The organism is Luteibacter sp. dw_328, assembly GCF_018449605.1.
GTDB lineage: Bacteria > Pseudomonadota > Gammaproteobacteria > Xanthomonadales > Rhodanobacteraceae > Luteibacter.
Genome location: NZ_JAAVUW010000010.1, coordinates 1 through 57,671 on the forward strand (window position 1 = coordinate 1; position 57,671 = coordinate 57,671).

At 65.1% G+C, this 57,671-nt stretch carries 48 protein-coding genes and 1 pseudogene (1 of these 49 running past the window's edge); 14 read left to right on the plus strand and 35 right to left on the minus strand.

All coding sequences use genetic code 11. The features are described 5' to 3' along the window. Window positions 1–230 precede the first annotated feature (230 nt). Both HB634_RS20840 and HB634_RS20845 read right to left on the minus strand, forming a co-directional pair. The gene (locus HB634_RS20840) at window positions 231–1,256 is read right to left on the minus strand and encodes a glycosyltransferase family 9 protein (RefSeq protein ID WP_213949994.1); all 1,026 of its coding nucleotides are present in this window, start codon (window positions 1,254–1,256) and stop codon (window positions 231–233) included. A 165-nt stretch (window positions 1,257–1,421) separates the two neighbouring features. Next, entirely contained in the window at window positions 1,422–2,087 is a 666-nt protein-coding gene (locus HB634_RS20845) for a response regulator (RefSeq protein ID WP_063574001.1), read from the minus strand. Window positions 2,088–2,272: 185 nt separating this feature from the next. Here HB634_RS20845 and HB634_RS20850 point away from each other — a divergent pair, with 185 nt between their 5' ends. The 5 genes from HB634_RS20850 (at window position 2,273) to rapA (ending at window position 9,770) form a co-directional block, all read left to right on the plus strand. After that, window positions 2,273–2,872: an ATP-binding cassette domain-containing protein gene (locus tag HB634_RS20850; protein ID WP_213949995.1), complete on the plus strand. Its 600-nt coding sequence runs from the start codon at window positions 2,273–2,275 to the stop codon at window positions 2,870–2,872. Continuing rightward, window positions 2,869–3,657, plus strand: coding sequence for an iron export ABC transporter permease subunit FetB (gene fetB, locus HB634_RS20855; protein WP_213949996.1), 789 nt, complete (start codon window positions 2,869–2,871; stop codon window positions 3,655–3,657). The genes HB634_RS20850 and fetB overlap by 4 nt, the downstream gene beginning before the upstream one ends. 193 nt (window positions 3,658–3,850) lie before the next feature. Further along, window positions 3,851–6,160 carry a catecholate siderophore receptor Fiu gene (locus HB634_RS20860; protein WP_213949997.1) on the plus strand — a complete coding sequence of 770 codons (2,310 nt, stop codon included), beginning with the start codon at window positions 3,851–3,853 and terminating at the stop codon, window positions 6,158–6,160. Window positions 6,161–6,181: 21 nt separating this feature from the next. After that, entirely contained in the window at window positions 6,182–6,862 is a 681-nt protein-coding gene (locus HB634_RS20865; protein ID WP_213949998.1) for a Fe2+-dependent dioxygenase, read from the plus strand. 76 nt (window positions 6,863–6,938) lie between these two features. After that, entirely contained in the window at window positions 6,939–9,770 is a 2,832-nt protein-coding gene (gene rapA, locus HB634_RS20870; RefSeq protein WP_213950080.1) for an RNA polymerase-associated protein RapA, read from the plus strand. 3 nt (window positions 9,771–9,773) lie between these two features. Here rapA and HB634_RS20875 read toward each other — a convergent pair whose 3' ends face one another. The 4 genes from HB634_RS20875 to HB634_RS20890 form a co-directional block, all read right to left on the minus strand. Beyond that, the gene (locus HB634_RS20875; RefSeq protein WP_063571997.1) at window positions 9,774–10,430 is read right to left on the minus strand and encodes a rhomboid family intramembrane serine protease; all 657 of its coding nucleotides are present in this window, start codon (window positions 10,428–10,430) and stop codon (window positions 9,774–9,776) included. Window positions 10,431–10,444: 14 nt separating this feature from the next. Beyond that, entirely contained in the window at window positions 10,445–10,975 is a 531-nt protein-coding gene (gene gloA, locus HB634_RS20880) for a lactoylglutathione lyase (RefSeq protein ID WP_063571998.1), read from the minus strand. 446 nt (window positions 10,976–11,421) lie between these two features. Next, window positions 11,422–13,002 carry a hypothetical protein gene (locus HB634_RS20885; protein WP_213949999.1) on the minus strand — a complete coding sequence of 527 codons (1,581 nt, stop codon included), beginning with the start codon at window positions 13,000–13,002 and terminating at the stop codon, window positions 11,422–11,424. Next, complete coding sequence (locus HB634_RS20890; RefSeq protein WP_213950000.1) at window positions 13,002–13,466, minus strand: DUF3574 domain-containing protein; 465 nt, start codon at window positions 13,464–13,466, stop codon at window positions 13,002–13,004. Before HB634_RS20890 ends, HB634_RS20885 begins: the two co-directional genes overlap by 1 nt. Before the next feature lie 305 nt (window positions 13,467–13,771). Between HB634_RS20890 and HB634_RS20895 the strand changes: the two genes are divergently transcribed. Next, window positions 13,772–16,201, plus strand: coding sequence for a TonB-dependent receptor (locus tag HB634_RS20895; RefSeq protein ID WP_213950001.1), 2,430 nt, complete (start codon window positions 13,772–13,774; stop codon window positions 16,199–16,201). Between the two features lie 859 nt (window positions 16,202–17,060). On the opposite strand, the gene HB634_RS20900 is transcribed toward HB634_RS20895, so the two are convergent. Further along, complete coding sequence (locus HB634_RS20900) at window positions 17,061–18,155, minus strand: OmpA family protein (RefSeq protein ID WP_063571758.1); 1,095 nt, start codon at window positions 18,153–18,155, stop codon at window positions 17,061–17,063. A gap of 196 nt (window positions 18,156–18,351) precedes the next feature. After that, a complete protein-coding gene (locus HB634_RS20905) occupies window positions 18,352–19,803 on the minus strand; it encodes a bifunctional 2-methylcitrate dehydratase/aconitate hydratase (RefSeq protein ID WP_213950002.1) in 1,452 nt (483 codons plus the stop codon). Window positions 19,804–20,091: 288 nt separating this feature from the next. Here HB634_RS20905 and HB634_RS20910 point away from each other — a divergent pair, with 288 nt between their 5' ends. Continuing rightward, entirely contained in the window at window positions 20,092–20,790 is a 699-nt protein-coding gene (locus HB634_RS20910) for a TerC family protein (protein ID WP_063571756.1), read from the plus strand. Window positions 20,791–21,417: 627 nt separating this feature from the next. Here the strand turns inward: HB634_RS20910 and HB634_RS20915 are convergent. From HB634_RS20915 to HB634_RS23035, 6 genes are all read right to left on the minus strand, one after another. Continuing rightward, on the minus strand, window positions 21,418–22,272 hold the full coding sequence (locus tag HB634_RS20915; protein WP_218625578.1) for a porin family protein: 855 nt from the start codon (window positions 22,270–22,272) through the stop codon (window positions 21,418–21,420). A gap of 142 nt (window positions 22,273–22,414) precedes the next feature. Then, window positions 22,415–23,839: an acetate kinase gene (locus HB634_RS20920; RefSeq protein WP_213950003.1), complete on the minus strand. Its 1,425-nt coding sequence runs from the start codon at window positions 23,837–23,839 to the stop codon at window positions 22,415–22,417. Between the two features lie 2 nt (window positions 23,840–23,841). Further along, on the minus strand, window positions 23,842–24,429 hold the full coding sequence (locus tag HB634_RS20925) for a hypothetical protein (protein WP_213950004.1): 588 nt from the start codon (window positions 24,427–24,429) through the stop codon (window positions 23,842–23,844). Continuing rightward, a complete protein-coding gene (locus HB634_RS20930; RefSeq protein ID WP_063571753.1) occupies window positions 24,426–25,109 on the minus strand; it encodes a C39 family peptidase in 684 nt (227 codons plus the stop codon). The genes HB634_RS20925 and HB634_RS20930 overlap by 4 nt, the downstream gene beginning before the upstream one ends. Continuing rightward, window positions 25,106–25,471: a hypothetical protein gene (locus HB634_RS20935; protein WP_063571752.1), complete on the minus strand. Its 366-nt coding sequence runs from the start codon at window positions 25,469–25,471 to the stop codon at window positions 25,106–25,108. Before HB634_RS20935 ends, HB634_RS20930 begins: the two co-directional genes overlap by 4 nt. Window positions 25,472–25,564: 93 nt before the next feature. Continuing rightward, window positions 25,565–26,497, minus strand: a complete 933-nt coding sequence (locus tag HB634_RS23035; protein WP_213950005.1) for a hypothetical protein — start codon at window positions 26,495–26,497, stop codon at window positions 25,565–25,567. A 296-nt stretch (window positions 26,498–26,793) separates the two neighbouring features. On the opposite strand from HB634_RS23035, the gene HB634_RS20945 reads away from it, so the two are divergent. Next, window positions 26,794–28,812 carry an FAD-dependent oxidoreductase gene (locus HB634_RS20945; protein WP_213950006.1) on the plus strand — a complete coding sequence of 673 codons (2,019 nt, stop codon included), beginning with the start codon at window positions 26,794–26,796 and terminating at the stop codon, window positions 28,810–28,812. A gap of 655 nt (window positions 28,813–29,467) precedes the next feature. On the opposite strand, the gene prpC is transcribed toward HB634_RS20945, so the two are convergent. The 4 genes from prpC to HB634_RS20965 all read right to left on the minus strand — a co-directional run bounded on the left by prpC (window position 29,468) and on the right by HB634_RS20965 (window position 35,218). Beyond that, window positions 29,468–30,622 (minus strand): 2-methylcitrate synthase, encoded by a 1,155-nt coding sequence (gene prpC / locus HB634_RS20950; RefSeq protein ID WP_213950007.1) that lies wholly within the window; start codon window positions 30,620–30,622, stop codon window positions 29,468–29,470. A gap of 12 nt (window positions 30,623–30,634) precedes the next feature. Continuing rightward, window positions 30,635–31,522 (minus strand): methylisocitrate lyase, encoded by an 888-nt coding sequence (prpB, locus tag HB634_RS20955; RefSeq protein ID WP_063573388.1) that lies wholly within the window; start codon window positions 31,520–31,522, stop codon window positions 30,635–30,637. 167 nt (window positions 31,523–31,689) lie between these two features. Next, on the minus strand, window positions 31,690–33,597 hold the full coding sequence (prpE, locus tag HB634_RS20960) for a propionate--CoA ligase (protein WP_063571881.1): 1,908 nt from the start codon (window positions 33,595–33,597) through the stop codon (window positions 31,690–31,692). Window positions 33,598–33,607: 10 nt separating this feature from the next. Continuing rightward, window positions 33,608–35,218 carry an alpha/beta hydrolase-fold protein gene (locus HB634_RS20965; RefSeq protein WP_213950008.1) on the minus strand — a complete coding sequence of 537 codons (1,611 nt, stop codon included), beginning with the start codon at window positions 35,216–35,218 and terminating at the stop codon, window positions 33,608–33,610. Window positions 35,219–35,298: 80 nt separating this feature from the next. Between HB634_RS20965 and HB634_RS20970 the strand changes: the two genes are divergently transcribed. The 3 genes from HB634_RS20970 to HB634_RS20980 are packed head-to-tail and all read left to right on the plus strand — an operon-like array spanning window position 35,299 to window position 37,879. Further along, entirely contained in the window at window positions 35,299–36,078 is a 780-nt protein-coding gene (locus HB634_RS20970) for a phosphatase PAP2 family protein (RefSeq protein ID WP_063571882.1), read from the plus strand. 41 nt (window positions 36,079–36,119) lie between these two features. Further along, the gene (locus HB634_RS20975) at window positions 36,120–37,067 is read left to right on the plus strand and encodes a diacylglycerol kinase family protein (RefSeq protein WP_213950009.1); all 948 of its coding nucleotides are present in this window, start codon (window positions 36,120–36,122) and stop codon (window positions 37,065–37,067) included. Continuing rightward, a complete protein-coding gene (locus tag HB634_RS20980) occupies window positions 37,064–37,879 on the plus strand; it encodes a metallophosphoesterase (protein WP_063571884.1) in 816 nt (271 codons plus the stop codon). Before HB634_RS20975 ends, HB634_RS20980 begins: the two co-directional genes overlap by 4 nt. Here the strand turns inward: HB634_RS20980 and HB634_RS20985 are convergent. Further along, window positions 37,876–38,682: an SDR family oxidoreductase gene (locus HB634_RS20985; protein WP_213950010.1), complete on the minus strand. Its 807-nt coding sequence runs from the start codon at window positions 38,680–38,682 to the stop codon at window positions 37,876–37,878. The genes HB634_RS20980 and HB634_RS20985 overlap by 4 nt on opposite strands. A 92-nt stretch (window positions 38,683–38,774) precedes the next feature. Here HB634_RS20985 and HB634_RS20990 point away from each other — a divergent pair, with 92 nt between their 5' ends. Then, on the plus strand, window positions 38,775–39,806 hold the full coding sequence (locus tag HB634_RS20990; RefSeq protein WP_213950011.1) for an oxidoreductase: 1,032 nt from the start codon (window positions 38,775–38,777) through the stop codon (window positions 39,804–39,806). 8 nt (window positions 39,807–39,814) lie between these two features. On the opposite strand, the gene HB634_RS20995 is transcribed toward HB634_RS20990, so the two are convergent. From HB634_RS20995 to HB634_RS21005, 3 genes and pseudogenes are all read right to left on the minus strand, one after another. Beyond that, window positions 39,815–40,678: a sulfurtransferase gene (locus HB634_RS20995; RefSeq protein ID WP_213950012.1), complete on the minus strand. Its 864-nt coding sequence runs from the start codon at window positions 40,676–40,678 to the stop codon at window positions 39,815–39,817. Further along, window positions 40,672–41,462 (minus strand): annotated as a pseudogene (locus HB634_RS21000) (CoA pyrophosphatase). Before HB634_RS21000 ends, HB634_RS20995 begins: the two are co-directional and overlap by 7 nt. Before the next feature lie 30 nt (window positions 41,463–41,492). Continuing rightward, a complete protein-coding gene (locus HB634_RS21005; RefSeq protein WP_213950013.1) occupies window positions 41,493–42,206 on the minus strand; it encodes an FKBP-type peptidyl-prolyl cis-trans isomerase in 714 nt (237 codons plus the stop codon). Between the two features lie 145 nt (window positions 42,207–42,351). Here HB634_RS21005 and HB634_RS21010 point away from each other — a divergent pair, with 145 nt between their 5' ends. Then, window positions 42,352–43,134, plus strand: a complete 783-nt coding sequence (locus tag HB634_RS21010; RefSeq protein WP_213950014.1) for an enoyl-CoA hydratase-related protein — start codon at window positions 42,352–42,354, stop codon at window positions 43,132–43,134. Between the two features lie 98 nt (window positions 43,135–43,232). Here the strand turns inward: HB634_RS21010 and HB634_RS21015 are convergent, their stop codons facing one another. From HB634_RS21015 to HB634_RS21035, 5 genes are all read right to left on the minus strand, one after another. Then, entirely contained in the window at window positions 43,233–44,123 is an 891-nt protein-coding gene (locus tag HB634_RS21015; RefSeq protein ID WP_213950015.1) for a DUF1684 domain-containing protein, read from the minus strand. 43 nt (window positions 44,124–44,166) lie between these two features. Next, complete coding sequence (gene mutL, locus HB634_RS21020) at window positions 44,167–46,014, minus strand: DNA mismatch repair endonuclease MutL (RefSeq protein WP_063572444.1); 1,848 nt, start codon at window positions 46,012–46,014, stop codon at window positions 44,167–44,169. 70 nt (window positions 46,015–46,084) lie between these two features. Next, on the minus strand, window positions 46,085–47,719 hold the full coding sequence (locus tag HB634_RS21025; RefSeq protein WP_255548726.1) for an N-acetylmuramoyl-L-alanine amidase: 1,635 nt from the start codon (window positions 47,717–47,719) through the stop codon (window positions 46,085–46,087). A 188-nt stretch (window positions 47,720–47,907) separates the two neighbouring features. Next, a complete protein-coding gene (tsaE, locus tag HB634_RS21030; RefSeq protein WP_213950017.1) occupies window positions 47,908–48,393 on the minus strand; it encodes a tRNA (adenosine(37)-N6)-threonylcarbamoyltransferase complex ATPase subunit type 1 TsaE in 486 nt (161 codons plus the stop codon). After that, entirely contained in the window at window positions 48,390–49,862 is a 1,473-nt protein-coding gene (locus HB634_RS21035; RefSeq protein ID WP_213950018.1) for an NAD(P)H-hydrate dehydratase, read from the minus strand. The genes tsaE and HB634_RS21035 overlap by 4 nt, the downstream gene beginning before the upstream one ends. A 35-nt stretch (window positions 49,863–49,897) precedes the next feature. On the opposite strand from HB634_RS21035, the gene queG reads away from it, so the two are divergent. After that, window positions 49,898–50,974, plus strand: coding sequence for a tRNA epoxyqueuosine(34) reductase QueG (queG, locus tag HB634_RS21040; RefSeq protein WP_063574229.1), 1,077 nt, complete (start codon window positions 49,898–49,900; stop codon window positions 50,972–50,974). A gap of 628 nt (window positions 50,975–51,602) precedes the next feature. Here queG and HB634_RS21045 read toward each other — a convergent pair. The 8 genes from HB634_RS21045 to secY all read right to left on the minus strand — a co-directional run. Beyond that, window positions 51,603–52,976, minus strand: coding sequence for a 3-deoxy-7-phosphoheptulonate synthase class II (locus tag HB634_RS21045; protein ID WP_213950019.1), 1,374 nt, complete (start codon window positions 52,974–52,976; stop codon window positions 51,603–51,605). Between the two features lie 44 nt (window positions 52,977–53,020). Then, window positions 53,021–53,512, minus strand: coding sequence for a disulfide bond formation protein B (locus HB634_RS21050; RefSeq protein ID WP_213950020.1), 492 nt, complete (start codon window positions 53,510–53,512; stop codon window positions 53,021–53,023). 196 nt (window positions 53,513–53,708) lie between these two features. Further along, window positions 53,709–54,095, minus strand: coding sequence for a 50S ribosomal protein L17 (rplQ, locus tag HB634_RS21055; protein WP_063570892.1), 387 nt, complete (start codon window positions 54,093–54,095; stop codon window positions 53,709–53,711). A gap of 208 nt (window positions 54,096–54,303) precedes the next feature. Further along, window positions 54,304–55,302, minus strand: coding sequence for a DNA-directed RNA polymerase subunit alpha (gene rpoA, locus HB634_RS21060; RefSeq protein ID WP_036115434.1), 999 nt, complete (start codon window positions 55,300–55,302; stop codon window positions 54,304–54,306). A 16-nt stretch (window positions 55,303–55,318) separates the two neighbouring features. Continuing rightward, window positions 55,319–55,945 carry a 30S ribosomal protein S4 gene (rpsD, locus tag HB634_RS21065; protein WP_046967235.1) on the minus strand — a complete coding sequence of 209 codons (627 nt, stop codon included), beginning with the start codon at window positions 55,943–55,945 and terminating at the stop codon, window positions 55,319–55,321. A gap of 11 nt (window positions 55,946–55,956) precedes the next feature. Beyond that, a complete protein-coding gene (rpsK, locus tag HB634_RS21070; protein ID WP_007513384.1) occupies window positions 55,957–56,343 on the minus strand; it encodes a 30S ribosomal protein S11 in 387 nt (128 codons plus the stop codon). A gap of 12 nt (window positions 56,344–56,355) precedes the next feature. Next, a complete protein-coding gene (gene rpsM, locus HB634_RS21075) occupies window positions 56,356–56,712 on the minus strand; it encodes a 30S ribosomal protein S13 (RefSeq protein ID WP_046967236.1) in 357 nt (118 codons plus the stop codon). A 125-nt stretch (window positions 56,713–56,837) separates the two neighbouring features. Further along, on the minus strand, window positions 56,838–57,671 hold the 3' portion of the coding sequence (gene secY, locus HB634_RS21080; protein WP_046967237.1) for a preprotein translocase subunit SecY. It continues 486 nt past the right edge of the window; 834 of the gene's 1,320 nt are visible here — the last part of the coding sequence; its start codon lies off the right edge, out of view; its stop codon occupies window positions 56,838–56,840.

The window sequence follows — 57,671 nt, forward strand, 5'->3', positions numbered from 1 at the left end:
TGTCTGAGCAGCGAGGGTGGGCACCGAAGGCTCTGCGCCTCACCCCCCAAGCAAGCGGCGGCGCGAGCCGCTAAACACATGCACTCGCGAAGCGAGTGAACCGCCCCCTTCGGCGTCTCCGGCATTCCGCGATGAATCCTTTTTTCTTGCTCTGAAACCTGCTTTTTGGAGGAGGCGCTTTAGCGGCGATGGGGTGCGCGGCAACCTGGCTATCGCCGATGAATCGGCTCCTACAAAGAGCTGCATCGGGCCAGATGTGCGGCGGCTCTCAACGCTGCGCCGCGTGGGCATCCGTCGTCGCAGGCAATGGCGACGTTGTTCCGACCATAGGGCGCATAACGCGCAGGATCAGTGGGTCCGAAAATGCCGACCGTTGTCGCGGCGGTCGCTGCGGCAAGATGTATCACGCCGCAATCCGCGCTGATATAGGTGCCTGCCGCCTCGATAAACGCCGCCAGCTTGCGCGGATCACTCGTGTAGTACGTCGGAAAGCCACCGCCCAGACGCGACTGGCCGTCGGCGGAAACCAGTTCGACGACGCACGTGTCGCCGGTCCGGGCAACGAGTTCGGTCGTGAAGACACTCCACCAGTCGGAGGGCAAGCGCTTTGACCCGGTCGCATTGGGGAAGATCGCCATCACGGGCAAGCCGCGCTCGTTCACGTCACGCAGCACGCGTGCGAGTGCGTCGCGGCCACTTCGTCGTTCCACATCGGTGAGGCGCACGTCCAGCCGGGGAACCTCGTCCCCGACGGCGACGCCCAGTGCCCAGCGCAGTGCCTGGACCGGTCGGGCCGCCAGATGCATGGCCATGCCATCCGTCGGCATGGCATCCGTGCGTAGCTGAAAGCGTGCCTTCGCCATGGCGCTGGCAATACGTCCCGACGACGATCCCGCCGCGGCATCGATCACCAGGTCGTAGCGGCGCGAACGCAACTTCCGCAATGCACCGATCGTCGCCAGCGGACGACGCGCTGCGCGACGGTCTAGCGTCGTACAGTCACCAACGATATCGAAGCCACGAAACACGGCATGCGCTGCCGGCCCGGCCGACAGCAGGTCCACTTCTGCCCCGGGAAAACGCCGCTCTATCTCGACCAGCAACGGCGTCAGCAGCAACGTGTTACCCAGCCTGTGGTTGGGGCGGCAAATGAGGATGCGCTGGATACCGGACGCCGGAAGCTCGCCAGCACCCACGAGGTTCTTCGCCGGAGCGACCAGATGGCGCGCGAGCCAGGCCGGGACACGTCGTCGCATGAGCGCTGCGTTCCCGTCATGGGTGTGCGAGCGGGCTCACTTGGCGATGGAGGTGACAGCGACACGACAGGAGACATGGAGGGCTCTCGGGAAGTCTGTCGCCAACGATGCCTTAGTTACCTTATGCGTTGCTGTCCACTGGATGACGATTCTGCTTCCGGGGATTCACGAGAGATCCCGCGGCACCATGTAGCCGAAGCCACGCACGGTCCGGATCGCATCGGGGCTGAGCTTGCGCCGCAGCGAATGGACGAGGACCTCCAGCGCATTCGGGCTGACGTCCGAATCCATGCCGTACACCGAGCACTCGATCGACTCGCGGCGAACGATCTTGCCGTGGCGTTCCATCAGCATGCGGAGCAACGCGAATTCGCGCCGGGTCAGCTCGATGCGGCGCGCCTGGTACGTCACCTCGAGCGTGCTGAGGTTGAGCGAAAGCGCACCCGATTCCAATTGATTATCGGCCAGTCCCTGGGCACGACGAGCCAGCGAGCGGATACGCGCTGCGAGCTCGTCGAGGTGGAACGGCTTGGTCATGTAGTCGTCGGCGCCCGCGTCCAGGCCGCGTACGCGGGACTCGATGCTGTCACGCGCGGTCATGACGAGGATGGGCGTCTTGACCTTCAGACGGCGCGCCTCGGTAATCACCTCGATGCCGTCCTTCTCGGGCAACCCCAGGTCGAGGAGCACGAGGTCGACGGATTGGTCGCGCAGCGCTTCGAGACCTTCCACGCCCGTGCGCAGCCACGTCACCGTATAGGCGAGGTGCTCGAGCGCGCGCTTAATCGCTGTGCCGAGACGGATGTCGTCCTCGACGACAATGATGTTCACGATCCAAGTCCTCCATGGCGGACGAAAGCTTCGGGTATCGCATCCGTGCGACGGGACGTGTCTACGAAAACGGCAGCCCGGTGCCATTATCGGAGTGCCGGCCTTATGCCTTGCTTAGTACCTGCCCGTAAGCATGCCCTAAGGCGCGGCCGGCAGCCTGTGCTCGCTCCCATACGGAACCCATCATGAGCCTAATCGTCGAAGGACTGCGCAACACCCTGGTGGGTCCTTTCACGTTCAGCGTGAAGGGGGGCCAGTGCCTCGCCATGACGGGCGCGTCCGGATCCGGAAAGACGCTTCTGCTCCGCATGATCGCGGACCTGGATCCCAACGAGGGCAGGATCACGTTCGCCGGGATAGACCGGGCATCGCTTTCCGCGCCGGACTGGCGGCGCCTGGTGGCGCTGGTTCCCGCCCGCAGCGGCTGGTGGGCGGACACGGTTGCCGAACACTTCCCCGAGGACCGCGAAGCGGAGTGGCGAGCACTCGCGGCCGCGTTGTTCGTCCCCCCGGCCCTGTTCGAGCGCTCTATCGAAGAAGCCTCCACGGGTGAACGCCAGCGTCTCGCACTGATCCGCGCCCTGCTCGCCGAGCCGCGGCTGCTGCTGCTCGATGAGCCGACGGCGTCGCTGGATCCAGTCTCCACGCAAGCCGTCGAAGCCTTGATCGCCAAGCGGCTCGCCGCCGGTACCACGGTTATCTGGGTGACTCACGACGCCGCGCAGGCGGACCGTGTGGGCAACCTCACACGTCACATGCAGGCCGGCGGAGTCCTTGCCACATGACGCCGCTCTCCCTGCACGCCGTCGACATCGCGATCGCCGCCCTTCTCCTCGTGGTCGACGCCGCGTTGTCGATCGGGCTGCGCCTGCGCTTCCATCGCGCGCTGTTGATCGCCTCGGTGCGCATGGTGGTCCAGCTGGTCGCCGTCGGCTACCTGCTCCGTTACGTGTTCGCGGGGCATTCGCCGTGGCTGACCGCGATTCTTGTGCTGGCCATGTCCCTGGTCGCCGTCCGCGAAGTCGCGGTCCGTCCGGTGCGCCGACTGGTGGGGGGAAATGTCCTGGTGGCGTTACCTAACGTGCTGGGCATCGTCCTGCTGACGGCGTGCTTTGCGCTGTTGACGGCCATCCGTCCGCACCCTTGGTACGACGCGCGCTACGCCATTCCCCTGGTCGGCATCCTGCTGGGCAGCATTCTCAACGCGGCGAGCATCGCGCTGGCGGGTGTTCTCGACAATGTGCGCCAGCAACGCGACGCGATCGAGGCCCAGTTGATGCTTGGCGCGACCTTCGGCACGGCCACGGCGCCGCTCCTGCGCCGATCCATCCGCACGGCCATGGTGCCGGTCATCAACCAGATGGCTGCGGCGGGTGTCATTACCCTGCCGGGGACGATGACGGGCCAGTTGCTGGCGGGCGCCGATCCCGTCGAGGCCGTGAAGTACCAGATCCTGTTGCTGATCCTGCTGACCGGGGCCAGCTGCATGGCTGCCGTCGGTACGGCGTACGGGGCTGTTGCCCGGCTGCGCGATGACCGCGAGCGGCTTCGCCTGGACCGCCTGAGGTAAAGCTTCGCTTTAGATTGCGAATCATTCTCATTACCCTTACGATATGCGTCACATCGGGCTGACGCCCGTGCATGACCCGTCAGTCAGGGCACCCATGAAGTCGACCCCCGTGAGCCATCGGCCCGCGTCGGGCGAACTCGTGCCCGATTCGGTCTGCCGACACTTTTGTTCATTGCCTCGCAAGGGAATCACCATGGCCTTCATCAAGAGCCGCAAACACGCCGCTCCTGCCGCGCGCACCGTCGGTGCCGCCGTCCTCCTGACTTTCGCGCATGCCGCCGTCGCCAGCGATACGGTCGACGCGCCGCCGCAGCAGGCCAAGGCCAGCGACGTCCAGGCACTCCCCGGCATGCAGGTCGACGCCGACCGCTCGAGCGACTTCCGCGTCGACAAAGTGTCCTCGCCGAAATTCACCCAGTCCCTGCTCGACACCACGCAAACCATCCAGGTGATTGGCAAGGAGCTGATGAAGCAGCAGGGTGCGACCACGCTGACCGAAGCCCTGCGCAACAGCCCGGGCGTTGGCACCTTCTACGTGGGCGAGAACGGCGCGACCAACACGGGCGACGCGATCTATATGCGCGGCTTCGATACGTCGAGCAGCATCTTCGTCGACGGCGTGCGTGACACCGGCACCGTGTCACGCGACGTCTTCAATATCGAGCAGATCGAAGTCACCAAGGGTCCGGATGGCACCGAATACGGCCGCACCGCGCCGACCGGCGCGATCAACCTGGTGACCAAGCAGGCGGTACTGGGCGATGGCGAATCCGGCTCGCTCCAGGGCGGCAGCGGCCAGCGCCGCCGTGGTACGGCCGACATCAACCAGCAGCTCGACGCAACCACTGCGGTTCGCCTCAACGTGATGGACCAGAAGAGCAACGTCTACGGTCGCGACGATATCGAGAACAACCGCTGGGGCTTTGCGCCCTCGCTGGCGTTCGGCCTGGGCACGTCCACCCGCGTGTACATCGACTACCTGCACATCAAGCAGAACAATGTTCCCGACGGCGGCGTGCCGACCATCGGCTTGCCGGGCTACAGCAGTCCCGACGCGCGCGCATTCCTCAATGACGCCGCCAAGGTCGACCCGAACAACTACTACGGCACGAACCAGGATCACGACCACGTGACCCAGGACATGTTCACGGTCCTGGTCGAACACGACTTCAGCGACAAGGTCGCCCTGCACAATACGTCGCGCTGGGGCCGTACGACGGAAGATTACCTTCTGACGTCATTCATGGGCGCGACGGCGAACCTTGCGACGCCTAACCCGCTGGACCCGTCCACCTGGACGATCACGCGTAGCAACCCGACGTTCAAGCACCAGTCCAACCGGATCGCCACCAACCAGACCAACCTGACCGCATCGATCGACGCGGGTGGCTTCACGCAGGACATCAGCACCGGTATCGAACTGACGTCCGAAGAAGCTCGCACCATCGGCATGGGTCCGCTCAACGGCAGCACCTGGCCCGTCGCCAACCTGTATCACCCCGACTCCGATGTCGGCGGCCTGAAGTACGGCGAGACCGGTGCGCTCAGCAACGGCAAGACCAACACGGCGGGCGCGTACTTCTTCGACACCTTCAAGTTCGGTGAACACTGGCAGGTGAACGCCGGTGTACGCATGGACCACTACAAGACCGATTTCTCCAGCCTCGTGGTTTGCGGTGCACGTAACGGTCCTGTCTGCGGCCGGCTGCCTGCCGGCAGCATTGTCCCGGGCGTGGATACCAGCGTCAGCGACAACCTGATGAACTACAAGATCGGCGTGCTGTACAAGCCCGCCGCGAATGGCAGCATCTACGTCAACTTCGCGCAGTCGCAGCAGCCTCCGGGCGGCAACACGCTCACGCTCTCCTCCGCGGCGAACAGCGCCGACAATCCCAACTTCGATCCGGAAAAGGCACGCACCGCCGAAATCGGCACGAAGTGGGACCTGCTCGGCTCGAAGCTGTTGCTCACTGGCGCGCTCTACAGCACCACGGTGACCAACGATGTCGTGCAGGATCCGACCGACCTGCTTTATTACCAGGTGGGCAAGAAGCGTGTGCAGGGCGTGGAGATCAACGCGGTCGGCAAGCTGACCGACGACCTCGCGATCAGCGCCGGCTTCACCACGATGAATGCCACCGTCAAGGACGGCCCGGGCGTCACCGCCAACGGCTCGGACGACCTGGCCTATACGCCGAAGAAGGCGTTTACCTCGTGGGTCACGTATCACCTGCCGTTCGACCTGACCATCGGCGGCGGCGCGCGTTACTCGGGATCTCTTCAGCGCGGCACCGACGGCGCCGTGGGCACCCCGGCCTATACCCGTGCGTACTGGGTGTTCGACGGCATGGCCAGCTACCCGGTCAACAAGAACTTCGACCTGCAGCTCAACGTGTACAACCTGTTCGACAAGAACTACGTGGCCGCGATCAACAAGAGTGGCTATCGTTATACCCCGTCCACGCCGCGCTCGGCCATGCTGACCGCGAACGTTCGTTTCTGATCGACAGAAGGAAACACCGCCATGTTGCTGCATATTCCCGAGGTCCTGAGCAAGGAACAGGTCGCCGGGATGCGCGGCGCCATGGAGGCTGCCGAATGGAGCGACGGTCGACAGACCGTCGGTCCACAGGGTGCAAAGGTAAAACGCAACCAGCAACTGCCGGACGCGTCGCCGCTGCGCCGCGAGTTGGGTGAGATCGTGGTGGCGGCACTCGCCCGCCATCCGCTGTATCACGCTGCGGCCCTGCCGATGCGTACCCTGTCACCACGGTTCAACCGCTACGAAGGCGGCGGTGAGTACGGCTTTCATATCGACGGCGCCGTCATGGCCACCGGCGACAGCGATGTCCAGGTGCGCAGCGACATCTCCTGCACGCTCTTCCTCAGCGAGCCGGAGGAATACGACGGCGGCGAACTGATCGTCAGCGACACCTACGGCGAACACGAAGTAAAACTCCCCGCCGGGGACGCCATCGTCTATCCCTCCTCCAGCCTGCACAAGGTCACGCCGGTGACGCGCGGCGCACGCATCGCTTCGTTCTTCTGGGTGCAGAGCCTCGTGCGCGACGACAGTGCGCGAAGGCTGCTGCTGGAGCTGGACACGGCCATCCGCAACCTCTCCGCCAGTGCCGCCGACCAGGCATCGATCCTGCAATTGACGGGCGTCTACCACAACCTGTTGCGGCGTTGGGCCGAAACCTGAGGTAAAACAAAGGTAGGCAGGGGCGCCCTCGGGGGCGGATAATTGGCGCCCCCTGATGTCCTTGGCTCCCTACCGCATGTTCCAACCTGGTCAACGCTGGATCTCCACCGCCGAACCCGAGCTCGGCCTCGGCACCATTCTTCGCGTCGAAGGACGCGGCGTGCAGGTCCTGTTCGCCAAAGCGGGCGTGCTGCGCCCCTATGCCACCGACAGCGCACCGCTGATCCGCGCCGAATTCCGCGCCGGCCAGCGCGTGTCGGGCAAGGGCCTCGCCTTCCTCGTCGAACGCATCGAAGAACGCGAAGGCCTCTTCGTGTATCGCGGCGAAGGGCGTGAACTGGAAGAAGGCCAGCTCGACGACGAGCAGGCGCTTTCGCAAGCCGACGATCGCCTCATCGGCGGCCGCACCGATACCAACGAAAGCTTCGACCTGCGCCTGGATGCCCTGCGCCGTCGTGCCGATGCCCGCCGCTCGGCGGCATGGGGTCTCGAGTCGGCACGCATCGGCCTGGTCCCGCACCAGCTGCGCGTGGCCGGTATCGCCGCCGCACGTCGCCCGCCCCGTGTGCTGCTCGCCGACGAAGTGGGCCTGGGCAAGACCATCGAAGCGGGCATGATCCTGGCGCGCCAGCTCGCCGCCGGCCGCGCCGGCCGCGTCCTGCTGCTGCTGCCGGAAACCCTGGTCTACCAGTGGTTCGTCGAACTGCTGCGTCGCTTCAACCTGTCGTTCGCCATTTTCGACGAAGAGCGCTGCGAAGCCATCGAGCAGTCCAACGACGGGCGTAACCCGTTCGAGGACGACCAGCTGGTCATCGCCGACTTCGCGTTCCTCGAATCCGCACCGAAGCGCGCGCGCCAGTTGGCCGAGGCCGGCTGGGACCTGATGGTGGTCGACGAGGCTCACCACCTCGAATGGACTCCCGAAGCCGCCAGCCCCCGCTACCGTCTGGTGGAAGAACTGGCCACGGCGACACCCGGTGTCATCCTGCTCACCGCCACGCCGGAACAGCTGGGCCGCGCCGGGCACTTCGCCCGCCTGCGCCTGCTGGATCCCCAGCGTTACAGCGACCTTGACGCCTACCTTGCCGAATCGGCGGAATTCGGTGAACTGTCCGAAGTCGCCAACGCGCTCGCCGACGGCAAGCCGCTCTCTTCTGAGCACCGCACCCTGCTCGACGCCCGTTTCAAGGGCGACCGCGAGCTGGCCGGCCTGCTGACGCGCGACGACGCCCACGCCGAGCTGCTTGCCGCACTCATCGACCGTCACGGCACCGGCCGCGCGATGTTCCGCAACCGTCGCGCCGGTATCGGCGGGTTTCCGCGCCGCGTGCCGGAGATTCTCGCGATCGACCCCGAGACGCTCGACGCCGGTCGCCGGGATGCCCTCCTCGCCGAGTTCCGCGCGGACATCCAGAACGCCGCGGCGCATCTCGAGTTCGATTACAACGACGACCCGCGCCTCGAAGCCCTGATCGACCTGCTCGACGCGCACCCGTCCGACAAATTCCTGCTCATCTGCCGTAGCCAGGCCAAGGTGCTGGCGATCGAAGACGCGCTGCGCACGAAGAGCGGCGTAGGCGTCGCCCGTTTCCACGAAGGCCTCGGCATCGTGCAGCGCGATCGCAACGCGGCGTTCTTCGCGCAGCCAGACGGCGCCCGCCTCCTGCTGTGTTCCGAGATCGGTTCGGAAGGCCGCAACTTCCAGTTCGCCCACCGCCTGGTGATGTGGGATCTCCCGCTGGATCCGGACCTGCTCGAGCAGCGCATCGGCCGCCTCGACCGTATCGGCCAGCGCCACGACATCGTCGTGCACGTGCCCGTGGTCGAGCAGAGCGCGCAGCACGTGCTGGCCCGCTGGTACGACGAGGGCCTGGACGCGTTTCGTTCGAGCCCCGCCGATGGCCGCGAACTGCTTCGCCGTTTCGGCGAGCTGCTCGCCAACCTCGCCGACGAACACGCCCGCGAGGACGATTCGCGCGACCAGGAACTCGACGCACTCATCGCGGAAACCCGTGGCGCGCATGAGGAGCTCTCCGCCCTCATCCACGCCGGTCGCGACCATCTGCTCGAACTGGCCGCCAGCCGCGATCCACATGCCGATGACCTCGCCTCCAGCTTCGCCCGCGAGGACCAGGATCCAGCGCGCGATGCCTTCATCCAGCGCTTGTTCGAAACCTACGGCGTGCATACGGAAGAACTCGCACCCGACATCGTGCTGCTCGACCCGCAGTACCTGTCGACAGACGGCCTGCCCGGCTTTGCCGATGGCCCGCTTTCGGTGACGTTCTCGCGCGACGTCGCACTCGCCCGCGAAGACCTGCCCTTGCTGCGCATGGACCACCCGATGGTCTACGCCGCGGTGGACCTGCTGGTGAGCGGCGAAACGGGCAACGCCGCGTTCCTCGTCGACGATGCCCTGCCCGTACGCACCGCCCTGCTACAGACCGTTTACGTGCTCGAGATCATCGCCGATCGCGCGCTGGACGCCGGCCGCTTCCTGCCCGCGACACCGCTCGTCGTTGCGGTGGATACCAAGCTGTCGGAACGCCCGGGCTTCCGTCCGAGCGACGTGGCGCTGCGCAAGGCGACGGATCGCAATATCGAAGTGGCTCGCTTCCGAAAGTTTCTCTCGAAGCTGGTCCCGCCGATGCTCGAACACGCCCTCGACCTCGCCGAGGGACGCGCCGAACTGCTCAAGTACGAAGCGATCGACGCCGCGAAGCTCGAGCTGGACACCGAGCACGCACGCCTTGTGGCGCTGCGCGCCGTGAACCCGTCCATCGCGGCCTCGGAAGTCGCCGCCATCGCCGCCGAGCGCGATGCCTTGCTTGCGGCTATCCCCAACGCGCGCCTGCGTCTGGATGCCGTGCGATTCGTGGTCAGCCCGGACTTCCTTTCCCTGCGCTGAGGGTCAGGACCAGCGGCGTGGTGGCGGTCGCACGCCCCACGCCCAGAGCAACAACAAGCCCGCGAACAGCCCACCCAGGTGGGCGAAATGGGCCACGCCCGCCAACGTGCCGGTGACGCCGAAGAACAGTTCGGCCAGGCCGTAGAGCGTGACGAACAGCCACGCGGGGATACCGATGGGAATCGGGATCATCATCAGCTTCTCGCGCGGGAACAGCATCGCGAAAGCGCCGAGCAGGCCAAAGATCGCACCGGATGCACCGACGGTCGGAAAGACGCGGCCCGGCTCGAACCAGTACACGATGGCCAGCTGGGCAAGCGACGCCGCGACCAGGCAGGTGAAGTAGTAGATGATGAAACGGCGCTGCCCCATCACCCGCTCGATCAGCCCACCGAACATGTACAACGCATACATGTTCAGCAGGATGTGCATGACCGACCCGTGCATGAAGCCGTAGGTGATCAGCTGCCACGGGCGGAAGCCGATGCCGGCGATGTTGCCATTGCCCACGTCGATGGCCATGTCATGGCCCACCGGCCACAGCGCAAACCACTGCGAGAGCGCCAGGGTGTTCTCGTCCTGCAGCAGGAACTGAAGGGCGAAGACCAGGACATTGGCAATGAGCAGGTTGCGCGTCACCGGAGGCAGGTTGGTCGGCATGGTGGTCCCCGGCCTCAGGCGGTCAGCGGCGTAGGCTGGAGGATCTCGATCCAGTACTGGTCGGGATCCCGGATAAAGGCGATGTGCCGCATGCGGCCATCACTCAACCGCTTCTGGAAGGTGACGCCGAGCTCTTCGAAGCGCGCGCAGGCGACATTCACATCCGGCACGCTGACGCACAAGTGCCCGAAGCCGCGCGGTTCGCTGTTGCCATTGTGATACGCGAAGTCGGCGTCTGTCTCGGTCCCATGGTTATGGGTCAGCTCGAGCACGCCCGGCTGCGCCAGCGCCCAGCGCTTGCGCTCCGCGTCGTCGTCGGGAATCACGCTGCGGTCGCCGACCAGGACCAGGTAGACGATGGTGAACTTCGCCTCTTCGTAAACGTGCTTATAGACCGGCGTGAATCCGAGCACCCGGGTGTAGAAGTCCAGCGAGACGTCGAGATCGCGCACGCGGATCATGGTGTGGTTGAACACGAAGCCGTGGGTGGCAGCGTCCGGCGTGGCGGTGACGCCGGGCAGCGACGTGAGGTCGGCGAGGGACATGGGGATATTCCTTGGGACAATGTCCAAGGGTGGCTGCCATGGGGCGGCAATTCAAGCATTTGGGGGGAGTCGCGGTCGGGTTGGCCCTTGGGGCCGCGGCGCAGCTCTTCGAGACGGGCGGTAGCCAGTCTCTCGCTCCGTAAGCTGGTCGGGGCCGCCCTCAGCTTAGGCGGCCCCAAGGGCCAACCCGACCGCGACACCGGACGCTGAGGTTGCGTGTGGCACAAGCGCCACGCCGCTTCGTCGCCCGAGCTTCGATGAGCGACCAGACTGCTTTCTGTAGGAGCCGCTTCAGCGGCGAACCCTCAGGCTTTCGGACATGCGAACGAGGCCTTGTGGTGACCGGGCGAGCGGTTGAACCGCCGACACGATGCGACGCAATGCCTCATTCGCAAAATCACGGCTGAGGGTTCGCCGATGAATCGGCTCCTACAGTAGAAAGCGCATCACCGCCGGCGCGGCCCGACCGAGAGAAGTAGCAACACCACCGCCAGCGCCCCATAAGCCGCAACAAATTGCCACACCAACGTACGCGCGGCGGGATCGAGCAACCACGGCAGGTACACCGAACCGATCGGTTCCACCGAGTGGATGACGCCGAAGGCCGTGAGCACGGCGCCGATCGCGACGATGCCCGCTGCCTTACGCACCTGGCCGTCGATCATCGCGACCACGAAGCTCGCCCAGACCATCGAAGTGATGATGAAGCCGTTGCCGAGGATGACGATGACCGCCATCGCGGAGATGCCGTGGCTGGCGTCGCCGTACAGCGCGGCAAAGTGCGCGGGGTCGACGATGGACGGGTCGCCCAGCTTGATCGCCAGCATGCGTGCGATGGCCGGAAAGAAGCTGAAAACCACCGCGCCGGCGTAGCGTAGCGGTGTCGCCTCGAAGGCCTGGGTGGTGATGCCGATCGAGATGAAGACGAGGATCGGTGCGAGCACGGCGACCGGGAGCAACTCCACCAGGTTCGCCAGGTAACCGAAAACGCCGCCCAGCCCGATGACCAGGCCCGTGACCAGGGTGTAGCCCGTACGCGCACCCATGGCCTTGTACGCCGGCTGGCCGATGTACGGCGTGGTCTGTGCTACACCGCCACACATGCCGGCGATCAGGGTGGCCAGGGCCTCCACCAGCAGGATGTCCCGGGTCGAATAGTCGTCGCCGGCAGCGCGGGCGCTCTCCGTCACGTTGATGCCGCCCACCACCATCAACAGGCCGAAGGGCAGGATCAGCGGGAGGTAGGGCACGGTCGCCGGCAGGCCGTCGATGAAACCGAGCGTCGGTAGCGGGAAGCCGAGACGCCACTGCCATGCACCCGGCGAGTGATAGCCGGTACCGAGGAAGCCCGACGGCCCCAGCCCGTAGTAAAGGACCACGCCAACAATGAAGGCGCCAAGCACGCCTGGAAGGCCGAACGGTAGCCGCCGCTTGGCCACCAGCGCGTAAAGCACCACGCCCAGACCAGCGAAACCCACGACCGGCACGCGCAGGATCTCTACCAACGGCAGGAAACCCATCAGCACCAGGGCGATGCCGGCGATCGAGCCGAGCAGGCCTGCACGTGGCACGGAGCGCTGAACCCATGCGCCAAAGAACGACAGGACGAACTTCAGCACACCCATCACGACCAGCGAGGCCATACCCAGGTGCCAGGTGGCCTCCCCTGCCGCGATCGGGTCCATGCCCGCCTGACGGTACCCCGCGAACGCAGGGCCCAGGACGAGCAAGGCCATGCCGATCGTGGTCGGTGCGTCGATGCCCAGCGGCATCGCGGTAACGTCCTCGCGCCCGGTGCGGGCCGCCAGCCGGCGGGCCATCCAGGTGTAGGCGAGGTTGCCGAGCAGTACTCCCAACGCGGTACCCGGAAACATCCGGCGGAACACGATGTCCGCGGGCATGCCGAAGATACCGATGAGAGCCGTGGCCATGAAGGCGAGCAGCGAGAGGTTGTCGACGACGAGGCCGAGCACACCGTTGAGGTCTCCGCCGCCGAAACGGCGACGTGGTGCGATAGTTGTGTTCATCAGAAGGAGACGTCCGCCGGCTGCGTTACACGGAGAACCGACTGGTCGCCCGTCTTTGCCTTCCACGCGGCGCGGATGGCGTCGACCGACGCCTGCTGCGTCGGCGAATCGGGGTAGAGCAGGATCACGATCTTCGAACGCAGGCGCTCCGGCTTCGTCTGCTTGACGCCCTGCCACTGTCCGTAGGCATCGACCACGGTCAGACCGCTCGGGAATCGTGGCGTCACTTCCTTGTCCAGGAAGGCACGCCAGGCAGCCTCATCCACCCCGTCCCGGCCGTCGGCAAGGCCCAGGCCGAAGTAAAGCTCCGTGCGCACCCATCCATGCGTCGCGTCGGGATGCGCGGCATCGCCGCTCAGTGTTGCGCTGCTGTGGTTTGCGGTCGCGGGGCCGTGCTCCGGCCAGTTCACGCAACCCGCCGTGACCAGCGACACAACGAGGAAAAGACTGGCGAGAACCCTCATACAAACCCCTTGCGCAAGCTTCCAAGAAACGGACGTCCATACGGCCAGCCGTCCAACCTATTGACACAGCGTACACCGCGGTGCAACAAATAGTGAAAGGTTCGCACGTTCCTGCGGCCACTGGAACCACCCTGTCGTGAGCTCCCGCCTGCCCCGCCCCGCCTTCGTTGCATGCCGCCTCGCGGCCGATGCGCGATGTCGCCCGGGCCGCGCCACGCACGGCTGACGCCGCGCCCCGACCGCTCCCCGCCCCTCGTCGTCCGCCCTTCGGCGGCAACGACCCCGTGTGCCCGCCAGGAACTTCCATGCACCCGTCCCGCCTCGCTTCCGCCATCGTCATCGCCCTCACCGCCCTTCCCGTCGCCGCGCAAGACGCCGACCGGCCCGCCACCAACCTGGACCAGATCGTCGTCACGGGGACGCACGCCAAGGACCGCACCGTCCTCGACTCACCCGTGCCGATCGACGTGCTGACGGCGGAAGACCTTCGCTCCGCCGGTGCCGTCAACGGCGAACTCGGCCAGGCACTGGCCACCCTGCTGCCTTCGTTCAACTTTCCCCGCCAGTCCAACTCCGGGGGATCCGACCATGTGCGGGCCGCACAGCTACGCGGCATGAGTCCCGACCAGGTCCTCGTGCTCGTCAACGGCAAGCGCTTCCATACCTCGGCGCTGGTCAATAGCGATACCAAGATCGGCCGTGGCACGACGCCGGTCGATTTCAATGCCATTCCCATCAGCGCGATCAAGCGCATCGAGGTGTTGCGCGACGGCGCGGGCGCGCAATACGGCTCCGATGCCATCGCCGGCGTGGTGAACATCATCCTCGACGACGCGCCCGAGGGAGGCGAGGTCGATGCCACGTACGGTGCGTATCACACCAACTTTCGTCCCGGCGACCGCACGATTACGGATGGCCAGAGCGGTTATGTCAGCGCGAAGGCCGGCACGAAACTCGGCGGGGACGGTGGCTTCCTCCGGGCCGGCATCGAAGGCAACAACCGCCAGCCGACCAACCGCGCCGGCCCTGACCAGATCCCCTCGTGGGAGAACCCCTCCCCGGCAAACCTCGCGCTGCAGGGTAAGCGCAACTATGCCGCGGGCGATCCACGTAACGAGAACTACAGCGGCTGGTTCAACGCCGAACTCCCTTTGGGCGATACCGTGCGTGGCTACGCGTTCGGCACGTACACGCAGCGCCGGACGGTCGGCGACAACTACTTCCGCTATCCGGACAGCGACGCTAACGTTCCGTCGATCTATCCGGATGGCTATCGCCCTGAGTCGCTCGGCTATAACCGCGATATCAACCTCACGGCCGGTGCCCGCGGCCGCGCGGGCGAATGGGATATCGACGCGAGTCTGACCTGGGGCCGCAACACCTTCGATTACGACCTGCGCGATACGGTGAACGTGTCGCTCGGCGACGCCAGCCCGACGCGCTTTAACATCGGCAAGTACGACAACGCGCAGGGCACCGCCAACCTCGACCTGAGCCGCTCGATCGAATGGGGATCGAAGCTGTTCACCCTGGCGACGGGTGCGGAGTTTCGGCATGAGGGATTTCGTACGTACCCCGGCGACCCTGCGTCCTATGCCGTGGGGCCCGTTGTCGGCGCACCTATCGGCGCGCAAGCGGGCGGCGGCCTCACACCGCAGGACACGGCCGACCTTCATCGCAACGTCGGTGCGGCTTACCTCGACCTCTCCGGTGACCTCACCGACCGGTTCTTCGCCGATGCGGCAGGCCGCTATGAGCACTACAACGATTTCGGCTCCGCCTGGACCGGCAAGCTGAGTGGCCGCTTCGCGATCACCGAGGCGATCGCCCTTCGCGGCGCCGTGTCCAACAACCTGCGTGCGCCGTCGCTGAGCCAGGTCGGCTTCGAATCGACCTCGACGGGCTATGGCGCTGACGGAACGCTGGTGCAGGGGCGCATCCTCTCGGTCAACAACCCCATCGCGCGCGGGCTGGGCGCACAGGATCTGAAGCCCGAGAAGTCACGCAACGTCAGCCTGGGTCTCACCGCGCAGCTCGGCGAGCGCTTCGACGCGTCCCTCGATGTCTACCGTATCGATGTCGATCACCGCGTCACCCTGTCCGAGACGATCGCTCCGGATGGCCTGGAGAACTACATCGACGCACGCTTTGGCGTACCGGGCGTCCAGAGCGTGGCCTTCTTCACCAACGCCGTCGACACCCGCACGCGCGGCGCCGAGCTGGTGACGAACTACCGGCAACCGGCCTACGGCGGCAACCTCACGCTCACTGCAACGTACAGCTACAACCGTACGTCGATCCGCAAGGTCCGCGATACGCCGCCTGAACTCGCCGCGCTGGGCGCCGATGCCGTGCTGTTCGGCCTGGAGGAACGCAATACGCTCACCGACGCCGCACCTCGCCAGCGCGGCTCGTTCACCGCCCGCTGGGATCATCCCCGTTGGTCGCTGCTGAGCCGGCTGACTCGCCAGGGCAGCACGACCCGTGTCTTCGACTTCGGTGACGGTTTCGTGCCCACGCAGACCTACGGCGCACGCTGGCAGCTCGATGCCGAAGCCGAATGGCACGCGACCGACCGTTTCTCCATCGCCCTGGGCGGCCAGAACATTACCGACCAGTACCCGAACCGCTCGATTCCCGACATCGCCTATGCGGGGAATTTTCCTTACGACGTGATCTCGCCGATCGGCACGAACGGGGCGTACTGGTATGCACGTGCCAGGTATGCGTGGTGACATAAAAAAAGGTTCTTCGCGGATTACCGGGGCCCGGCCGCTCAGCTTTCCCGCCGGGTATTCTTTGGCACCTCGCACCTCGCACCTAGCACCTCGCCCATGGCTCGCCTTCGGCTTCGCGGGGCTCGGCGTTGCCATCGCTCTCAACACTTGGGCGTCTCGCGGGGAGACCTTGGTGTCCACCCTCGCTGCTCAGACACGTCCTCCGCGTTCGAGAAGGAAAGGCCGCTCACGCGGCCCGTGTATCTATTTGGCCTACGGCCGCTCCACTTGTGCGGAACTCGCATCGAGGGTGGACACCAAGGTCTCTCACGACGATACGGTGGAGTGGAAGGAGAGCCGTTGGCGTGGGGCCGTCGTCGGGTCCGGCCGGTCCCGGAGCCTCGGGCGATGCGGAAGCCGTTGCTGATACCCGGTTGCCGAACCCCTTCCTCGCGTCTGCGCTTCCATTGGCGTGGCTGCGAGGCTGCCGACGATGCTGCCGCGCTTTGGCTCGACCACGCGAACCTCAGGGTGCGGGAGAGCCTTCGGTGCCCACCCTCGAGGCGAGTTCCGCACAAGTGGAGCGGCCGTAGGCCAAATAAGTACACGGCCGCGCAGCGGCCTTTCCGGTACGAAACGCGGAGGACGTGTCTGAGCAGCGAGGGTGGGCACCGAAGGCTCTGCACCGCTACGTCTGAGCACCGAAGGCTCTGCGCCTCACCCCTGACGTAATCGGCGGCGCGCGAGCCGCTTGAAACACGCACTCGCAAAGCGAGTGAACCACCCTTCAAGCGTCCCCGAAGTTCCGCGAAGAACCTAAAAAAAAAGAGCCCGGCTTTCGCCGGGCTCCTTTATGCAACTACCGATCTTTAACGGATTACTGCTGAACCTGCAGTTCCGTACGACGGTTGCGAGCGCGGCCTTCGGCCGTGTCGTTCGTGTCGATCGGGTTGTTCTCGCCGTGACCGATCGGGCCTTCCAGACGGTCGGCACCGATGCCGTGAGCCGTGAGGTAGTCGAACACGATCTTGGCGCGACGCTCGGACAGACCCTGGTTGTAAGCGTCCTTACCGACGCTATCCGTGTAACCGGCAACCGTGACCTTGACGGTCGGGTAACGCTGCAGCGTGTCGACAGCCTGGTCGAGGACGCCCAGCGATTCGCTGGTCGGCTCCTGCAGGGTCGGGCCGATGTTCGTCTCGCCCTTCTTCGGACGGTCGAACTTGAAGTTGACGCCGCGCAGGTCGATGACGACCTTCTGCGGGCAACCATCCGGACCGACGATCGTGCCAGCCGGCGTGGCCGGGCACTTGTCGTCGCAATCGTTCACGCCATCGCCATCGCTGTCGAGGGTGGAGCAATCCGGAGCGGCCGGAGCGACAGCAGCGACCGGAGCCGGAGCTGCCGGCGGCTCGCCGAAGCGGGAGACGATCGAGAAGCCGAGGAACCAGTCGCCGTAGCCGTTCTCGCTACGAATGGTCTTGTCGTCCCAGTCATAACGGTAGCCGGCTTCAACGCGGAAGTCCGAGCTGTCGGTGATGGTCTTCGACACGCCGACGCCGAGTTCGGCAGCCGGTGCCCAGCCCTTGTCCGACGCGTTGTGGTGGTAAGCACCCATCACACCGGCCAGCAGGTACGGGCGCCAGCTGTCCCACGCACCAGCGTAGAAGCGAGCGGCCACGCCGTAATCGTTGTTCGCCCAATGGCCATTGCCATCGTTGTCGCGCTTGGTGCGGTCAGCGAAGATGTCGATCGAGGCGTTGCTCGAAATGAACTTACCAACGCCCAGACCGTAGTAGGCCTGACGCGAATTGGTATTGCGGTCGGTATCGTTGTAGTAACCGCCAACCGTCGGGGCGACGTACCAGCGGCCGTCATAGCCGTTACCCGCGTCAGCGGATTCCTGCGCGTGAACGGCACCCACGCCGCCCAGGGCCAAGCCGATCAGCAAAAACAAGCCCTTACGTTTCATCGGTGTCTCCTCATTATTGGTATTCGCGTCCGCGCTCCACCCCAGACGGAAATCGCGCGTAGAAACTCTTTATCGAATCCGGGGACTTCGCCGTCCCTCGCTTTAAACCCCTTCAACGGGCGGCGGCAGTTTAGCAAAAATCAAACAATTGAACACGTGCTAAAAACCGCCGTTCATACTTGAGTCACGGCTATTATCAAGCCGTGAAGAGTGTCATGAACTCGTGAATGGGCATGGCATCAAGCATTTCCGGCGAAGAAGTGACCGCAAGAACCTTCTCCACCCGCTCTGCAGGCCATTCTGCGCGCAGGGCGGCCTCGAACTTCTTGAGCAGGACCGGGATGCCTTCGGCACGGCGATTGCGGTGGCCGATGGGGAAATCGATCGAAACCTTTTCGGTTTTCGACCCATCCTTGAAGAAAACCTGCACCGAATTGCCGATGTAGCGCTTTTCCGGGTCGAAGTAATCCTTAGTAAATTGCGGATTCTCCACCACGGTCATTTTGTCGCGCAGGGCGTCGATACGCGGATCGGCGGCGATCGTGTCGTTGTAGTCGTCCGCCGTCAGGCGACCGAAAATCAGCGGCACGGCGACCATGTACTGGATGCAATGGTCACGGTCGGCGTAGTTGGCCAGGGGGCCGGTCTTGTCGATGATGCGGACGCCGGCTTCCTGGGTCTCGATGACGACCTTCTCGACCTGGTCGACCCGGTCGGCCACCTGGGCGTGCAGGGCCATGGCGCATTCCACGGCCGTCTGGGCATGGAACTCGGCCGGGAAGCTAATCTTGAACAGGACGTTTTCCATCACGTAGCTGCCGAACGGGCGCTCGAACTCGAAAGCGTTGCCCTTGAAGGCCACGTCGTAGAAGCCCCAGGTCTTGGCCGTGAGGGCCGAGGGGTAACCCACCACGTTGCGGTAGACGGCGTTGATCGCGTGGGTGACAGCGCGGCGGCAGGCGTCGCCGGCGGCCCAGCTCTTGCGGGGGCCGGTGTTCGGGGCGTGGCGATAAGTGCGCAGCGCGCCGTTGTCGATCCAGCTGTGCGAGACGGCCGTGGTGATCTGCTCCTTGCCGCCGCCGAGCATGGCGGTGGTCACGGCCGTGGAGGCCAGGCGGACCAGGATCACGTGGTCCTGGCCGACGCGATTGAAGCTGTTCTTGAGCGCGTAGCAGCCCTGGATCTCGTGGGCCTTGATGGCGTAGCCGAGAACATCGCGCACGGTCAGCGGCTTGCCGCCTTCCTTCTGTGCCTTGCGCGAGAGGTAGTCGGCGACCGCGAGGATCGCACCAAGGTTGTCCGACGGGTGGCCCCACTCGGCGGCCAGCCAGGTGTCGTTGAAGTCGAGATAGCGGATCTGGGTGCCGATGGCGAAGGCCGCCTGGACCGGGTCCAGCTCATGCGAGGTGAACGGCACGCGCGTGCCGCCCTGCATCACGGCGCCCGGAACCAGGGGGCCGAGGTGCTTGACGCAATCCGGGAACTTCATCGCCAGGGCTGAGCAGGCCAGCGAGTCGAGGAGCATGTAGCGCGCGGTGTCGTAGGCTTCCTTCGAGTCGATCTGGTAATCGGCCACGTAGTTGGCGATGTCCACCAGCGGCTGGTCCGGATCGGGACGCGTGGCGGAACGGATATCGTGTGCGCTCATGGACTTCACTCGTGGAGGGTGGGAAACCGGCGATTTTAACCGGTCGACCCCCGGGTATGTCTTGCCGCGGTGCATCCCAACCGCCACAATGCCCGCGACTACCGCCCAAGAGGGAGTAGTTCCGCGGAGCCTTCGGGCTTCGTGCGCGACGATCGTCAGTACGGACGCCACACGCGTCCCGGGCGTCGCGGCGGCATCGCGCCGGGAACGAGACTTTTGTGGTGACGACGGGTGCGCGTACCCGTCGCCGCCGCATTCGATCTCATAACGCGCGAAGGACCCGCTTTCATGGATTTTCTCACCCCCGAATTCTTCTCCGGCCTGGCAGCGATCATCCTGCTCGACCTGGTGCTGGCTGGCGACAACGCCATCGTCATCGCGCTGGCCGCTCGCAACCTGCCCCGCGAACTGCAGAAGAAGGCCGTTTTCTGGGGCACCTTCGGCGCCATCGCCCTGCGCATCGTGCTGACCTTCGCGGTGATCTGGCTGCTCAAGCTGCCCGGACTGATGCTGATCGGTGGCGCCCTGCTCATTCCCATCGCGTGGAAGCTTCTCAAGCACGACGAGCATGATCCCTCCATAACGCCCGCTGCGGGCTTCTGGGCGGCAATCCGCACCATCGTTATCGCGGATGCGCTGATGGGCCTGGACAACGTCCTGGCGATCGCCGGCGCGGCCAAGGGCCACATGGGACTGGTGGTCCTCGGCCTTGCCATCAGCGTGCCTTTGGTGGTCTGGGGCTCCACGCTCATCCTCAAGCTGATCGAGCGCTTCCCCGTCGTGATCTACATCGGCGCCGCGGCTATCGCCTGGACAGCGGCACGCATGATCGCGCATGACCCGCTCGTCGCTGCGTGGTTCGAGGCCAACCCGTGGACGCCGTGGACTCTCGATGCACTGCTCGTTATCGGCATTTGCGCTGGCGGCTGGTGGCGTGCGCGCCTCGCGCAGCGCGCGAAGGCAGCCTTGCCTCTCGCTGGCGAGTGAGGGGATAGCTCGCCACGCGAGCTCATGTACCCAGCGGCTTGCGCCGCTTCACGCTTGTGGGTGTGTTGGGTCGAGCACAAAGCCAGCGAGTTGCAGCACCGCTTGTGTAGGAGCCGCTTCAGCGGCGAACCCTCAGCGATGGTCGTCGCGAATGAGGCATTGCATCGCATCGTGTCGGCGGTTGAACCGCTCGCCTGATAACCACAAAGCCTCATTCGCAACCTCGACAACCTGAGGGTTCGCCGCTGAAGCGGCTCCTACAGAAGGCAGTCTGCCCGCTCATCGAACCTCGGGCGACGAAGCGGCGTGGCGCTTGTGCCACACGCAACCTCAGCGTTCGGTGTCGCGGTTGGGTTGGCCCTTGGGGCCGCCTAAGCTGAGGGCGGCCCCGACCAGCTGACGGAGCGAGAGCCCAGCTACCGCCCGTCTCGAAGAGCCGCGCCGCGGCCCCAAGGGCCAACCCAACCGCGACTCCCGAAGCATCACGAGCGTGAGGCGGCGAACGCCGCTTAAAACATGCGCTCGCGGAGCGAGCGATTCGCATAAAAAAGGCCGCCCGAAGGCGGCCCCAGGATTCCCCCTGGCTAGGCGAACGGCATGAGGCCGCTCGCCAACCAGACGATCCGATCAGAAGCGAAAGCGAATGTAAGCCGCTGGACCGTTGAGCTTCATGTCCAGGTCGAGGTTGTACTGACGCTTGTCCTGGTTGAGCTTGATCTTCGTGTACGCGTACTCCGCACCGATACCCACGTTCTGCCACGGGAAATACTCGACACCGAGGGCAGCATCGAAGATGTGGCCGTTGAGCTCACCGCCATTCTTCTTCACACCCGAGGCGTTGAAGTACATGCGCCACTGCTCGTTGAATGCATGGCGCCAGCCGATCTGCAGGTTCGGCGCCCAGGCGCTTTCGTTGGCGGTCGCGCCCGACGCGGCGGTCTCGTCGTTGATCGTCGCACTGCCATAAACGCTGGCGTGCACCTTGTAATACGCCGCACCCAGGCCGAGGCCGAAGACGTCGTCACCGGTGCCGAACCACCACTTGTAGGCGGCGCTGCCGAAGGTGAACTTCAGGTTGCCCCTCGCTTCCGCCGCGGCGTCGATGGGCTGGCCGAGGAATTCGACGTTCTCTTCGAGGGTCTTCGAATGCGAGCGATTCACTTCGTAGTAGTCGAAGCTGAAGCCCTGGTGCTCGCCGATGAGGAAGTCCAGACGTACGCGCGGTACGGTCTTGTGCTTCTTGAAGTCGAGATCTTTCTCGAGATTCACGTTACCGCTGGTGTTGAGGTAGCTCGTCTTCCCGCCGATGTTGGTGTCGTTGTTCGTGTAGTAACCGCCGACCCACAGGCTGATATTGTCGAGCGCTGGCGACTGGGATTTCTTGTTGCTGTCCTGCGCATGCGCAGTGGCACCGAAGACAGCGAGTGTGGCGATGGCGAGGCCCGCGGTGGCCTTGCCGAAACGATGATGACGGTTGCGCATGTGTCTGAAACTCCCTGCCAATGTCTTTGTTTTTGATCGAACCCCCATCGAAATATTAACGAGCAAGGATGTGTGCACCGCGTGCACGCGAATTCGCGCGTGTTTGAAACGCGTTCAGAAGAGTGAATGAATTGTGTGTACTTCAGAGCGTGATCGGTACGCGCACCGTGATCGTCGTATCTGGCGTATCGCGGGTGACACCAACGCCCAGCGTCACGTTCAAGGTCTCTTTTTCATTGAAACGATACGAACCGCCGATCAACAGCGAACCCAGGGTCACACGCGCCGATCCCGGCAACGGATCACCGTTCTGCTGCGTGCGACCGACGAATGCCTGGTCGTAACCGATGCTGATGGATGCCTTTTCGTTGAGCGAAAGGCCCATGCCCAGGCTGATATCGGCAATGTCGCCCGCCTTGATGTCCCCGAGAAACTGCTTGCCGGCGAGCAATACGTTACGACTTACGTTCTTGCGTTCGAAGTTGTGCAGATAGCTGAGATTGCCGAAGAACACGACCGGATCCGAGGGATACAACCAGGTCACGCCTGCCTGCGCCGAATAGAAGCCCGTGCCCGTGGGGCTTTGCAGGGGCAAGCCGGTGCCGGTGAAGTTCTCTACGCAACGGGTCACGCAATCACTGGTGACCTCGAACGGATCGCGACCGGTGCGCGATTTTGCGCGGAACCAGCCAACGTAGTACGGCTTGTCCGCGCCACCATCGTTGAGCTGATAGCGCAACGTGGCTTCGACATCGCCGATACCCTTGCCACTGGTGGTGAACAGGTTGTCCTGCGCGGTGCCGGTGAATATCTCGCGACTGATCGTATCGGTGTGGGTATCGACATACGGCACGCGCACTTCGAGTTCCATGCGATTGGTCAGGCCATAACGGAACGCCAGGGCACCGGTCTGCGTCGTCGTCTTCACCTGGCGTACGTCGACCAGGCCGATCAGGATGGCCGGAATCACCGTGTAGCCGACGAGCGCCACGCGGTCGCTCGACGAATAGCCGTACTGATACGAGGGTTCGATGATGAGCTTGCCCTTGGGCGTGAGCACGCCGGGCTGGTCGAAGATCGGCGCGACTTCCGGCGGGCGGTCGTCTTCCGCGGGTCGCCTGCCGACCGGCCTCGTCGCGACCACGGGCTGCGAGGCCTGTGCAGGCGGCGCTCCCGGAACAGGCGCACCCGGCTGCTGGTCCTGCGGGGCTTGCTGGTCCTGCGGCGCCGACTGCGTGCCCGCGACGGCCGCCGAGCCACCACGCGCCTCCTCCAGCGCATTCATGCCGATGGCCTTGCGCAGGTCGTTGTACTGCACTTCCTGCGATGCGAGCTCGCGCTTCATCTGCTCGAGTTCGGCGAGTTGTTCCGCCATCTTGCTGCGCATCGCATCGATACGTCGCCCCTGCGCCTCGATCTTCTCGCGCAGTGCCGGATCGACCGTGCTGCTACTGCTGCTCGCGCTGGCCTCCTGCGCCAGGCACGCTCCGATCCACATCGGAAGCGTCGCCAACGCAAGAGCACCCGCACACGTTTTTGCCTGCATCACCCTGCCGTTGCGATACATGCTTAATTCCCCCGGAACTGGACCACCGCGTCGTTGACTGCTTCCGAAATCCGCATGTTCTGAAGCATGCGTGCCGAGTTCACCGACGCGTCGATCGTGGTGGTGGCCGTGATGGCCTGGTTGTCTAGCGTGTTCTGGATGATCAGGCCGGGCGTGACGGAAGCGGGCAGATTGATCGCCGCAGATGCCGCCGCCGGTGCCTGCGCGCTCATGGCCGGCACCGACGCCGCGGACTGCGCCGTCGCGCTGGCCTGTGCCGCGTTACTGGTCTGCGGAGTGCTCACCGCGCTGCTGCCCACATTGATCACGGTGGTCTGCAGGGCACTTTGCAACTGCGCCGCCTGTTGGGCTGTGATGTTGGCGATGTTGGGTACCGAGACCGTGGTCTGCATCGCCTCCATGCCATTGATAAGCACCGTGCGCTGCAGCGCGAAGGAGGCAACGAGGTTGTCGCCGAAGTCGAAGCCGCCACGGATCGTGTCCAATGTGGCATCCGGGACCGCGTGGTTGATCGGAAAGTCGGCCGCCTGCGTGGCGGCACAGGCGCCGCTGGCGAATACGACGGCGAACAGGATGGGGCGGGTTTTCATATGTCCCCCGGTCCGCGCTTGGGCATGACGATGGGGCTGAGCCCGTTACGCTCGATGCCCTCGAACATGGGTGATGCAGGAGCGACCGCCCAGTCGCGCGGACTGTTGAAAATGGCGCGGTCTCGTTCGTTATGGATGACGAAGACGACGTGGTTATTCCACATCGCATCGAAGCGGCGCTTCGACATCGAACGGGTGCCGCGTGCGGGGTCGCCGACCAGCACACGGTCATTCTTGTAGCCCTTGATCACCACGAAATGGTGGTAGCCGCGCTCGTTGATCAGCACGATGGCAGGGATACCTTCGACATCGAGCTTTTCCAGCGGGACGTCGAAGCCATCGGCGTCGAAACCGCGCGAAGCGAGGAACCGCTTGATGTCCAGCAAGGAGAAGCCCTCTTTGCCGATCTTGGCGCGGTCGCCGTTGTTGTACATGACGTCGAAAGCGGACTGCTCGTCGATGGGATAGCCGTACTGGTAGGTGAGCAGCGTGGCCACCGCGGCGGAGCCACAGCTGAAGTCGTACTTCTGCCGGATCGTGTTGCGGAAACGCGCTTCCTTAAGGCTCGTCAGGTGCAGCGGGTACGACGTACCCGGACTGGTCTGCACCTCTGCCCCCATCGCGACCGCCGGTGTGGCGGCAAGCGCGAAAAGCAGGGCGACGGTGCAGGCCGTCCTCACTGGTTCATCCTGATGTTGAGGATCGTGGAGTTCTGGATGAGCACGTTGTTGCCGGAGTTCTGGATCACCGTCGGCAAGCCGGCGGAGCCCGTCAATGAACCACCGGAAACAATGTTGCCCGCGCTGAAATTGTCCTTCGCCTCCGTGTCGGTCATCGTGCCGTTGAGGGTCTGGTTGTTGACGTTGTTGGTGGTGTTCGTACCGCCGCTCATATCCTTCAGCTGATCGACCGGCGTGGCCGCGCCGAAAGACGGTGGAGGCTCCTCTCCGGGGGGCGGCGTGGCGTACGCGGCCATGCTCGCGCAGGCAGCGAAGATCGCAGCCAGCGCAACGGGCACGCGGTGAATCGGGTGGTTCGGCATGGGTGTTCTCCAGCAAGGACGTTCGTTCCTTTTGGATGTCCACGGAGCGCGCGAGGCGCTCCGTGGTTCCCGTCGCTTTCGTTCTTGCTTGCCTTACGGAGCGCCGCCCACGCTGAGGTTGGCCTGGACGTTCACACCCTGCTGAATCAACGACGCCGCGCCACTGTTCTGCGCGAAGTTGCTGATGCCGGCTGCGCCCGCACCTGCACCACTCAAGCTGTTCGACATGTTGAAGTCACCGGCGTTGACGTTGTTGGAGCCGCCGTTGCCGCCGGTACCGCCGCTTGCGCCATTGCCGTTGCCGCCCGTGCCGCTACCGCCGGCCGCACCCGCTCCGCCTGCGCCGCCCGATGCAAGGGCTTCACCGCCCGCTCCGCCGGTAGCTGCACCGCCAGTCGCCGTCGCGGTCGCATCACCAGACGTGCCTGCGCCGCCCGCGCTTGCGCTTGAGCCGCCCGTCCCGGCCGGTGAGCCACCCGTCGCCGTTCCGCCACCGGCACCGCGCTGACGTGCGTTGCCGCCGTCGCCCGACGCGTCACCACCGTTACCGTGCGCGCTGCCACCGGCCGATGCAGTCAGCGAGCCGGCGCTGCCGCTGTCGGAGGAGCCGTCGCCACCGACAGCGCCACGAGCACGCGCGTTGCCACCATCACCGCCGGAGCCGCCGCGTCCGCCCGACCCTTTGGCGCCATAGCCGTCACCGCCCGATCCGCCTTTGCCGCCATTGGCGTTGCCCCAGTTCGAGGCGACATTTCCGTTACCGGAGGTCGTGACACCGCTGACCGTTCCGTTCAGTACACCGTTAGCGATGGCGTTCGTGGTGTTGAACGATCCGGATGTCGTGTTGGTGGTCATATTCGAATGCGTCGAGCTGTCCGAGTATGTCGAGCTGTCTGAGTACTGCACGGCAATCGATTTACGTTGGGCCGATGCGCCTGACGATCCCGTCTGGGTATCGTCGGCCATGGCCGGCAGTGCGAATCCGATAGCGAGGCAGATCGCCGTGGCGATAAGAGTCTTACGCATGGGAGAGTCTCCTGTGAGCGACGCGAAACCCCTGTTTCTGCGGGAAAGCCGGACGCCCTGCCAACGTTCCGGGTCATAGGAGAGAGCAAGTTGCGTGCCCGGGGTCACGCCTGCCGCGAGACCGCCGTCCCATGCGGGATTCCCCGATTTCGCAAACTGAACGGCCCCCTTCTTTTGTAAACGCCGTGATACACGCCGTAACGCCACTGGTCCGGAGCCCTATTGGTGCTCTCGCCCTTGCCCCGGACGGCGGTTACGTGGATCATTCGAACGATCGTTTGAACCCGGATCCCGCCGTGTCCTATCCGCACCTCCTCGCCCCGCTCGACCTCGGATTCACCACGCTGCGCAACCGCGTGCTCATGGGATCCATGCACACGGGCCTGGAGGACAAGGCCGGCGACTACGACAAGCTTGCCGCCTTCTTCGCCGAGCGCGCCCGCGGCGGTGTCGGCCTCATCGTCACCGGCGGCATCGCGCCGAACATCCAGGGCTGGCTGAAACCGATGTCGGGAACGATGTCGATGCCCTGGCACGTGGGCCGGCATCGCAAGGTCACGCGCGCCGTGCACGCCGAGGGCGGCAAGATCTGCATGCAGATCCTTCATGCCGGGCGCTATGCCTATCAGCCGTTCTCGGTGGCGCCGTCGAAGATCAAGTCGCCGATCACCCCGTTCACGCCACGCGCGCTTTCTTCCCGCGGGGTGGAGCGCAGCATCGACGCCTTCGTGCGCAGCGCGAAGCTCGCGCGCGACGCGGGCTACGACGGCGTCGAGGTGATGGGTTCGGAAGGCTACCTGATCAACCAGTTCCTCACCGCCCGGACCAATAAGCGCACGGACCGCTGGGGCGGCTCGGCCGAGAACCGCATGCGCTTCCCGATCGAGATCGTGCGTCGCACGCGCGAAGCCGTAGGCAAGGACTTCATCATCATCTATCGCCTGTCCATGCTGGACCTGGTCGACGACGCCCAGCCGTGGGGCGACATCGTCACGTTGGGCAAGGCCATCGAGGCAGCCGGCGCGACGATCATCAACACCGGTATCGGCTGGCACGAGGCGCGCATCCCGACCATCGTCACCAGCGTGCCGCGCGGCGCCTTCAGCTGGGTGACACGGCGCATGAAGGGCGAGGTCGGCATCCCGCTCGTCACCACGAACCGCATCAACATGCCCGACGTGGCCGAACAGATCCTTGCCCATGGCGATGCCGACATGGTCTCCATGGCGCGCCCGTTGCTCGCGGACCCGGAATGGGTCAACAAGGCAAAAGCAAGCCGTCCCGCGGCGATCAACACCTGCATCGCCTGCAACCAGGCCTGCCTCGACCACGTCTTCGAGAACCGACGTGCATCGTGCCTGGTGAATCCGCGCGCCTGCCACGAAACCGAACTCACCATCACGCCAGCCGTCGCGAAGAAACGCGTCGCCGTCGTGGGCGCGGGCCCAGCCGGACTCGCCGCTGCCACGACACTCGCCGAGCGTGGTCATGCCGTCGTGTTGTTCGACCGCGCCGCCGAAATCGGTGGCCAGTTCAACATGGCCAAGCGCATTCCGGGCAAGGAAGAATTCAGCGAGACGTTACGCTATTTCAGGCATCGCCTCGACGAGACCGGCGTGGAGTGTCGCCTCGGCGCCGATGCCACCGTCGACGCGCTCGCAGGCGATGGTTTCGACACCGTGATCCTTGCGACCGGCGTGCTTCCACGCCCGCTCGATCTCCCAGGTGCGGACCATGCAAAGGTGCTGTCCTATCTCGACGTTCTCCATGGCAACGCCGCGGTCGGCCACAAGGTCGCGATCATCGGTGCCGGCGGCATCGGTTTCGACGTAGCTGAATTTCTCAGTGAAGCAGCGCCCTCCCCCAGCACCGACATCGCGCGCTGGACAAAGGAATGGGGCGTCGACATGACCATGGCGACGCCGGGTGGCCTCATGCCCGCACGACCGGAAAAATCGGAACGGCAGATCTGGCTGCTTCAGCGCACGGCGGGACGCCCTGGCGCAAGGTTGAACAAGACCTCGGGCTGGGTCCACCGCGCGACACTGAAGAACAAAAAGGTGGCGATGGTGGGCGGCGTGGCGTACGACCGCATCGACGACGCCGGCCTGCATGTCACCATCGACGGCAAGGCGCAGGTGCTCGAGGTGGACAACGTCATCGTCTGCGCGGGACAGGAGCCGAACCGGCAGTTGCACCAGGCGCTGGTGGCGCGCGGCGTGGACGTGCGGCTGGTGGGTGGCGCGGATGTCGCCGCCGAACTGGATGCGAAGCGCGCGATCGATAAGGCGACACGCCTGGCCGCCGCGTTGTAACGCCTTCGCTTGGCAAGGGTATGGCGCAGAGTCTTCGGTGCCCACCCTCGCTGCTCAGACACGTCCTCCGCGTTTCGTACCGGAAAGTCCGCTGCGCGGACCATGTTCTTATTGGCCTACGGCCGCTCCACTTGTGCGGAACTCGCCTCGAGGGTGGGCACCGAAGACTCTTCCCATCCCTGAGGTTCGTGTGGGTCGAGCCGACGAAGCAACGCTGCTTCGGCTGGCGGCTCGTCGGCATTACCAAACGGTCGACCCCAGCGCGCCGGTCGCGATCATCCGCGCGCAGCGGCGCAGCGGCGAGGAAGGGTCTCACCAAGCCGGAATGGTCGTACCAGCACGACGACCGTGACGGTCCGCTTCGGCGGCCGGCTCCGCCCAACGGCTCTCCGTCCAGCTGACCATTTCGTCGTGAGAGACCTTGGTGTCCACCCTCGAGGCGAGTTCCGCACAAGTGGAGCGGCCGCAGGCCAAATAGGTACATGGGCCGCGCAGCGGCCTTTCCGCTACGAAACGCGGAGGACTGTCTGAGCCGCGAGGGTGGACACCAAGGTCTCCCCGCGAGACGCCCAAGTGTACGAAGCGACGGCGAAGCCGAGCCCGCGAAGCCGAAGGCGAGAACCAAAAAAAAGGCCCGCGTTAGCGGGCCCTCCTTTCAGCGCTTTTCGATCGGCACGTAAGCCTGGTCTTCCGGTCCCGTGTAATTCGCGCTGGGGCGGATGATCTTGCCGTCCTGACGCTGTTCGATCACGTGCGCGCTCCAGCCCGACGTACGCGCGATGACAAACAGCGGGGTGAACATCGCCGTCGGCACGCCCATCATGTGGTACGCCGAAGCCGAGTACCAGTCGAGGTTGGGGAACATCTTCTTCAGATCCCACATCAGCTTCTCGATCTTCTCCGACACTTCGAACAGGCGCGGATTGCCGCCATCGGTGCAGAGCTTGCGCGCGATCTCCTTGATGATTTCATTGCGCGGATCGGACACGGTATACACCGGGTGACCGAAGCCGATGATGATTTCCTTGCGCTCCACGCGTGCGCGGATGTCTGCCTCGGCTTCGGCGGCATTGCGGTAGCGCGCGATGATCTCCATCGCCACTTCGTTCGCGCCACCGTGCTTCGGGCCACGCAGCGCACCGATGGCGCCGGTGATCGCCGAGTACATATCCGAACCGGTACCGGCGATAACGCGGGCGGCGAACGTGCTGGCGTTGAACTCGTGCTCGGCATAGAGCACCAGCGAACGGTCGAGCGCATGCGAATGCAGGTCGCTCGGCTTGCGGCCGTGCAGCAGGTGCAGGAAGTGCGCGGCGATCGACTCGTCTTCGGTCTCCGTTTCGATGCGCTTGCCGTTGTGGCTGAAGTGGTACCAGTACAGCAGCATCGAGCCGAAGCAGGACATCAGCCGGTCGGCGATATCGCGCGCACCGGTGATGTTGTGGTCGTCCTTCTCCGGCAACACGGTACCGAGTACCGACGCACCGGTGCGCATCACGTCCATCGGGTGCGTCGCTGCGGGCAGCAGCTCGAGTGCTGCCTTCACCGGTGCCGGCAGCCCGCGCAGGCGCTTCAGCTTGGCGCGATAGGCATTGAGCTCCATCCAGTTCGGCAGCACGCCGTGGACGAGCAGATACGCCACTTCTTCGAAGGAGCCCTTCGCGGCGAGGTCGTGGATGTCGTAGCCACGATAGTGCAGGTCGTTGCCGCTACGGCCGACCGTGCAGAGCGCGGTGTTTCCCGCCGCGACGCCGGAGAGGGCGACGGACTTCTTTGCCTTCGGCTGGGTAGTGGTGGTGGTGTCGGTCATGCGTGACTCTCCTTAACCCTTCTTGGAAAACAGAGCGTCGAGACGACGCTCGTAGTCGTGGTAGCCAATGCGGTCGTAAAGCTCTTCGCGCGTCTGCATCGTGTCGATGACGTTGCGCTGGTGACCGTCGCGGCGAATAGCGGTGTAGACGTTCTCAGCGGCCTTGTTCATGGCACGGAACGCGGAAAGCGGGTACAGCACGATGCCGACGCCCACGCTGCCGAGCTCTTCGGTACTGAACAGCGGGGTCTGGCCGAACTCGGTGATGTTGGCGAGCACGGGCACGTCGAGCGCATCGACGAAGCGCTTGTAGGTTGGCAGGTCGTAAGCCGCCTCGACGAAGACGGCATCGGCGCCGGCTTCCGCACAGGCCACGGCACGCTCCAGGGCAGCCTCCACGCCGAGAACCGCGATGGCGTCGGTCCGCGCGATGAGGAAGAAGTCCGGGTCGGTCTTCGCATCGGCGGCGGCCTTGACGCGATCGGCCATTTCTTCCGTGGTGACGATTTCCTTGCCCGGACGGTGACCGCAGCGCTTGGCGCCAACCTGGTCTTCGATGTGGCAGGCGGCAGCGCCGAACTTGATCAGGCTTTTTACCGTGCGCGCGATGTTGAACGCGCTGGGACCGAAACCGGTGTCGATGTCGACCATGAGCGGCAGGTCGCACACATCGGTGATACGACGGACATCGGTGAGGACGTCGTCCAGGGTGTTGATGCCGAGGTCCGGCAGGCCGAGCGAGCCGGCAGCGACGCCGCCGCCAGAAAGGTAGATGGCACGGAAGCCCGCGCGCCTGGCCAGCAGGGCGTGATTGGCGTTGATCGCGCCGATCACCTGCAGCGGCTGTTCGGCCGCGAGTGCGGCGCGAAAGCGGCCGCCGGCCGAGGGAAGCTGTGCCATGGAACTCTCCACGTAAAGAATCCCATTTTAGCGCGAACCGGGGTCGGGGCTTTGTTGCGTCGCGGGAGAGCATCGCCGATGAATCGGCTCCTACAGAAATACAGGAGACCTCCACACGCTTCGTGTGGGAGCCGCTTCAGCGGCGAAGGGTGCTCGCGGCGGTCGCCCTACCCCGCCCCACGCCCACCACACTGCGGTCCCCGCGCGATCGCCTTCCGGATCTCCTCCAGCGACGCCGGGTCGTCCAGCGTGGAAAGATCCCCTGGATCTCGCCCCTCCATCAGCGCCTGGATGGCCCGCCGCAGCAGCTTCCCTGAGCGGGTTTTTGGCAGCGCACCCACCACATAGACGCAGCCGGGGCGCGCCACCGCGCCGAGCAGCTCGACCACCCGTCGTTCCATCGCCTGTGCCACGTCGCGCGGGTCGTCGGTCACGCCCTGCTTCAGCGTCGCAAAGACGGCGGGCAACTGGCCCTTGAGCTCGTCGCCGATGCCGACCACCGCGACTTCCGCCACGGCGCCCAGCGTGGCCACCGACTCCTCGATCTCACGCGTGCCGAGCCGATGACCCGCCACGTTGATGACATCGTCGGTGCGACCAAGGATGAACAGGTAACCGTCCGCATCCTGCACCGCCCAGTCCAGCGAGCTGTAAAGCAACTCCGTGAAGTGCCCGAAGTAACTCCGCACATAGCGATCGTCGTCGCGCCAGATGGTGCTCAGGCAACCGGGCGGCAGTGGCGGCTCGATCACCAGCACGCCCTTCTCGCCCCGCTCCTTCTCATCCCCCGTCGCCTCATCGATCACGCGCATGCGAAAGCCGAACGTCGGGAATCCGGGCGAACCCGGCCTGACCGGCTTGAGGTCCAGGCCCGGCATGAGCGATACCGCCGGCCAGCCGGTTTCGGTCTGCCAGTAGTTGTCGACGACGAGTTTGCCGGTACCCGCCGATAGCCACTCGTAGGTGGTGTGATCCAACGGTTCGCCGGCACAAAAGATGTATTTCAGCGCCGAGAGATCGTACTTCGACAGCCACGACGCGTCCTGCTTCTTCAGCACGCGGATCGCCGTGGGCGACGAGAACATGGTCCTCACCCGGTACCGCTCGCAAAGGCGCCACCAGACACCCGGATCCGGTGCCGTCGGCAGGCCTTCGTAGAGAATCGCGGTACAGCCGCCGATCAGCGGGCCGTATACGTTGTAGGAGTGACCCACGGCCCAACCGACATCGGAGGTGCACAGAATGGTCTGGCCCGGATGCAGGTCGAAGATCGTCGTCATCGACAGGGCCAGTGCCACCGCATAGCCGCCCACGTCGCGCTGCACACCCTTCGGCTTGCCGGTCGTGCCTGAGGTGTAGAGCAGGTAGCTGGGCTCGTTGGACTCCAGCCATGTGACCGGAACCATCGCGCCCTCGTGCTTGCGGCGCGCCTTCGCGTAGTCGACATCGCGGCCATCGATGCGTTCCATGGCCGGATCGAGCTCGCGATTGACGATCAACACATGCCTCGGCGGCGCTTTCGTTTCGCGTAGCGCGGCGTCGATGAGCGGCTTGTACGGAATGACCTTGCCTCCGCGCATACCGGCATCGGCGCAGATCAGCACCACAGGCTCGGCGTCATCGATGCGCAAGGCGAGGTTGTGTGCGGCGAAGCCACCGAACACCACCGAATGAATGGCACCGATGCGCGCACACGCAAGCATCGCGAACACGGCCTCGGCGATATTCGGCATGTAGATGACGACACGATCGCCCTTGCCCACGCCGAGTTCGATAAGTACGGCAGCGAACGAATTCACCTCACGGTGGAGTTCGCGATAGGTGATTTCGCGCGTCGTGTCGGTTTCGGTGGAGACCGCCACGAGGGCCAGCTGGTCGCCACGCTCATCGAGATGGCGATCGATCGCGTTGTGGCAAAGATTGGTCGTGCCTCCGACGAACCACCGACGAAACGGCGGCCGCGACTCGTCCAGAATGCGTTGCGGCGGCGTCTCCCAGTGGATCAGCCGCGCCTGCTCGGCCCAGAACAGCTCAGGCTCGTCGACCGAGCGCCGCCAGAGTTCGTCGTAGGTCATGCCGCGTCCCTTATTTGCCTTGCCCCGGCCTTGCCACGCCATACATCTCCCACGCGATTTTCTTCAGCAGCGCGTTGCGGTCGTCGCCTTCCACATAAAGGTCGAAATGCGTCTTGCCCGGAAGGAAACGAATATCGCTCTTCGCGTGGAGCCCGTCGAGCGTGTCTTTGAGAAGTTTCGCAGAACCATCGAGATAGAACGTGTCCGCCGTACCGACGATCAGGTGAATCTTGCCGTCGAGGTCCGGCTTCAGCTCGGGCCAGTGCGTGCGCAGGCGCTGTGCAATGTCGTAATGGTCGTGCCAGTAAGCGACCACGGCCGGGTCGATCGCGCCCGTGTCGCGGTTGAACATCGGCTCGGGACGACCGTCCTTGCCACGGGGAGAGAACACCCATTCGAACGAACCGAGCTGGCCGCCGTAGGCACCGAGCACGCGTTCGAGATGAGCGAAGGTCTCGAAGGTGGCGATGACCTGGCCCTTGTCACGAATCAGCGGATACGCCGTACCGTCCGGGCGCTTGTACGCGTTGGCGTTGGCGGCATACAGGTCGATGCCGGTGAAATTGTGAAAGTCGCTCGGGTCCGGCGAGGTGGACCATGTGCCGCCAAATACCTTCGGGTAACGCGTCTGCAGCCATAGCGTGGCCCAGCCGCCCGAGGAGTGGCCGTTGAGGAAGCGGCCGCCCACTTTGGCGTCCATCTTGTAGCGGCCTTCAAGCCACGGGATGTATTCCGTGGTCAGTGCCTGGCCCCACGGGCCGTTATTCACCGAGTCGGCGAACTCGTGCGTGCCGGTCGGGCCGGACTCGTCGAGCAGCACCCAGATCATCGGCGGCATGCTCTTGTTCGACATCGCCGCCCAGAGGTTGGCGATGGTCCCGGCGTAGCGATCGAAGCTACCGCCAAAACCATGGGTGACGAAGACGGTCGGATAGCGCGTCTTACCGTTCGGGTCGTAACCCGGCGGCGTCACCACCCAGGCGCGGATCGACAGCGGACGGCCCGCGAAAGCGGTCAGGGCCGTGCTCTGCAGGACCTCGGCGTGCGCGTGCTGGCGGGCCTCCGGCAGCACGTCGCGAACCGCCTGGGGCACCGAGGGCGGCAACTGCCAGACGTCCCTGGCCGGGACGGTCCGGGTCAGCTTCAGCGCGGGCAGCGAGCCACCGGCCGTGAGCTTCACCGGGGTGACCTCGCTGACCAGATCGCCGCCATGGCGGCCGCTGTAGTTGTAGTCGTGGCCGACGTCGAGGACCGCCTGGACCAGGTAATCGCCCGGCGGAAGGCTCGAGAATCCGTCGGGAAAGGCTTCGCCGTCCGTGTCGAGGTCGACCGACTGCCCGGGGGCGATCCAGCTCACCTCGCGCGCGGCGACGGAGACGGCCTTCGGCTGGAACGGATTCGTATCGACCTCTTCCACCTTGCCGTCCTTCGCTGCTTCCCTGGCCACGGCGGCCGGTGCAGCGAACAGGAGCAGGCGTCCGGACGTGCCCTTGTCGGTCGCGCCGTCGAGGGTGATCCGGACGATCCGGTGCGCCAGTGGCGCCTGATCGGCCTGGGCGGTGAACGAGCAAGCGGCAAGGAACGCGAGCGCAAAGGCGGCGCGGGCGGACGAGATCTTCATTGCGTGTTTTCCCCTTCTCGCCGCGGAGGCGCGGCATGGCAACATGGCCGATCCTGCCATGAGACGAGGACCTTGCGGAAATGGATGCGGAATGGATCAGCCAGCACGCCCTGTCGATCTGGGCGGTCTTGCTCGCCTTGGCCTTGCTGGGGGCCGATGTCGGCTGGCGACGGGCGGTGCGTCGACGCGAGGGCCTGGACCCGGCCGCGCGAAGCTTCCTGCGGCCCACCACGGCCGTCGCCGTGATCGTGGCGACCCTGCTGATCGCCACCGTCATCGCCGTGGAAGTTCGTGAGCAGGCAGGGTTGACCGTCTTCGACGCCTCCCTGGCCAGCGATCTGCGGGAGAATATGCCCCGACCAGTCCTTCACGTCGTGGCCCTGCTCTCGCGCACGGGAAATTCGGCGGTGCTCGGCACGATCGCAGCGCTCCTCTTCATCGGGTTGCTATGGCGACGGCACTGGCGGCTGGCCAGCGTGTGGATCGTCACCCTGGTCGGCACCGTCGTGATCAACAGCCTGTTGAAGGCGTGGTTCCAGCGTGAGCGACCCTTGCACGATCACGGTTTCATCATCGAGAAAAGTTACAGCTTTCCCAGCGGCCACGCCTCGGGCTCGATGGTGTTCTACGGCATGCTCGCCTACGTCCTGCTCGTGCTCACGCCGCCCCGCTTTCACCGGCCCATCGTCATCGTCGCGGTAGCGATGATCAGCCTCATCGGCATCAGCCGTATCCTGCTGCAAGTGCATTATTTCAGCGACGTCATGGCCGGATATGCCACGGGCCTCGCATGGCTGACGCTATGCGTGGGGAGCGCCGAATACATCCGCATGCGGCAAGGACGCAAGGCGACCGACTGAATTCATGCCACCGTGACGAGCCGGATGCTTCGATCCCTCCGATGAGTAACGATCTTTCCTTCGCCATCGTGATGAACGTCGGCTCCGGACACCAGGATGCCGTCATTGCGCGCGAGGAGATTGCCTCGATCCTGGATGCGGCCGGACGGTCGCATCGCTTCTTCCTGTTCGATGGCGAAGGCGACATCGCCGATGTGGTGCGAGACGCCATCGCGTTCGCCAAGGCCTCCGGCGGCGCGATCGTCGGCGCCGGCGGCGACGGCACCATCAACGTCGTGGCCGCCGCTGCGTGGCGCGAACAGCTGCCGATGGGCATCCTGCCCCAAGGTACGTTCAACTTCGTCGGCCGCACACACGGCATACCGACCGATACGCGCGGAGCGACGGAAGCCTTGCTGCGTGCGACCCTCGGCCACGCGCAGATCGGCCTGGTCAACGACCGCGTGTTCCTCGTCAATGCGAGCCTTGGCTTGTACCCACAGGTACTCGAAGACCGCGAGGCGTGGAAACAGCGCTTTGGCCGCCACCGCATCGTGGCGCTGTGGTCAGGCCTTGCGACCATGATGCGTGGTTACCGGTCGTTGCGCATCGAGGTGAGTGACGGCGCGCGAACGCGGAAGCTACGCACGCCCACGCTGTTCGTCGGCAACAATGCGCTGCAACTGGAGAAGATCGGCCTCGCCGAAGCCATCGACGTACAGCGCAACGACGGGACCCTCGCCGGTCTGGTCCTCAAGCCGATCGGCCGCCTGACCATGTTCGGACTGATCGTACGCGGCGCGCTGGGTAAGCTGGGAGAAGCACGGCATGCTGTCAGCTTCGCCTTCCGCGAGATCACCGTGACACCGAAGCGTCACCGCGCGAAACTCAAGGTGGCTGTCGACGGTGAGATCGTCTGGCTCGACCCGCCTCTCGTGTTCCGCGCCGCACCGCGTCCGCTTGCCTTGCTCACCGATGGTGCGCGCCAGCCCGGCGAGGATCCCGGATGAGTACCATCGCGCACATTTCGGATCCCCATTTCGGCACCGAGCGACCCGAGGTAGTGACCGCACTCGGTGAACTTCTCGTCTCGATGCGACCCGAACTCGTCATTCTCTCAGGCGACGTGACCCAGCGAGCGCGACGCTCCCAGTTCGATGCCGCGAAACAATTCATCGACGGCTATGACCGGCCGACGCTGGTGATCCCTGGCAACCACGATGTGCCGCTGGTCAATGTGTTCGCCCGGTTGCTCTCGCCCTTCGCAGGGTACCGCCGCGTGTTTGGCGACAACCTGGAGCCAGCGTTCGCCAGCGACGACGTGCTGGCCATCGGCGTCAACACGGTGCGGCCCCGCCGGCATAAGGACGGTGAGGTGTCGGACGCGCAGATCGATCGCGTCTGCGCGCGCTTGCGGCAGGCAACCGACGCACAGTTGCGCGTGGTCGTCACGCACCAACCCGTGCACGTCATCCGCGAGAAGGACGTCCGTAACCTGCTGATCAACCATGAGCGCGCCATCGCGGCCTGGGCCGCGGCGGGGGCGGATCTCGTTCTCGGCGGTCACATCCATCTGCCGTATGTGCGCCCCTTGAATACGCCGTCGCGCAAGCTGGCCAGCGAGCTATGGTCGGTGCAGGCGGGTACGGCCCTGTCGACGCGCATCCGTGAAGGCATAAGCAATTCGTTCAACGTGATCCGGCACGACGCATCCGGCGACCGCCAGGCATGCGTTGTCGAGCAGTGGGACTACAACGAGGCCAACGGGCGCTTCGACCCGGGTGGCAAGACGACCATCCCACTCGAACGCTACAGCGCCTAGACGTAGTGCATCTTGCGGGCGACACCACCGTCCACGGTGAAATTCTCGCCAGTGATGAAGCCTGCCTGCGACGACAGCAAGAACACGGCAAGCGCCGCGATGTCCGGCGGCACACCTGCCCTACCCACCGGATGCTGTGCGTGGTCCGCCGCGGACAGCCTGGGCTTGCGCCGCGCCGACGGCTTCCTCCAGTCGTCCACGACGATCCATCCCGGATTGATCGCATTGACGCGGACGGGACCCGCACTGATCGCGAGCGCGTGCGTGAACGCGACGATGCCGCCCTTGCTCGCCGCATAGGCTTCGCTATCGGGTTCGGACTGGTGCGCACGCGACGAAGCGATGTTGACGATCGCTCCGTTGGATTTCTTCAACGAGGGCAATGCGTGCTTGCTGCACAAGAACGTGCCGCCAAGGTTGGTATCGATGCGGCGCTTCCATTCGGCCCAGTCGAGTTTTTCGACGGGCGCGGTGTGTGCGTTCGCGATGCCCGCATTATTGACGAGGCCGTCGATGCGTCCGAATCGGCGAAGCGCCGCCGCCACAAAGCGCTTGACGCTCGCTTCCTTCGCCACGTCGAGTACGAGAAAGGCCGCGCGATCGCCCGCGTCCCAGGCGTCCATGCAGGCCTTGCCCGCTTCGGCGTCCAGGTCCCCGATGACGACGCGGCCACCGGCCTCCAGAACGCCTTCGGCGATTCCCCGACCGATTCCCTGCGCCCCGCCGGTCACGAGGACCACCTTGTCGGGCCATTCGCCGATAGGCGAGCACGGGACCGGCGCAACGTGTTTCGGTGTGGGCATGGCGGCTCTCCTCCAACGAAGGGTTCGACTTTAAACGAAACGGTCAGGCGAGCCGCGCTAATCTTGGTGGCATATCCCGCCCAGGAGCGACCATGCAACCGATCTCCACCGGCCTTATCGGCTACGGCACGGCAGGCGCCTTCTTCCATGCGCCATTGATCGCCGCCGCCGACGGCCTCCGCCTGTCCGCTATCGGCAGCCGCCGCACCGACGAGATCCGCCGGGATTTCCCAGAGGCCGTGGCCTATGAGGACCCCCGGGCGCTGCTGGCCGATCCGTCCATTGACCTCGTCGTTATCGCCACCCCTAACGAGACCCATGCGCCGCTGGCCCGCGCCGCACTGGAAGCGGGCAAACACGTCGTGGTCGACAAACCGTTCACGCTCAATGCGGCGGAAGCCGAGGCGCTTATCGGCCTCGCCGACCAGGTGGGGCGCAAGCTCTCGGTATTCCAGAACCGCCGCTGGGACAACGATTTCCTGACCGTGCGGCGCCTCGTCGACGACGGTCGGCTTGGCGAAGTCGTCTATTTCGAGGCGCATTTCGATCGCTTCCGGCCGGAGATCAAACAGGGCTGGCGCGAAACCGAGACGCCGGGCGCCGGATTGCTCTATGACCTGGGGGCGCACCTGATCGACCAGGCGCTGGTGCTCTTCGGCATGCCACAGGCCATCACAGCCGACGTGACACGCCAGCGCGCCGCGGCCAGGGCCGACGATTACTTCCATCTGGTGCTCGACTACGGGCATCGCCGCGCGGTGCTTCACGCGTCTGTCCTGGTGCGCGATCCCGGGCCCCGCTACCTCGTGCACGGCGACGGCGGCAGCTTCGTGAAATATGGCATCGACGGGCAGGAGGCCGCGCTGCGCGAGGGTCGGCGGCCCGGTGGTGAGGGCTGGGGTGGTGACGACCCGTTGCTGTTTGGCCGTTTCACGGATGCCGACGGCACGGCGACGGTGATCGATACCCTGCCGGGGCGCTACACCGCGTTCTACGACGGCGTGGCCACGGCGATCAGAGAGAACACGGCGATGCCGGTCGATGCGCACTCAGCGCGCGATGTGATCCGGGTGATCGAAGCCGCGCAGATCAGTGCGCGGGAGCGGCGTAGCGTTTCGCTGTGAATCGGATCCTACACGGGGTCGCCCAGGGCAACCCCGCGCGACCGATCGCTCACCCACCCACTCCACGACGGCGCATAAAGTCGCGAGCCACAGAGCCCTGCGTATTCCATCGCCAGCAGGTTATGGCAAGCGGTCACGCCGGAACCGCACATGTGGACGACATCTTCCGCATCGTGCGCTCCAAGCAACGACCTGAACTCGCGTTGCAATTCCTCCGGCAAACGGAAGCGCCCATGCGCATCCAGGTTGTCCGCGAACGGATGATTCCTCGCACCCGGTACGTGCCCTGCGACCGGGTCCAGCGGCTCGACATCGCCGCGATATCGCGGCGCGGCACGCGCGTCGAGCAGCAGGAAGCGGCCGCTGGCGACACCTTCAGCCAGTTCGTCGGCACCGACGGTGCCCGCTTCGTCGAACGCCACGTGGACGGAGGTCGTCCCACGCTGAACGACCGCGTCGTCGACGGACGCCCCGGCGTCGAGCCACCCCGCCCAGCCGCCGTCGAGCACAGCGACGTTGTCGATGCCCGCCAGTCGGGCAAGCCACCAGAATCGCGCCGCTGCAAGCGCACCGCCGGCTGCGTCATAGGCGACGACCTGCAGGTCTGGCCGCCAGCCAGCGCGCGATAGCCACGCCGCGAACGACGACGCCTCGGGCAACGGATGCCGACCGCGTCCGGCAGATGGCGTCGCCATATCCGCAAGATCGCGGTCGAGGTCGGCCCGCACGGCGCCGACGATGTGGCCGGCGGCGTAATCGCGATCGCCCTTGCCCGCATCCGCGAGATCGAAGCGGCAGTCGACGAAGAGCACGTCGTCCGCGGAAACATGGGCGGCGGTTGCCGCGTCGATCAGCGTGCGTGAAATCAACATGGATGACCCATCCGCTTCAGGAGGTTGTAAAGGATCGCCGCGGTGACACCCCATATGCGGTAACCCGCATGGAGGAACTCGACCATCTCCCGCCGGTGGCCGCGAAAATCCATCGTATACCGGCGCAGGTTGGCAGGCTCGAGGAAGAAGGCAAACGGCACTTCGAAGACTTCCGCTACCTCACCCGGATCGGGTTTCAGCGCCGCGTTCGCCGCAATGCGTGCCACCACGGGCGTCACCGAATAACCGCTGATCGTCTCGAACGCTTCGAGGAAACCGAGCGGCGTGACCATGCTGGCATCGAGGCCGATTTCCTCCTCGCTTTCGCGAAGCGCCGTGGCCACGACATCCACGTCGTCGGGTTCGACACGGCCGCCGGGGAAGGCGACCTGCCCCGCATGCTGCTGCAGGGTGTCCGTGCGCACTGTGAGCACGACGCGCTGCTCGCGATCGTCACGGATACCAATAAGCACCGCCGCGGGGCGACGCGGGGCGGCGCCGATCAACTCGGCCATATCCTCGTGGTTCCAGCCACGCGGACCGGGAGGCGCCTCCAGGGGAAGCAGCGCGCCACGTAACTTCGCGAGCAGGTCGTCCATCAGCGCGCCTGCCGGTGCGGCAGCACCTCGTCCATGATCCAGAGCTTCTGCACATCGTCCATCGTGGACCAGCGGGCGATCTCGTCACCCGTGCGCAGGCAGCCCTCGCACAGCCCGCGCGTGTCGAGTCGACACACGCCGGTGCAAGGCGTCAGGGGTAGCGTTGACGAGGGGACGATGGCCATACCGTCGGCCATTCTAGCGCCCCGGCCCGGTTACTGCTGGATGTCGACCAGTTCGATGTCGAAGACCAGGGCTTCGTTCGGCCCGATACGCGGCAATTCGCCCCGCTCGCCATAAGCCAGGGCCGGCGGGATCACCACCTTCCATTTGTCGCCCACGTGCATGCGCGGGATCACGTCCTGCCAACCGGCGATGACGCGATTCACCGTGAAGGTGACCGGCTTGCCGTGGGCGTAGGAGCTGTCGAACTCGGTACCGTCGATCAGCGCGCCGCGGTAGTTCACCACCACCGTGCTGGTCATCTGCGCCTGCGCGCCGCGGCCCTTGGTGAGCACCGCGTACTGAATACCCGAGGGCAAGGTCACTACGCCGGGACGCGTGCGGTTGTGGGCAAGGAAGTCGGCACTTCGCTGGGCGTTCGCCGTGGCCACACGACGGAACTCGACGACGGAGTCGCGCTGCACCTTCGCATCGAAGTTGACCAACTGCTGCTGCATGGTGTCGATCGGTACGCCGGGGGCGCGCTTGGCATAACCATCCTGCAAAGCCTTCACCAGTACGGAAATGTCGACATCGGGCTGCGCGCTGTTCGCGAACTGGGTGCCAATCTGGTAGCCGATCGCATAGGACAGCTTGGTCTTGTCGATCGCCGGCGCCCCGGATGCCGGAGCGGTCGGGGCCGACTGTGCAAGCGCCGCGCCACTGAGCAGTGACAGCGCGATGACCAGGAAACGCAAGGGTGACATCCCGTTCTCCGTGAATCCGGAACTTTGAGCGTGCGTGGAGGATAGTCCATCGGCCACGAGGCCGCCCGTTCGCCATCAGACGCCGCCGGAAGCCAAAGGTTCCCCTGCTAACATTTGCTTCCTCATCCCCTCGCCAGGAACCGCCATGGCCTTCCGTCATGTGACCACCGCGAACCGCGCTGCCGTCCGCACCATCACCGTCAACCGCCCCGACAAGCTCAATGCGCTCAATCAGGAAACCATTGCCGAGCTGACCCTGGCGTTTCGCCAGGCCGCCCAGGACGATGCCGTCCGCGTCGTTATCCTCGCCGGTGCCGGCGAGAAGGCCTTCGTGGCCGGTGCGGACATCTCGGAGATGACGGGGTGGGCACCGGTGAAGGCCCAGGCGGCATCACGCGCCGGACAGGACCTGATGCTGACCATCGAGCGCCTCGGCAAGCCGGTGATCGGGAAGATCCAGGGCTATGCCCTCGGCGGTGGCATGGAACTGGCCATGGCCTGTCACATCCGCGTGGCCAGCGAGAAAGCACGCTTCGGGCAACCCGAGATCGGCCTCGGGCTCATCCCGGGTTTCGGTGGCACGCAACGCCTCACCCGCCTCGCCGGGCGCGGTGCGGCACTGGAACTCTGCCTGCTCGGTCAACCCATCGACGCCGCACGGGCCGAGCGGCTGGGCATCGTGGCCCGCGTGGTGCCCTCCGAGGAACTCGAAGCGACCGTGGATGCCATGGCCGACCAGCTGGCGGCGGCCGCACCGCTGGCGCTCAAGGGCATTCTCGAGGCCGTGATCGAAGGCGCCGAATGCGCGATCGACCAAGGCCTGGCGTTCGAGACCCAGGGCTTCGCGATCGCGTTTTCCACCGAAGACATGCGTGAAGGGACGAGCGCGTTTCTGGAACGCCGGAAGCCGTCGTTCAAAGGGGCCTGAGGTAAAGGCATCGCCGCTGAAGCGGCTCCTACCGAGCAGGTTGACGGGACCTGCTGGGTAGGAGCCGATTCATCGGCGATGCTCCTGGCCAGCAAAACTCACCCATGCCCGCCGGCGTACTTCTTTTCGCCGGCGGTCACGCGGACGTCGAGCCGGTTCTCCGGCGGAGCCAACGGACAGGTCGCATACGGCGTGAAAGCGCAGGGCGGATTGCGGGCCTCGTTGAAATCGAGGACCAGCTTGCCGTCCTTCGCCAGCGCGGTGTCCAGAAAACGCGCTGCGCCGTAGGTCTCCTTGCCACTGGTGCGGTCGGCGAAAACGAAGAACAGCGAATCCGGTTCTTCCTGTATCGGATACAGCTCGAAGGTATGACCGTCGCGGACGAAGACGGCCTTGCCCGGCACCTTCTCCTTGTCGATACCTCCGAGCACGTTGCCGATTTCCAGCTCGTGCGGCGGATCGAAAGGCACCCAGTCGGCGACCACGCGCCACGACGGGTCGATCGGGAAATAGTCGAGACCGACGAAGTGAGCCCGTGAGTCGGCGTTCTCATCCTTCACGCGCAAGGCCTTCTTACCCTCGCGAGCGATGACGAAGAAATTCGCCGAGCCGAAGCGCACTTCCGTGGCCTTGCGGCCGGTGCCGCCATCGTCGACCAGGGTGGCGCGCTGCACGTCGCGACCGTCGACGAGGGCACCACTGCCCTTGGCCAGCTCAAGCGTGGCCGATCCGGCTTCGTCGAGCGTGATCGTGCCGAGATGCGCCGGACCCGCCTTCAGGACGATGTCGTTGTCCGTGGCGCTGCCGATGCGATTGACGCCGGGCTGCAGCCATTCGAGGCCGATGAGGCTGAGCCAGCCATCCGGCGCCTTCAATGTCTGCAGGCGTTCGGCGCGAACCTTCTCCACGGAGGCGGCGTAATCGTCACCGGCCACGGCACTACCCGTTGTCACGGCGATCACGGAGGCAAAGGCGAGCGAGCGGATCATGGCGATACCTCGTTTGGACGTCTATCCGTCCAGCATAGCGCCATCAGCGCCCGCGAAGGAACAACCGATCCAGCTCGCCCAGGGATAACTGTACCCAGGTAGGCCGACCGTGGTTGCATTGTCCCGACCGCTCGGTGGCCTCCATTTCGCGCAGCAATGCGTTCATTTCAGGAATACCCAGGCGTCGACCGGCGCGCACCGAGCCGTGGCAGGCCATGGTCGAGAGGAGTTCGTTTTCCAGCTCCTCGAGGCGCCGGGAGCTGCCGTGCTGGGACAGTTCGGCGAGCACGTCGCGCGTCAGCTGGGCCACGTCGGCGCCTTCGAGAAGCGACGGAATACGGCGCACGACGACGCCGGACGGCCCACTACGCGAGAGCTCCAGGCCCCACTCCGCCAGTGCATCCGCGTGCTCTTCCGCCGCGGCGGCTTCGCGTGCGCTCACGGCGATGGACAAGGGCACGAGCATCAGCTGTGAACGCAGGTTCGCGGTGACGCGGCCGTTCTTGAGCTTCTCGTAGGTGATCCGCTCGTGTGCCGCGTGCATGTCCACCAGTATCAAGCCGTGTTCATTTTCGGCGAGCACGTAGATGCTTTTCAGTTGGGCAATCGCATAGCCAAGCGGTGGCACGTCGCTGCCGGCGTCGGGCTCGTTGCCGGCCAGCGGCGACCCGGCCGCGAACGACGGGCGCGACACAGAAGACGACCCGAACAGCGTCGCGTAGTCGGCCAGCGGCTCGTCACGCACGCCGAGGCTAAGCCGCGACTGGCTGGCCGACTGCGGCCATGCCGGCATGGCCGGCGACATGGGTGAAACCGCGACCGGATAAGCGCTACCGGCAGTGCCGTGAGCGGTCGGATACGTGGATTCCATCACGGGCGCAGATGCACCGGCCCGGGTCTGCGCCAGCGCTTCGTGCAAGGTGCGGAACAGGAAGTCGTGGATCAGGCGCTGTTCGCGAAAACGCACTTCGCTCTTCGCCGGATGCACGTTCACGTCGACGCCCGTGGGGTCCAGCTGCAGGAACAACACGAACACGGGATGGCGGCCATGGAACAGCACGTCCGAATACGCCTGGCGAACCGCATGGGCGACGATGCGGTCGCGCACCAGCCGACCATTGACGTAAAAGTACTGTTGGTCGGCCTGCGAACGCGATGCGGTCGGCAAACCCACCCAGCCCGAGAGCCGCAAGCCGGCAGCCTCGTGCTCGACCCGCAGGGACTGGCCGGGAAATTCGGGACCAAGCACCTCGGCGACGCGCGCGAGCGCGGCGTTCTCGTCGCGCGCGGGCTTGAGCAGGCGCACCGGCTTGCCGTTGTGGGTAAGGCGGATATCGACGCCTTCGCGGGCCAGCGCCAGCGACTTCAGCAAGTCGTCGATATGCGCGAACTCGGTGCGCTCCGCACGGAGGAACTTGCGGCGCGCCGGCACGTTGTAGAAAAGGTCGCGTACCTCGATGGTGGTGCCGGGCGGATGCTGTGCGGGGCGCGCATCCTGCAGCCGACCACCGTCGACTTCGATGCGCCACGCGGCGTCCTGGCCCTCATGCCTGGAGGTCAGGGAGAAGCGTGCCACCGAAGAGACCGACGCGAGTGCTTCGCCGCGAAAACCCATGCTTGCCACGCGTTCGAGGTCATCGAAGCTGCCGATCTTGCTTGTGGCGTGCGATGCCACGGCCAGCGCGAGTTCGTCGCGCGGGATGCCACCGCCATCGTCGCGTACGCGAATGAGCCGGGTGCCGCCCTGCTCGATGTCCACCTCGATGCGGCGGGCTCCGGCATCGATGCTGTTCTCGACGAGCTCTTTCACCACGGAGGCGGGACGCTCGATCACTTCGCCGGCGGCGATCTGGTTGATCAGCTCGGGCGGAAGGGGACGGATGCTGGGCATGGGCGGTGCGACCTGACGTGCTTTCAGGCTGAAAGGATAGCCCAAGGTCCCGCGGACTGCCGAACCACGATCAGCCCGATGGAATCACCATGACGGAGCCAATGCGGACATTATCGTCGTTCATCTTGTTGGCCATCTTCAGCGCGCCCACGGAAACGCCGTACTGGTTGGCGATGCCGGTGAGCGTCTCACCGCGGTTGACCCGGTGCAGATCCCGCACGTTGTCATCGGCACGACCGCTCGCGGCCTTGCTCGAAGGCGCCGGCGTGTCAGCCCTGGCGAGTGTCTTTTTCGGCGGCGCGGCGCGGCTTGCCGCCTTCACGGCATCCGACGCGACGGCCCCTGCGTCGGCCGCCATCGCGGGAGCCACCGGCGCGGACGCCGCCGTGCTGGCCAGCGAGGTTCCGTTGCGGCGTGCGGCCTGCGCGGCAAACCACGTGCCGGGCGGCGGCATCGACTCGAAATAGTTACGCACACCGCCAAGGACGGCCGTGGCGAGTTCGCGACGATGTCCGTCGTCGCGCAGGCGGGTTTCTTCCGCCGGATTGGTAATGAACGCTGTCTCGACCAGGATCGACGGCACGTCCGGCGAGCGCAGCACGACGAAGTTGGCGCGCTCGACGTAACCGCGATGGGTCGGACCCAGACGACCCAGCGCCTTCAGCACGTTCCCGGCGATGGATTCGCTGGCCTGCATGGCATAGCCCTGCTGCAGGTCCAGCAATACGGCAGCGAGGCTATCGTCTTTGTCGTCGAGCGAGACGCCGCCGACCAGATCGGCGCGGTTTTCACGATCGGCCAGCCAGCGGGAGGCCTCGCTGGTCTTGCCGCGCGGCGACAGCACCCAGACCGACGAACCCTTGGCATCGCCGTTCTTGAAGGCATCGGCGTGAATGGAGACGAACATGTCCGCGTTGTGCTCGCGGGCGATTTCGTAGCGGCGCTTCAGCGGAATGAAATAGTCGCCGTTGCGCGTCAGCACGGCCTGCATGCCGGGCTGGCGGTTGATCTGGTCAGCCAGCTCGCGGGCTACCTGGAGGGTGACATCCTTCTCGCGCAAGCCGGTCGCACCCTTCGCACCCGGATCTTCACCGCCATGACCGGCGTCGATGGCGACTACGACCTTGCGATCCCCGGTGGGGAGCATGGGCGGGCGGCCTGCCGGGACCGTCTTGCCGCGCGAACCGCGGGTGGAACGCGTCGGCGCGGGCGCCTGCGTCGGTGCCTCGGCAGCGGCATCGTCGTCGGCCGACGCCAGGGACGGTGCATCGTGGTCGGCCACCGGCGGCGGATTGTCGCCCGGGTCGCTCTGCCCACCCGGATAGAGATCCAGCACCAGACGGTAGCCGTAGTCACCGGCGGGCTTGAGCAGGAAGCTCTTCGGCTTCGCCTTCGGATCGACCGTCGCGACCAGGCGCGCCGTGCCACCCTGCTTGCTCACAGTCATCGACTTGAACAGGCCCTGGCCGCCCGGCGCGGCGAAATCGCCCGTCACCGAACTGCCGGCGACATCCAGCACGACACTGCCGGGCACGTCGCCCTGCGACATCTTGTAGGACGCCGGCCCGGACAGATCGAAGACCACGCGCGTGTACTCAGGACCGGCCCACGCACGGGCGGCCTTCACGTCGGCGGCCGACGAGGAGACAGCAGTCAGCGTCGCGATGGCGGTCACGCACGCTAGGAGGCCAAGTTTGATAGTCATTCCCCTCATACGGCCCGGATTGAACTGCAAGCGCCCGACGAATGCAAGACGTTTTCCCTTGTTAATCCATAACCTGCGAAACCTTCGTCAACGGGCGTACAGGAATGTGCCGCAAGCGACGGGGGCACCGGCCTCAAAAAGCCCATGATTTCAGTGATGAATAGCGCAAAAGCGGCAAGGGGCGGGCGTTAGTCCTGCCGCGGCGGGACCGTGGCCAGGGAAGCCACGACGCGCTCGCCGAGCGGCGACCTCGGCGCCATACGAACCGCCCTACCCTCCGCTTCATGGCGAAACGTCAGCGCCAGGTCCACCGGCGGCAAGGCACCAGCACCGCGCTCCGGCCACTCCACAAGGACGATGGCCCCCGGCTCGGCGAGGCTGTCCAGCCCAAGCCACTCCAGCTCGCCCGGATCGGCAATGCGATAAAGATCCAGGTGGAAGGCCTGGCGTTCACCGAGGTCGTAACCCTCGACGAGGCTGTAAGTCGGGCTCTTCACACGCTCGCCCACACCGAGCGCGCGAAGAAAGGCGCGGGCGAACGTCGTCTTGCCTGCACCGAGGTCGCCGTAGAGGAAGGCCACGAGGCCGTCGGCTGGCAGATTCGCCGCGAGGCGACGACCCAGGGCCATGGTGGCCTCCTCGTCCGCGAGGATCAGCTCCACCTCGGCGCTCATGCATCCAGCCCGTTGACAAGGCGACGCAGCGGCTCGAGCAGGTCCCCTGCGAGCAGCCCCCGCTCACCGGCGCGTGCCGCCACGTCGCCAGCGCGGGCATGCAGCCCCACGCCGAGGCAGGCCGCCTCGTAAGCATCGCAACCCTGCCCCAGAAGCGCCGCGATAATCCCGGTGAGGGTGTCGCCCATGCCACCGCTGGCCATGCCTGGATTACCCCAGGGGCAGACGGAGACCTCGCCCGTCGGTGAAGCGATCAGGCTCCCATTACCCTTGAGCACCACGACAGCCTTGTAGCGCCGGGCCATCTCGCGGACGGCGGCGAAACGGTCGGCCTGAACCGCCTTGGTGTCGATGCCGAGCAGGCGACCTGCCTCGCCAGGGTGCGGCGTAAGCACGACGGTACGGGGTAAGGTGCGCTCCTCGGCACGCAGCAGGTTGAGCCCGTCGGCGTCGAGCACGGTGGGCAGCCCGGCGTCGAGCGCGGTGGTCCAAAGCGCGTGGCCCCAGGCGGCCTGGCCCAGGCCGGGACCCAGGGCCAGCACGGAGGCCTTCTCCAGCATCGGCTGCAAGGCCTGCGGGCCGTTGACGCCATGGGCCATCAATTCCGGCCGCGCGGCATTCATCGCCAGCACGTTCTCCTCGCGCGTGGCCACGCTGACCAGGCCAGCACCCGTACGCAGCGCGGCTTCAGCGGCCATGCGCACGGCTCCGCCAGTGCCGTGGTCGCCACCGATGGCAAGCACGTGACCGTTCGTCCCCTTGTTCGACTCGCGCGGCCGCGGGTGCAGATGGGCGGGCAACAGGAGACGTGAGTCAGGCGTGTCGAGGACCGAATCCGGCAGTCCGAGGGCGTGAAGCTCGATCACGCCCGCGACTTCGCAGTGAAAGGTATGCAGCCCGCGCTTCTGCACGATGAAGGTCGCGGTCGCCTCGGCGCGCACGGCCACGCCGGGCATCGCCCCTGTGTCGGCTGAAAGCCCGGAAGGAATATCGAGCGCGAGGATGGGCGTGCCGGCGGCGTTCATGGCTTCGATCGCGTCGTGGGCCTCACCCTCCGGCGCCCGATTCAGGCCCGTGCCGTAGATCGCGTCGACGAAGACGTCAGCGATGGGAAGACGGGTCCAGTCGGAAAAGGCGGCGCAACGTCCCCCCGCCGCGACGAAAGCATCGCGCGCCTGCGAGGCGTCGCCGCCCTTAGGTTCGCCCAGGGCGACCAGATCGACGGACAAGCCTGCCAGACGTGCGTCGCGTGCCACGAGGTAGCCGTCGCCACCATTGTTTCCCGCGCCGCAGACCACCCGCAGGCGCCGGGCACCCGGCCAGCGGCGCTGCAGCATGGCGAAGGCTGCCGCCGCGGCGCGCGTCATCAGCGCCAGTCCGGGGACGCCGAGCTCGGCCGTCGCGCGCTGGTCTGTCGCGCGGGCCTGCGCCGAAGTGAAGAGAGCGGTACCGAGGGTGGGTGCGGTCATCGGGGGATTATAGAAGGGGCAAGTAGAATGCACGTATGCCCGCCTCGCCCGCCATCGACTACACCGCCCTTGCCACCGACATCAAGGCATGGGCGCGCGAGCTCGGGTTTGCCGACGTGGGCATCTCCGGCACCGACCTTGGCAACGATGAGGCCTACCTGGAGCGGTGGCTCGCGGATGGTCATCACGGCGAGATGGAGTACATGTCGCGCCATGGCACGCGCCGCAGTCGCCCCGCCGAACTCGAGCCCGGAACACTCCGTGTCGTGTCCGTACGCATGGACTACATCCCGCCCGGCACCGCGAATGCGTGGGACGTGATCAACGATGGCGACAAGGCGTACGTCGCCCGCTACGCGCTCGGTCGCGACTATCACAAGGTCATGCGAAACCGCCTGCAGAAACTGGCGGCGCGGATCGGTGAGCGGATCGGCGACTTTGGCTACCGTGCCTACGTCGATTCCGCTCCGGTGCTGGAGAAGGCTCTCGCCCGCAACGCAGGGCTCGGCTGGATCGGCAAGCACACGGTGTTGATCAACAAACGCGCGGGCTCATATTTCTTCCTTGGCGAGCTGTACACGGATCTCCCCCTGCCCGTGGACAAACCGGCCACGGCGCACTGTGGCAGCTGCCGCAAGTGCATCGATATCTGCCCCACCCAGGCGATCGTCGCACCGTACCGCCTCGACGCGCGAAAGTGCATTTCCTATCTCACCATCGAACTCAAGGGCAGCATTCCCGAAGCGCTGCGCGCGCCCATCGGCAACCGCATCTTCGGCTGCGATGACTGCCAGCTGATCTGTCCCTGGAACAAGTTCGCCCAGGAAGCGACAGAGCCCGACTTCGCCCCACGCCACAGCCTCGACGGCCCTAAGCTCGTCGACCTCTTCGCGTGGAGCGAAGCGGAGTTCCTTGCACGCACCGAGGGCATGGCGATCCGTCGCACGGGTTACGAAGGTTGGTTACGCAATCTCGCCGTCGGCCTAGGCAACGCACCGACGAGCGGCGAGATTCTCGCCGCACTCGACGCACGCGCCGACGACCCGTCGGAGGTGGTACGCGAGCATGTGGCCTGGGCGCGTGCGCAACATGCGTTGCGGGCGGGGTCGTAGTTTTTGGGGATAGCCGCTGCGCGGCTCATGTCTTCAGCGGCGTTCGCCGCCTTGCGCGCGTGCTGTCGTGGGAGTCGCACGACTGCCTCAACGCGCCAACGCGCCTTCGTAAGAGCCGCTTCAGCGGCGAACCCTCAGGCTATCGCGTTTGCGAATGAGGCCTTGTGGCGATTGGGCGAGCGGTTGAACCGCCGACACAATGCGATGCAATGCCTCGTTCGCGACGTCACCGCGGAGGGTTCGCCGATGAATCGGCTCCTACAAGAGCGGCGCTGCGACTTGCGGGCGGTGTGCTCGACCACACGAAACCTCGACGTTCGGCGCCGCGAGGGGCAAGGCCCTTGGGGCCGCCTAAGCTGAGGGCCGCTCAGTCCACATGGAATGCGAAAGAAGCGCCTACGGCCCGTCTCGAAGAGCCGCGCCGCGGCCCCAAGGGCCTTGCCCCTCGCGGCTCCCGCCACGGACACAGGCGTGAGGCGGCGAATGCCGCTGGTTACATGGGGCGCGCAGCGACCGTCCTTTCGCCGATGAATCGGATCCTAAAAAAGCAACATGAGCTTGCGCAGCGAGCTATCCATAAAAAAAACCCGGCACGAAGCCGGGCTTGGTTACGCCATGCGCGGAAGGTTCAAACCATGCCACCCGACTTGCGCACGATCAGCATCGCCATTTCGAGTGACTGCTCATAGTTCAGGCGCGGATCGACCATGGAACGGTACGCGCGATCGAGGTCGCCCTCGACCAGATCGCGGGCGCCACCGAGGCACTCGGTCACATCTTCGCCAGTCAGCTCGAGATGCACGCCACCAAGGCGGGTGCCCGCGGCAGCATGGATATCGAAAGCCTGGTCGAGTTCGCCGGCGATGTTGGCGAAGCGACGGGTCTTGTAGCCATTGGTGGTGCTCTCGGTATTGCCATGCATCGGATCGGCCACCCACAGCACACGGCGACCTTCCCGCTTCACCGCCTCGAGCAGCGGCTGCAGATGCGTGCCGATCTTGTCGTTGCCCATGCGATGGATGAGCGTAAGACGGCCGGGCTCTTCGTTCGGGTTGAGCACATCGATAAGACGAAGCAGGTCATCCGCCTGAACCGTCGGCCCGACCTTCACCGCGATGGGATTGCGAATGCCGCGGAAGTACTCGGTGTGAGCGCCATCGAGCGCCGCGGTCCGCATGCCGATCCACGGGAAGTGCGTCGACAGGTTGAACCAACCATCTTGTCGCGGGACCTGCCGCGTAAGCGCTTCCTCGTAATGCAGCAGCAGGGCCTCATGCGACGTATAGAAATCCACGCGCGAATAGCTCGAGATCGACTGGCCCGCGAGCGTCTCCATGAAGCGCAGCGAATCGCCGATGCTGGCGACCATGCGGCGGTATTCGGCGGCGAGCGGTGAATGCTCGACCCAGGCGAGATCCCAGTATTCCGGATGGTGCAGGTCGGCAAAACCACCGTCGATCAATGCCCGCACGAAATTCATCGTCATCGCCGAACGCGCATGCGCCTTGATCAGGCGATTCGGATCCGCGCGACGGGCTTCCGGCGTGAACTCCGGACTGTTCACCAGGTCGCCGCGAAACGCCGGCAAGGTCACGCCATCCCGTGTTTCGCTGTCGGCCGAACGCGGCTTGGCGTACTGGCCGGCGAAACGGCCAACGCGGATCACGGGCTTCTTCAGGCCGTGGACGAGCACAAGGCTCATCTGCAGCAGCACCTTCAGTCGATTGGAAATGATCGGGCTGTTGCAGTCCGCGAAGCTCTCCGCACAGTCGCCGCCCTGGAGCAGGAAGCGCTCGCCATCCTGGGCCTCGGCGATGCGCTGCTTCAGCGCGAGGATCTCCCAGGAAGTGACCAGTGGCGGCAGCTGACCGAGCTGCTCGAGCGCGCGACCGAGTTCGCTGGCGTCGTCGTAGCTCGGCTGCTGGAGGGCGGTCCTCGACCGCCACGAACCCGGCGTCCAGTCGAGGGACGAGGGTGCTACGGCTTTGAGGGAGTGCTGCATGACGGCGGTGCCTTCGTGTATGCGCCTTGGGCGGCGCGGGGAAATCAACGGACGGTGCGACGGACGGCGACAAGCGCCCAGACGGTCAGCACGATGAACCAGAACAGCGTCCACCCGGGCATCGGGATGCCGAGGATGGGCTCGATCTTCGCGCACTCACCGGAACCGGTGAACGCCAACTTGAGCATCTTCGTGAACGGAAAAGCGTCGAACAGATAGCCGAGGCCCGGTCCGCACGCCGGCACATCCGCGGCGGGAAGCGACTGCAGCCACAGATGCCGGCCGGCCGTGGCGATGCCCCAGAGTCCACCCAGCGTGATCAGGACGGCGTAAACGCCGCGAACACCCACCCTGCGCGGTGCGTGAAGGCCACCGACCAGGAAGAACAGGCCCATGGTGCACACGGCGATACGCTGGAAGATGCACAGCGGGCACGGGTCCAGGTGCATCACGTACTGCGCATAGAGCGCGAACGCCATGAGGGCAACACAAACAACGAAACCGGCGAGATAGCGACCGCGGAACGAGAGGTTCATAGAGGCGATATGGGGTGGGGAACGCCCACGTTAACCCTTTGTGCACGTGCTTGTCAGCAACTGCGTAAAGTTTCTTTTGTAACCATGGATCAATGGCTTGCGTAAGAATTACCGCAAATCCCCGGTCGCCGCCCCGAAACGAAAAAACCCCGGCAGGTCTCCCTGCCGGGGTTCGTTCGAATCGGCCCGCTAGGGCTTACTCGGCGTCGACCGCTTCGGTCTTGGCCGGGCGATCCACGAGTTCGACATACGCCATCGGCGCATGATCGCCGGGACGGAAGCCGCACTTGAGGATGCGCAGGTAGCCGCCGGGACGCTCGCGGTAGCGAGGACCGAGCTCGACGAAGAGCTTGCCGACAGCCTCTTTATCGCGCAGACGCGCGAAAGCGAGGCGGCGGTTGGCAACGCCATCGGTCTTGGAGAGCGTGATGAGCGGCTCTGCGACGCGACGGAGTTCCTTCGCCTTGGGAAGGGTGGTACGGATAAGCTCGTGCTTGATCAGCGACGAAGCCATGTTCTTGAACATCGCTTCGCGGTGGCTGCTCGTGCGGTTGAGCTTGCGACCGGATTTCTGGTGGCGCATGGCGTTTACTCTCTAGGTCTATTGTTAGGAAAAGCCGTCAGAATGAATCGACTTCCCGCGGTTGCCCGCTATTCGAGGCTGTCAAAACGCCCCGTTATTAAGAGCACGGTCTCTATGGACCGTTCTGTACTTCCGGTGGAAATGCGCGAGGCATCCGCCGGATGGCGCAAAGAATCGGGGCGATCGAAAAGCGATCGCCCCGTTTGAATCAGCCCAGCTGCATACCGTGGGAAAGCCCCGGCGGCGGCCAGTTTTCGAGCTTCATGCCGAGAGCGAGACCACGCCCGCCCAGCACATCCTTGATTTCCGTCAGCGACTTCTTGCCCAGGTTCGGCGTCTTCAACAGCTCGACTTCGGTCTTCTGGACCAGGTCGCCGATGTAGTAGATGCTTTCGGCCTTGAGGCAGTTCGCCGAGCGGACCGTCAGTTCGAGATCGTCGATCGGACGCAGCAGGAGCGGATCGAACCCGCCCTTCTCCGCCTTGGTCGAATCGCTCTCGCGGCGCGAGAAATCGCCGAAAACCGACAGCTGATCGTTGATGATTTCAGCCGCCTTGCGGACAGCGTCTTCAGCACCGATCGTGCCGTTCGTCTCGATATCCAGCACGAGCTTGTCGAGGTTGGTGCGCTGCTCGACACGAGCGGCGTCCACTTCGTAAGCCACGCGCAGGACCGGCGCGAACGACGCGTCGAGCTGCAGACGGCCGATCGGCCGCGTCTCGTCATCCGGATGCTGGCGCGCGCTGGCCGGCTGGTAGCCGACGCCGCGACGCACCTTCAGACGCATGTTCAGTGCCACATCCTTGGTGAGGTGGCAGATCACGTGGTCCGGGTTGACGATTTCTACGGAATGGTCGACCGCGATGTCGCCTGCGGTGACCACGCCTTTGCCCTTCTTCGACAGCGTCAGGGTGACTTCGTCACCACTGTGCTGGCGGATGGCAACATCCTTGAGGTTCAGCAGGACTTCGATCACGTCCTCCTGCAAACCCTCAAGCGTTGTGTACTCGTGCAGCACGCCGTCGATTTCGACCTCGACGATGGCGCTGCCCGGGATCGAAGAGAGCAGCACGCGACGCAGCGCGTTGCCCAGGGTGTGACCAAAGCCACGCTCGAGCGGCTCGACCACCACCTTAGCGCGGTTCGCTCCAAGCTGCTCGACGCTGAGGCCACGAGGCCGCAGCACACTAGTTGACGAAACTGCCATGCAAGGCTCCGGTGAATTACTTCGAGTAAAGCTCGACGATCAGGGCTTCGTTGATGTCGGCCGGCAGATCACCGCGATCCGGCACAGCCTTGAACGTGCCTGCGAACTTCTTGCTGTCGACCTCGACCCACGACGGACGAAGGTCCATCGTGTCAAAGACCGTCGCCGCTTCCTGGACGCGCAGCTGACCGCGAGCCTTTTCGGTCAGCGAGACTTCGTCACCCGGACGGACGTGGTAGGAAGGCACGTTGACCTTCTTGCCATTGACCGTCACGGACTTGTGAGCCACGAGCTGACGAGCCTGGGCGCGGGTAACCGCGAAACCCATGCGGAACACGACGTTGTCGAGACGGCTTTCCAGGAGGCGAAGCAGGTTTTCACCCGTATTGCCCTTCTGGGTCGAAGCCTTGGTGTAGTAGTTGCTGAACTGACGCTCGAGCACACCGTAGATGCGCTTGACCTTCTGCTTTTCACGCAGCTGGACGGCGTAGTCGGACAGACGGGCGCGCTTGTTTGCGCCATGCTGACCGGGTTTGTTCTCGAGCTTGCACTTGGAATCAAGCGCGCGGGCCGGGCTCTTCAGACCGAGGTCGGCACCTTCACGACGCGCAAGTTTGCAGGTAGCTCCACGATAACGGGCCATGGGTATGCTCCTTAGACGCGACGCTTCTTGGGGGGACGGCAGCCGTTATGCGGAATCGGCGTGACGTCAATAATGTTGAGCACTTTGTAGCCCAACGCATTCAGCGAACGCACGGCCGACTCACGGCCCGGGCCGGGGCCCTTGATGCGAACTTCCACGGTCTTCACACCGTAGTCGCCAGCAGCGCGGCCAGCCTTTTCGGCTGCCACCTGAGCGGCGAACGGGGTCGACTTACGGGAGCCGCGGAAACCCGCGCCGCCTGCAGTCGCCCACGACAGGGCATTGCCCTGGCGATCGGTGATCGTGACGATGGTGTTGTTGAAAGAAGCCTGCACGTGGGCCACGGCATCCGTGACAACGCGCTTGATCTTCTTCTTGGTTTTAACCGGCTTAGCCATAATCGGTATCCGTTACTTCTTGATCGGACGACGCGGACCCTTGCGGGTACGGGCGTTGGTACGCGTGCGCTGGCCGCGCACCGGCAGGCCGCGACGGTGGCGCAGGCCACGATAGCAACCGAGGTCCATCAGACGCTTGACCGCCATACCGATCTCGCGGCGAAGATCGCCCTCGACCGTGTACTTGGCGATCTCGGCGCGGATCTTCTCGACCTCACCTTCGCTAAGCGACTTGATGGGAGTGGTCGGAACCACGCCCGAGTCGACGCAAACCTTCTTCGCCCGCGAACGGCCGATTCCATAAATGCTCTGCAGGCCGACCCAGACATGCTTCTGGACCGGCAAATTGACACCCGCGATGCGCGCCATGATGTACTGTCTCCGATGCGTTTCGTGCGCGGTAAACGCGCAATTCTAACCTGAATTAACCTAAACGGGAAGTCCTGCGGCGCTGGGCGCCAAGGCCTCCCCTACTTGGGGGTCTCTGCCGCGTCTCAGCTGCGACGGAGATTGGACTTCTTGAGCAGACTCTCGTACTGGTGGCTGACGAGATGGGCCTGGACCTGAGCCGTAAAGTCCATCACCACCACCACCACGATCAGCAGCGAAGTGCCGCCGAAATAGAACGGAACGTGCCAGGCGTTCTGCATGAACGTGGGCACCAGGCAGACCAGAACGATGTAAACCGCGCCAACACCGGTAAGCCGGGTCATGACGCCATCGATGTAGTCTGCCGTGGCGCGACCCGGACGGATGCCCGGAATCAACGCGCCCGAACGCTTGAGGTTATCGGCCGTTTCCTGCGAGTTGAACACGATCGCCGTGTAGAAGAAGGCGAACCCGATCACCAGCACCGCGAACACGATGTCGTGCACCGGCTCACCCGGGCTCAACGCCGTGGTCAACCACTGCAACCAACGCGACTGGTGGGCAGTGCCGAACCAGGTCGCCGCAGTCGCGGGGAAGAGCAAGAGGCTGGTCGCGAAGATCGGCGGAATGACGCCCGCCATATTGATCTTCAGCGGCAGGTGCGAAGTCTGGCGCTGGAACTGGCGCTGACTGCCCTGCTTCGCGTAGTTCACGGTGATACGCCGTTGGGCGCGCTCCATGAACACCACGAAAGCGGTTACCGCCAGGATCAGCGCGGTCACCATGAGCAGCTTCAGAACCGACAGCTCTCCGTTGTTCGCCATGGTCAGCGTGTGCGCGATGGCACCCGGGAGACCGGCCACGATACCGGCGAAGATCAGCATCGAAATGCCGTTGCCGATACCGCGCTCCGTGATCTGCTCGCCGAGCCACATCAGGAACATCGTGCCGGCGGTGAG

Coding starts and splice junctions, on each gene's coding strand:
- rpsK (WP_007513384.1), bottom strand. CDS start 56,343: ATGGCTAAGCCGGTTAAAACCAAGAAGAAGATCAAGCGCGTTGTCACG.
- HB634_RS20910 (WP_063571756.1), top strand. CDS start 20,092: ATGGATTTTCTCACCCCCGAATTCTTCTCCGGCCTGGCAGCGATCATC.
- HB634_RS21010 (WP_213950014.1), top strand. CDS start 42,352: ATGGCCTTCCGTCATGTGACCACCGCGAACCGCGCTGCCGTCCGCACC.
- rpsM (WP_046967236.1), bottom strand. CDS start 56,712: ATGGCGCGCATCGCGGGTGTCAATTTGCCGGTCCAGAAGCATGTCTGG.
- HB634_RS20875 (WP_063571997.1), bottom strand. CDS start 10,430: ATGCCGACCAACCTGCCTCCGGTGACGCGCAACCTGCTCATTGCCAAT.
- HB634_RS21005 (WP_213950013.1), bottom strand. CDS start 42,206: ATGTCACCCTTGCGTTTCCTGGTCATCGCGCTGTCACTGCTCAGTGGC.
- HB634_RS20980 (WP_063571884.1), top strand. CDS start 37,064: ATGAGTACCATCGCGCACATTTCGGATCCCCATTTCGGCACCGAGCGA.
- queG (WP_063574229.1), top strand. CDS start 49,898: ATGCCCGCCTCGCCCGCCATCGACTACACCGCCCTTGCCACCGACATC.
- HB634_RS20920 (WP_213950003.1), bottom strand. CDS start 23,839: ATGTATCGCAACGGCAGGGTGATGCAGGCAAAAACGTGTGCGGGTGCT.
- HB634_RS20990 (WP_213950011.1), top strand. CDS start 38,775: ATGCAACCGATCTCCACCGGCCTTATCGGCTACGGCACGGCAGGCGCC.
- HB634_RS20885 (WP_213949999.1), bottom strand. CDS start 13,002: ATGAACACAACTATCGCACCACGTCGCCGTTTCGGCGGCGGAGACCTC.
- prpC (WP_213950007.1), bottom strand. CDS start 30,622: ATGACCGACACCACCACCACTACCCAGCCGAAGGCAAAGAAGTCCGTC.
- rapA (WP_213950080.1), top strand. CDS start 6,939: ATGTTCCAACCTGGTCAACGCTGGATCTCCACCGCCGAACCCGAGCTC.
- HB634_RS20900 (WP_063571758.1), bottom strand. CDS start 18,155: ATGAAACGTAAGGGCTTGTTTTTGCTGATCGGCTTGGCCCTGGGCGGC.
- HB634_RS20905 (WP_213950002.1), bottom strand. CDS start 19,803: ATGAGCGCACACGATATCCGTTCCGCCACGCGTCCCGATCCGGACCAG.
- HB634_RS23035 (WP_213950005.1), bottom strand. CDS start 26,497: ATGCGTAAGACTCTTATCGCCACGGCGATCTGCCTCGCTATCGGATTC.
- gloA (WP_063571998.1), bottom strand. CDS start 10,975: ATGTCCCTCGCCGACCTCACGTCGCTGCCCGGCGTCACCGCCACGCCG.
- HB634_RS20985 (WP_213950010.1), bottom strand. CDS start 38,682: ATGCCCACACCGAAACACGTTGCGCCGGTCCCGTGCTCGCCTATCGGC.
- HB634_RS20890 (WP_213950000.1), bottom strand. CDS start 13,466: ATGAGGGTTCTCGCCAGTCTTTTCCTCGTTGTGTCGCTGGTCACGGCG.
- prpE (WP_063571881.1), bottom strand. CDS start 33,597: ATGACCTACGACGAACTCTGGCGGCGCTCGGTCGACGAGCCTGAGCTG.
- HB634_RS20965 (WP_213950008.1), bottom strand. CDS start 35,218: ATGAAGATCTCGTCCGCCCGCGCCGCCTTTGCGCTCGCGTTCCTTGCC.
- rplQ (WP_063570892.1), bottom strand. CDS start 54,095: ATGCGCCACCAGAAATCCGGTCGCAAGCTCAACCGCACGAGCAGCCAC.
- HB634_RS20925 (WP_213950004.1), bottom strand. CDS start 24,429: ATGAAAACCCGCCCCATCCTGTTCGCCGTCGTATTCGCCAGCGGCGCC.
- HB634_RS20970 (WP_063571882.1), top strand. CDS start 35,299: ATGGATGCGGAATGGATCAGCCAGCACGCCCTGTCGATCTGGGCGGTC.
- HB634_RS20860 (WP_213949997.1), top strand. CDS start 3,851: ATGGCCTTCATCAAGAGCCGCAAACACGCCGCTCCTGCCGCGCGCACC.
- rpsD (WP_046967235.1), bottom strand. CDS start 55,945: ATGGCCCGTTATCGTGGAGCTACCTGCAAACTTGCGCGTCGTGAAGGT.
- tsaE (WP_213950017.1), bottom strand. CDS start 48,393: ATGAGCGCCGAGGTGGAGCTGATCCTCGCGGACGAGGAGGCCACCATG.
- HB634_RS20840 (WP_213949994.1), bottom strand. CDS start 1,256: ATGCGACGACGTGTCCCGGCCTGGCTCGCGCGCCATCTGGTCGCTCCG.
- HB634_RS20850 (WP_213949995.1), top strand. CDS start 2,273: ATGAGCCTAATCGTCGAAGGACTGCGCAACACCCTGGTGGGTCCTTTC.
- HB634_RS21050 (WP_213950020.1), bottom strand. CDS start 53,512: ATGAACCTCTCGTTCCGCGGTCGCTATCTCGCCGGTTTCGTTGTTTGT.
- rpoA (WP_036115434.1), bottom strand. CDS start 55,302: ATGGCAGTTTCGTCAACTAGTGTGCTGCGGCCTCGTGGCCTCAGCGTC.
- HB634_RS20895 (WP_213950001.1), top strand. CDS start 13,772: ATGCACCCGTCCCGCCTCGCTTCCGCCATCGTCATCGCCCTCACCGCC.
- HB634_RS20975 (WP_213950009.1), top strand. CDS start 36,120: ATGAGTAACGATCTTTCCTTCGCCATCGTGATGAACGTCGGCTCCGGA.
- HB634_RS20865 (WP_213949998.1), top strand. CDS start 6,182: ATGTTGCTGCATATTCCCGAGGTCCTGAGCAAGGAACAGGTCGCCGGG.
- HB634_RS21045 (WP_213950019.1), bottom strand. CDS start 52,976: ATGCAGCACTCCCTCAAAGCCGTAGCACCCTCGTCCCTCGACTGGACG.
- HB634_RS20915 (WP_218625578.1), bottom strand. CDS start 22,272: ATGCGCAACCGTCATCATCGTTTCGGCAAGGCCACCGCGGGCCTCGCC.
- HB634_RS20935 (WP_063571752.1), bottom strand. CDS start 25,471: ATGCCGAACCACCCGATTCACCGCGTGCCCGTTGCGCTGGCTGCGATC.
- prpB (WP_063573388.1), bottom strand. CDS start 31,522: ATGGCACAGCTTCCCTCGGCCGGCGGCCGCTTTCGCGCCGCACTCGCG.
- fetB (WP_213949996.1), top strand. CDS start 2,869: ATGACGCCGCTCTCCCTGCACGCCGTCGACATCGCGATCGCCGCCCTT.
- HB634_RS21015 (WP_213950015.1), bottom strand. CDS start 44,123: ATGATCCGCTCGCTCGCCTTTGCCTCCGTGATCGCCGTGACAACGGGT.
- HB634_RS21035 (WP_213950018.1), bottom strand. CDS start 49,862: ATGACCGCACCCACCCTCGGTACCGCTCTCTTCACTTCGGCGCAGGCC.
- HB634_RS21025 (WP_255548726.1), bottom strand. CDS start 47,719: ATGACTATCAAACTTGGCCTCCTAGCGTGCGTGACCGCCATCGCGACG.
- mutL (WP_063572444.1), bottom strand. CDS start 46,014: ATGCCCAGCATCCGTCCCCTTCCGCCCGAGCTGATCAACCAGATCGCC.
- HB634_RS20995 (WP_213950012.1), bottom strand. CDS start 40,678: ATGTTGATTTCACGCACGCTGATCGACGCGGCAACCGCCGCCCATGTT.